The sequence below is a fragment of the Bradyrhizobium sp. 157 genome (assembly GCF_023073815.1).
Lineage (GTDB): Bacteria > Pseudomonadota > Alphaproteobacteria > Rhizobiales > Xanthobacteraceae > Bradyrhizobium.
The window spans coordinates 1-55,695 of record NZ_JADPKF010000013.1 but is presented as its reverse complement, the minus strand read 5'-3'; the positions used below and the strand labels follow the sequence as shown (position 1 = coordinate 55,695).

General features: G+C 63.3%; 55 protein-coding genes (1 of these 55 only partly in view). 30 read left to right on the top strand and 25 right to left on the bottom strand.

Annotation, left to right across the window (positions count from 1 at the left end; translation table 11 throughout):
• The 3 genes in view from IVA95_RS02195 to IVA95_RS02185 are tightly spaced (at most 16 nt apart) and all read right to left on the bottom strand, a layout consistent with a single transcriptional unit that may run on beyond the window.
• Nucleotides 1-18: the start of a 6-carboxytetrahydropterin synthase gene (locus IVA95_RS02195; protein WP_247509004.1), read on the bottom strand. It extends 348 nt beyond the left edge of the window; the window shows 18 of its 366 coding nt (coding positions 1-18); its start codon is at nt 16-18; its stop codon lies beyond the left edge, outside the window.
• Between the two features lie 16 nt (nt 19-34).
• On the bottom strand, nt 35-667 hold the full coding sequence (queE, locus tag IVA95_RS02190; protein ID WP_247509003.1) for a 7-carboxy-7-deazaguanine synthase: 633 nt from the start codon (nt 665-667) through the stop codon (nt 35-37).
• Nucleotides 664-1,149, bottom strand: a complete 486-nt coding sequence (locus tag IVA95_RS02185) for a tRNA (cytidine(34)-2'-O)-methyltransferase (RefSeq protein ID WP_213252197.1) — start codon at nt 1,147-1,149, stop codon at nt 664-666. The genes queE and IVA95_RS02185 overlap by 4 nt, the downstream gene beginning before the upstream one ends.
• 279 nt (nt 1,150-1,428) lie before the next feature.
• On the opposite strand from IVA95_RS02185, the gene petA reads away from it, so the two are divergent.
• The 5 genes from petA to IVA95_RS02160 all read left to right on the top strand — a co-directional run bounded on the left by petA (nt 1,429) and on the right by IVA95_RS02160 (nt 6,176).
• On the top strand, nt 1,429-1,959 hold the full coding sequence (petA, locus tag IVA95_RS02180; RefSeq protein ID WP_247509002.1) for a ubiquinol-cytochrome c reductase iron-sulfur subunit: 531 nt from the start codon (nt 1,429-1,431) through the stop codon (nt 1,957-1,959).
• A gap of 68 nt (nt 1,960-2,027) precedes the next feature.
• On the top strand, nt 2,028-4,100 hold the full coding sequence (locus IVA95_RS02175) for a cytochrome c1 (protein ID WP_247509001.1): 2,073 nt from the start codon (nt 2,028-2,030) through the stop codon (nt 4,098-4,100).
• Nucleotides 4,101-4,249: 149 nt separating this feature from the next.
• Nucleotides 4,250-4,924, top strand: coding sequence for a dienelactone hydrolase family protein (locus tag IVA95_RS02170; protein WP_247509000.1), 675 nt, complete (start codon nt 4,250-4,252; stop codon nt 4,922-4,924).
• 35 nt (nt 4,925-4,959) lie between these two features.
• Nucleotides 4,960-5,862 carry an NAD-dependent epimerase/dehydratase family protein gene (locus IVA95_RS02165; RefSeq protein WP_247508999.1) on the top strand — a complete coding sequence of 301 codons (903 nt, stop codon included), beginning with the start codon at nt 4,960-4,962 and terminating at the stop codon, nt 5,860-5,862.
• A gap of 86 nt (nt 5,863-5,948) precedes the next feature.
• A complete protein-coding gene (locus tag IVA95_RS02160) occupies nt 5,949-6,176 on the top strand; it encodes a hypothetical protein (RefSeq protein ID WP_247508998.1) in 228 nt (75 codons plus the stop codon).
• A gap of 303 nt (nt 6,177-6,479) precedes the next feature.
• Here the strand turns inward: IVA95_RS02160 and IVA95_RS02155 are convergent, their stop codons facing one another.
• On the bottom strand, nt 6,480-7,478 hold the full coding sequence (locus tag IVA95_RS02155; protein ID WP_247508997.1) for a VOC family protein: 999 nt from the start codon (nt 7,476-7,478) through the stop codon (nt 6,480-6,482).
• A gap of 325 nt (nt 7,479-7,803) precedes the next feature.
• On the opposite strand from IVA95_RS02155, the gene IVA95_RS02150 reads away from it, so the two are divergent.
• Together IVA95_RS02150 and IVA95_RS02145 are read left to right on the top strand one after the other, a co-directional pair.
• Entirely contained in the window at nt 7,804-9,963 is a 2,160-nt protein-coding gene (locus IVA95_RS02150; RefSeq protein ID WP_247508996.1) for an anthranilate synthase component I, read from the top strand.
• Nucleotides 9,964-10,085: 122 nt separating this feature from the next.
• The gene (locus IVA95_RS02145; RefSeq protein WP_057841738.1) at nt 10,086-10,625 is read left to right on the top strand and encodes an adenine phosphoribosyltransferase; all 540 of its coding nucleotides are present in this window, start codon (nt 10,086-10,088) and stop codon (nt 10,623-10,625) included.
• 93 nt (nt 10,626-10,718) lie between these two features.
• On the opposite strand, the gene IVA95_RS02140 is transcribed toward IVA95_RS02145, so the two are convergent.
• From IVA95_RS02140 to IVA95_RS02095, 10 genes are all read right to left on the bottom strand, one after another.
• Nucleotides 10,719-11,387 carry a hypothetical protein gene (locus IVA95_RS02140; protein ID WP_247508995.1) on the bottom strand — a complete coding sequence of 223 codons (669 nt, stop codon included), beginning with the start codon at nt 11,385-11,387 and terminating at the stop codon, nt 10,719-10,721.
• A gap of 59 nt (nt 11,388-11,446) precedes the next feature.
• Entirely contained in the window at nt 11,447-12,199 is a 753-nt protein-coding gene (locus IVA95_RS02135) for a hypothetical protein (protein WP_247508994.1), read from the bottom strand.
• A gap of 167 nt (nt 12,200-12,366) precedes the next feature.
• Nucleotides 12,367-13,557 carry a M48 family metallopeptidase gene (locus tag IVA95_RS02130; protein ID WP_247508993.1) on the bottom strand — a complete coding sequence of 397 codons (1,191 nt, stop codon included), beginning with the start codon at nt 13,555-13,557 and terminating at the stop codon, nt 12,367-12,369.
• A 179-nt stretch (nt 13,558-13,736) separates the two neighbouring features.
• Nucleotides 13,737-14,297: a LemA family protein gene (locus IVA95_RS02125; protein ID WP_213252208.1), complete on the bottom strand. Its 561-nt coding sequence runs from the start codon at nt 14,295-14,297 to the stop codon at nt 13,737-13,739.
• Nucleotides 14,298-14,584: 287 nt separating this feature from the next.
• Nucleotides 14,585-15,565 (bottom strand): small ribosomal subunit Rsm22 family protein, encoded by a 981-nt coding sequence (locus tag IVA95_RS02120; RefSeq protein WP_247508992.1) that lies wholly within the window; start codon nt 15,563-15,565, stop codon nt 14,585-14,587.
• 132 nt (nt 15,566-15,697) lie between these two features.
• Nucleotides 15,698-19,162: a chromosome segregation protein SMC gene (smc, locus tag IVA95_RS02115; protein ID WP_247508991.1), complete on the bottom strand. Its 3,465-nt coding sequence runs from the start codon at nt 19,160-19,162 to the stop codon at nt 15,698-15,700.
• A 227-nt stretch (nt 19,163-19,389) separates the two neighbouring features.
• The gene (locus IVA95_RS02110) at nt 19,390-20,046 is read right to left on the bottom strand and encodes a DsbA family protein (protein ID WP_213252211.1); all 657 of its coding nucleotides are present in this window, start codon (nt 20,044-20,046) and stop codon (nt 19,390-19,392) included.
• Between the two features lie 117 nt (nt 20,047-20,163).
• Nucleotides 20,164-20,643 carry a DciA family protein gene (locus IVA95_RS02105; RefSeq protein ID WP_247508990.1) on the bottom strand — a complete coding sequence of 160 codons (480 nt, stop codon included), beginning with the start codon at nt 20,641-20,643 and terminating at the stop codon, nt 20,164-20,166.
• A 31-nt stretch (nt 20,644-20,674) separates the two neighbouring features.
• Nucleotides 20,675-20,995 (bottom strand): HigA family addiction module antitoxin, encoded by a 321-nt coding sequence (locus IVA95_RS02100; protein ID WP_065751481.1) that lies wholly within the window; start codon nt 20,993-20,995, stop codon nt 20,675-20,677.
• Nucleotides 20,967-21,251, bottom strand: coding sequence for a type II toxin-antitoxin system RelE/ParE family toxin (locus tag IVA95_RS02095; RefSeq protein ID WP_247508989.1), 285 nt, complete (start codon nt 21,249-21,251; stop codon nt 20,967-20,969). Before IVA95_RS02095 ends, IVA95_RS02100 begins: the two co-directional genes overlap by 29 nt.
• Before the next feature lie 72 nt (nt 21,252-21,323).
• Here IVA95_RS02095 and mutY point away from each other — a divergent pair, with 72 nt between their 5' ends.
• Nucleotides 21,324-22,418 (top strand): A/G-specific adenine glycosylase, encoded by a 1,095-nt coding sequence (gene mutY / locus IVA95_RS02090; RefSeq protein ID WP_247508988.1) that lies wholly within the window; start codon nt 21,324-21,326, stop codon nt 22,416-22,418.
• Nucleotides 22,419-22,493: 75 nt separating this feature from the next.
• The gene (locus tag IVA95_RS02085; protein ID WP_247508987.1) at nt 22,494-22,946 is read left to right on the top strand and encodes a PaaI family thioesterase; all 453 of its coding nucleotides are present in this window, start codon (nt 22,494-22,496) and stop codon (nt 22,944-22,946) included.
• Here the strand turns inward: IVA95_RS02085 and IVA95_RS02080 are convergent.
• Together IVA95_RS02080 and IVA95_RS02075 are read right to left on the bottom strand one after the other, a co-directional pair.
• Entirely contained in the window at nt 22,915-24,201 is a 1,287-nt protein-coding gene (locus IVA95_RS02080) for a flavin-dependent oxidoreductase (protein WP_247508986.1), read from the bottom strand. The two genes, IVA95_RS02085 and IVA95_RS02080, sit on opposite strands and share 32 nt — an antisense overlap.
• A gap of 89 nt (nt 24,202-24,290) precedes the next feature.
• On the bottom strand, nt 24,291-24,665 hold the full coding sequence (locus IVA95_RS02075) for a nuclear transport factor 2 family protein (RefSeq protein WP_247508985.1): 375 nt from the start codon (nt 24,663-24,665) through the stop codon (nt 24,291-24,293).
• Nucleotides 24,666-24,795: 130 nt separating this feature from the next.
• Here IVA95_RS02075 and IVA95_RS02070 point away from each other — a divergent pair, with 130 nt between their 5' ends.
• From IVA95_RS02070 to IVA95_RS02060, 3 genes are all read left to right on the top strand, one after another.
• Nucleotides 24,796-25,641 (top strand): helix-turn-helix transcriptional regulator, encoded by an 846-nt coding sequence (locus IVA95_RS02070; RefSeq protein ID WP_247508984.1) that lies wholly within the window; start codon nt 24,796-24,798, stop codon nt 25,639-25,641.
• Complete coding sequence (locus IVA95_RS02065; RefSeq protein WP_247508983.1) at nt 25,622-26,098, top strand: nuclear transport factor 2 family protein; 477 nt, start codon at nt 25,622-25,624, stop codon at nt 26,096-26,098. The genes IVA95_RS02070 and IVA95_RS02065 overlap by 20 nt, the downstream gene beginning before the upstream one ends.
• 84 nt (nt 26,099-26,182) lie before the next feature.
• The gene (locus tag IVA95_RS02060; protein ID WP_247508982.1) at nt 26,183-26,800 is read left to right on the top strand and encodes a glutathione S-transferase; all 618 of its coding nucleotides are present in this window, start codon (nt 26,183-26,185) and stop codon (nt 26,798-26,800) included.
• A 129-nt stretch (nt 26,801-26,929) separates the two neighbouring features.
• Here the strand turns inward: IVA95_RS02060 and IVA95_RS02055 are convergent, their stop codons facing one another.
• Nucleotides 26,930-27,853, bottom strand: coding sequence for a LysR family transcriptional regulator (locus IVA95_RS02055; RefSeq protein ID WP_247508981.1), 924 nt, complete (start codon nt 27,851-27,853; stop codon nt 26,930-26,932).
• 89 nt (nt 27,854-27,942) lie between these two features.
• On the opposite strand from IVA95_RS02055, the gene IVA95_RS02050 reads away from it, so the two are divergent.
• Nucleotides 27,943-28,374, top strand: coding sequence for a nuclear transport factor 2 family protein (locus IVA95_RS02050; protein ID WP_247508980.1), 432 nt, complete (start codon nt 27,943-27,945; stop codon nt 28,372-28,374).
• Between the two features lie 186 nt (nt 28,375-28,560).
• Here the strand turns inward: IVA95_RS02050 and IVA95_RS02045 are convergent, their stop codons facing one another.
• Complete coding sequence (locus IVA95_RS02045) at nt 28,561-29,253, bottom strand: glutathione S-transferase N-terminal domain-containing protein (protein ID WP_247508979.1); 693 nt, start codon at nt 29,251-29,253, stop codon at nt 28,561-28,563.
• A gap of 235 nt (nt 29,254-29,488) precedes the next feature.
• Here IVA95_RS02045 and IVA95_RS02040 point away from each other — a divergent pair, with 235 nt between their 5' ends.
• Nucleotides 29,489-31,138: an EF-hand domain-containing protein gene (locus IVA95_RS02040; RefSeq protein ID WP_247508978.1), complete on the top strand. Its 1,650-nt coding sequence runs from the start codon at nt 29,489-29,491 to the stop codon at nt 31,136-31,138.
• Nucleotides 31,139-31,183: 45 nt separating this feature from the next.
• Here IVA95_RS02040 and IVA95_RS02035 read toward each other — a convergent pair whose 3' ends face one another.
• Both IVA95_RS02035 and IVA95_RS02030 read right to left on the bottom strand, forming a co-directional pair.
• On the bottom strand, nt 31,184-31,480 hold the full coding sequence (locus tag IVA95_RS02035; protein WP_247508977.1) for a hypothetical protein: 297 nt from the start codon (nt 31,478-31,480) through the stop codon (nt 31,184-31,186).
• Nucleotides 31,481-31,756: 276 nt separating this feature from the next.
• Nucleotides 31,757-32,887 (bottom strand): site-specific DNA-methyltransferase, encoded by a 1,131-nt coding sequence (locus IVA95_RS02030; RefSeq protein WP_247508976.1) that lies wholly within the window; start codon nt 32,885-32,887, stop codon nt 31,757-31,759.
• Nucleotides 32,888-33,164: 277 nt separating this feature from the next.
• On the opposite strand from IVA95_RS02030, the gene IVA95_RS02025 reads away from it, so the two are divergent.
• Nucleotides 33,165-34,097 (top strand): neutral zinc metallopeptidase, encoded by a 933-nt coding sequence (locus tag IVA95_RS02025; protein WP_247508975.1) that lies wholly within the window; start codon nt 33,165-33,167, stop codon nt 34,095-34,097.
• Between the two features lie 182 nt (nt 34,098-34,279).
• Nucleotides 34,280-34,843 (top strand): molybdenum cofactor biosynthesis protein B, encoded by a 564-nt coding sequence (gene moaB / locus IVA95_RS02020; RefSeq protein WP_247508974.1) that lies wholly within the window; start codon nt 34,280-34,282, stop codon nt 34,841-34,843.
• A gap of 126 nt (nt 34,844-34,969) precedes the next feature.
• Here moaB and IVA95_RS02015 read toward each other — a convergent pair whose 3' ends face one another.
• Together IVA95_RS02015 and IVA95_RS02010 are read right to left on the bottom strand one after the other, a co-directional pair.
• Nucleotides 34,970-35,899 carry a helix-turn-helix domain-containing GNAT family N-acetyltransferase gene (locus tag IVA95_RS02015; RefSeq protein WP_247508973.1) on the bottom strand — a complete coding sequence of 310 codons (930 nt, stop codon included), beginning with the start codon at nt 35,897-35,899 and terminating at the stop codon, nt 34,970-34,972.
• Nucleotides 35,900-36,012: 113 nt separating this feature from the next.
• Nucleotides 36,013-36,585: a glycosyl transferase gene (locus tag IVA95_RS02010; protein WP_247508972.1), complete on the bottom strand. Its 573-nt coding sequence runs from the start codon at nt 36,583-36,585 to the stop codon at nt 36,013-36,015.
• A gap of 764 nt (nt 36,586-37,349) precedes the next feature.
• On the opposite strand from IVA95_RS02010, the gene IVA95_RS02005 reads away from it, so the two are divergent.
• The 4 genes from IVA95_RS02005 to IVA95_RS01990 all read left to right on the top strand — a co-directional run bounded on the left by IVA95_RS02005 (nt 37,350) and on the right by IVA95_RS01990 (nt 41,520).
• Nucleotides 37,350-38,510 (top strand): PA0069 family radical SAM protein, encoded by a 1,161-nt coding sequence (locus IVA95_RS02005; RefSeq protein WP_247508971.1) that lies wholly within the window; start codon nt 37,350-37,352, stop codon nt 38,508-38,510.
• A gap of 100 nt (nt 38,511-38,610) precedes the next feature.
• Complete coding sequence (locus IVA95_RS02000; RefSeq protein WP_247508970.1) at nt 38,611-39,060, top strand: VOC family protein; 450 nt, start codon at nt 38,611-38,613, stop codon at nt 39,058-39,060.
• An 82-nt stretch (nt 39,061-39,142) separates the two neighbouring features.
• Nucleotides 39,143-39,934, top strand: a complete 792-nt coding sequence (locus IVA95_RS01995) for a ribonuclease HII (protein ID WP_213252235.1) — start codon at nt 39,143-39,145, stop codon at nt 39,932-39,934.
• Between the two features lie 80 nt (nt 39,935-40,014).
• Nucleotides 40,015-41,520, top strand: a complete 1,506-nt coding sequence (locus IVA95_RS01990) for a glycosyltransferase family 39 protein (protein WP_247508969.1) — start codon at nt 40,015-40,017, stop codon at nt 41,518-41,520.
• Nucleotides 41,521-41,657: 137 nt separating this feature from the next.
• On the opposite strand, the gene IVA95_RS01985 is transcribed toward IVA95_RS01990, so the two are convergent.
• Complete coding sequence (locus tag IVA95_RS01985) at nt 41,658-42,482, bottom strand: uracil-DNA glycosylase (protein ID WP_247509029.1); 825 nt, start codon at nt 42,480-42,482, stop codon at nt 41,658-41,660.
• A gap of 133 nt (nt 42,483-42,615) precedes the next feature.
• On the opposite strand from IVA95_RS01985, the gene IVA95_RS01980 reads away from it, so the two are divergent.
• From IVA95_RS01980 to IVA95_RS01970, 3 genes are all read left to right on the top strand, one after another.
• The gene (locus IVA95_RS01980) at nt 42,616-44,274 is read left to right on the top strand and encodes an electron transfer flavoprotein-ubiquinone oxidoreductase (protein WP_247508968.1); all 1,659 of its coding nucleotides are present in this window, start codon (nt 42,616-42,618) and stop codon (nt 44,272-44,274) included.
• Nucleotides 44,275-44,539: 265 nt separating this feature from the next.
• A complete protein-coding gene (locus tag IVA95_RS01975) occupies nt 44,540-46,321 on the top strand; it encodes a tetratricopeptide repeat protein (protein WP_247508967.1) in 1,782 nt (593 codons plus the stop codon).
• Between the two features lie 27 nt (nt 46,322-46,348).
• Entirely contained in the window at nt 46,349-47,233 is an 885-nt protein-coding gene (locus tag IVA95_RS01970) for a 4-(cytidine 5'-diphospho)-2-C-methyl-D-erythritol kinase (protein ID WP_247508966.1), read from the top strand.
• Here IVA95_RS01970 and IVA95_RS01965 read toward each other — a convergent pair.
• A complete protein-coding gene (locus IVA95_RS01965) occupies nt 47,230-47,859 on the bottom strand; it encodes a LysE family translocator (RefSeq protein ID WP_247508965.1) in 630 nt (209 codons plus the stop codon). The two genes, IVA95_RS01970 and IVA95_RS01965, sit on opposite strands and share 4 nt — an antisense overlap.
• A gap of 176 nt (nt 47,860-48,035) precedes the next feature.
• Nucleotides 48,036-49,046 (bottom strand): polyprenyl synthetase family protein, encoded by a 1,011-nt coding sequence (locus tag IVA95_RS01960; protein WP_247508964.1) that lies wholly within the window; start codon nt 49,044-49,046, stop codon nt 48,036-48,038.
• A 133-nt stretch (nt 49,047-49,179) separates the two neighbouring features.
• On the opposite strand from IVA95_RS01960, the gene IVA95_RS01955 reads away from it, so the two are divergent.
• From IVA95_RS01955 to IVA95_RS01925, 7 genes are all read left to right on the top strand, one after another.
• Entirely contained in the window at nt 49,180-49,407 is a 228-nt protein-coding gene (locus IVA95_RS01955) for a DUF2007 domain-containing protein (RefSeq protein WP_212420243.1), read from the top strand.
• A complete protein-coding gene (locus IVA95_RS01950) occupies nt 49,400-50,167 on the top strand; it encodes a methyltransferase (protein ID WP_247508963.1) in 768 nt (255 codons plus the stop codon). The genes IVA95_RS01955 and IVA95_RS01950 overlap by 8 nt, the downstream gene beginning before the upstream one ends.
• Nucleotides 50,168-50,416: 249 nt before the next feature.
• Nucleotides 50,417-51,322 carry a S49 family peptidase gene (locus IVA95_RS01945; RefSeq protein WP_247508962.1) on the top strand — a complete coding sequence of 302 codons (906 nt, stop codon included), beginning with the start codon at nt 50,417-50,419 and terminating at the stop codon, nt 51,320-51,322.
• Nucleotides 51,323-51,432: 110 nt separating this feature from the next.
• Nucleotides 51,433-51,624, top strand: coding sequence for a hypothetical protein (locus IVA95_RS01940; protein ID WP_247509028.1), 192 nt, complete (start codon nt 51,433-51,435; stop codon nt 51,622-51,624).
• A gap of 202 nt (nt 51,625-51,826) precedes the next feature.
• Complete coding sequence (locus IVA95_RS01935) at nt 51,827-52,762, top strand: glycine--tRNA ligase subunit alpha (RefSeq protein WP_247508961.1); 936 nt, start codon at nt 51,827-51,829, stop codon at nt 52,760-52,762.
• The gene (gene glyS / locus IVA95_RS01930) at nt 52,762-54,957 is read left to right on the top strand and encodes a glycine--tRNA ligase subunit beta (RefSeq protein WP_247508960.1); all 2,196 of its coding nucleotides are present in this window, start codon (nt 52,762-52,764) and stop codon (nt 54,955-54,957) included. The genes IVA95_RS01935 and glyS overlap by 1 nt, the downstream gene beginning before the upstream one ends.
• A gap of 3 nt (nt 54,958-54,960) precedes the next feature.
• Nucleotides 54,961-55,563 carry a class I SAM-dependent methyltransferase gene (locus IVA95_RS01925; protein WP_247508959.1) on the top strand — a complete coding sequence of 201 codons (603 nt, stop codon included), beginning with the start codon at nt 54,961-54,963 and terminating at the stop codon, nt 55,561-55,563.
• The last annotated feature ends 132 nt before the right edge of the window (nt 55,564-55,695 follow it).

Here is a 55,695-nt window from a genome sequence, read left to right as displayed (position 1 = left end):
TTTCGTCAATTCCCACATCTTGAAAATCTACATCCTATCTGATGCCAAGTGTCTTGTGCGTCTGCAGGCTGAGCCGCCATTGCGGATGGCGTAGGCAGTAATCGACCGCACGCGCGGTGTTCTCGATCACGTCGGGCCCATCCATCGGCTGCAGCGAAAAGCGCTCGAAATCGAGGTCCGCAAAATTTTCCGGCGGCGCGCCCGCCTGCGGATAGACCAGCTTCAATTCGTGACCGCGGCGCACCACAAGATCGGCGCCGGCTTTCGGACTGACGCAGACCCAGTCCACCCCTTCGGGCGGCTCGATCGTGCCGTTGGTCTCGATACCAATGGCGAAGCCGCGCGCATGCAGTGCATCGATGAAGGCGGGATCGACCTGCAGCAGCGGCTCGCCGCCGGTCAGGACCACATAGCGGTTGGTGCTGTCGCCCGTCCATTGCCCGGCGATAGTATCGGCGAGTTCGTCCGCCGATGCATAGCGGCCCCCGAGCGTGCCGTCGGTGCCGACAAAGTCGGTATCGCAGAACTTGCAGATGGCGCTGGCGCGGTCCTGCTCGCGGCCGCTCCAGAGATTGCAGCCGGAAAAGCGGCAAAACACCGCCGCGCGGCCCGCATGCGCGCCTTCGCCCTGCAAGGTCAGAAATATCTCTTTGACCGCGTAGCTCACCATCTCTCCTTGAGAACCGCGTCCGCTTGTACCGCGGAACCGGTCTGCCGCAGCGCCTCGCCTAATGCCATGGCGGCGGCCATGGCGACATTGAGCGAACGCAAGCCCGGCCTGATTGGAATCACCAGCCGCGCATCGGCGGCAGACACAACTTCGGCGGTAACCCCTGCGGATTCGCGCCCGAACAGCAGCACATCGTCCGGCCGGTAGTTGAAATCCAGATAGGAACTGGAGCCCTTGGTCGTAAACAGCACCAGCCGGAAACCCGCCTCGTTACGCCATTGCTCGAATTTTTGCCATGAGTCATGGCGCGTGATGGCGACATGATCTAGATAGTCCATTCCCGCCCGGCGGAAATGGCGGTCCGAGGTCGCAAATCCGGCCGGCTCTATAATATGGGCGGCCACGCCCAGGCATGCACACAGGCGCAGAATCGTCCCGGTGTTCTGGGGAATATCGGGCTGGAAGAGGGCGATATGCATGTGTCTAGGCTTCGGACGCGCGGATGAAATGACTGAATAATCACGGTCGGGCGCTGATTTAGTGCATTGCACGCTTGCGAGCCGATAGCGGGCTTGCGCTCTCACGGCAAGGGTGCCAATAGAACGATTCTGGACTGCTTGTTCCGCCGGAATGGGGGAGGAAAAGCGGTTTTTTCTGCCGCCGCGGGGGCCGCGGGCGCCGGCAGCCTCCTCCGGGGCGCGCGTTTGCGCGGGTCCGGGGCGGTTCCGCTGGTTGCAGATAAGAAAGGGCTTGAGATCGTGACGACAGCGTCTTCGGCGGACAATCCGACACGCCGTGATTTCCTTTATGTTGCAACGGGAGCCGTCGCCGCCGTAGGCGGGGCCGCCACGGTGGTGCCGCTGGTTTCCCAGATGAGTCCGGATGCCTCGACGGTCGCGGCAGGTGCACCGATCGAGGTCGACCTGACCCCGATCGCCGAAGGACAGGACATCAAGGTGTTCTGGCGCGGCAAGCCGATCTACATCAGCCATCGAACCAAGAAGCAGATCGAAGAGGCCCGCAAGGTGCCGGTATCGAGCCTGCCCGATCCGCAGAGCGATGAGCAGCGGGTTAAGCCGGGCCATGACCAGTGGCTGGTCGTGGTCGGCATCTGCACGCATCTCGGCTGTATCCCGATCGCCAATGAGGGCGCCTACAACGGCTTCTTCTGCCCCTGCCACGGTTCGGTGTACGACACCTCGGGCCGCATCCGTCAGGGACCCGCGCCGACCAATCTGGCCGTGCCACCCTACACCTTCGTTTCCGATACCAAAATCCAGATCGGCTAAGGGCTCGGACGCCAGTCCGAGACCCCCCTTAAGTCGTCGCGTCGTTTTACTTCCTCAGGATCGCATCAATGAGCGGACCATCCGATTTCCAGCCGACCAATCCCGCCTTGAAGTGGATCGAACGGCGCCTCCCGATCATGGGACTCATGCATTCCTCGTTCGTGGCGTATCCGACGCCGCGTAATCTGAACTACTGGTGGACGTTCGGCGCGATCCTTTCGTTCATGCTGGGTGTTCAGATCCTGACCGGCGTGATCCTGGCGATGCACTACACGCCGCATGCCGATCTCGCCTTCAAGTCGGTCCAGTTCATCGTCCGCGACGTCAACTACGGCTGGCTGCTGCGCAACATCCACGCCAGCGGCGCCTCGATGTTCTTCTTCGCCGTCTACATTCACATGTTCCGCGGCCTCTATTACGGGTCGTACAAGGAGCCGCGTGAAGTGCTGTGGATCCTCGGCGTCATCATCTATCTCCTGATGATGGCGACCGGCTTCATGGGTTACGTGTTGCCGTGGGGCCAGATGAGCTTCTGGGGAGCCACCGTCATCACCAACCTGTTCTCGGCCGTGCCGTATTTCGGCGAGAGCATCGTGACGCTGTTGTGGGGCGGCTATTCGGTCGGCAATCCGACGCTGAATCGGTTCTTCTCGCTGCACTACCTGCTGCCGTTCGTGATCGCCGGCGTGGTCGTGCTGCACATCTGGGCGCTGCATGTGGCGGGCCAGAACAATCCGGCCGGCGTCGAGCCGAAGACCGAAAAGGACACGGTGCCGTTCACGCCTTACGCGACCATGAAGGACATGTTCGGCGTCTCCTGTTTCATGCTGTTCTTCGCATGGTTCATCTTCTACATGCCGAACTATCTCGGTGACGCCGAGAACTACATTCCGGCTAATCCCGCTGTAACGCCCGCGCACATCGTGCCGGAATGGTACTATCTGCCGTTCTACGCCATCCTGCGCTCGATCCCGAACAAGCTTGCCGGCGTCGTGGCGATGTTCGGTGCGATCATCATTCTGGCGTTCCTGCCCTGGCTCGACAGCGCCAAAACGCGCTCGTCGAAGTACCGCCCGCTGGCCAAGCAGTTCTTCTGGATGTTCGTTGTGGTCTGCATCGGCCTCGGCTATCTCGGCGCGCAGCCGCCGGAAGGCATCTATGTTATCGTCGGCCGCATCCTGACCTTCCTCTACTTCGCCTATTTCCTGATCCTGCTGCCGTTGCTGGCGCGGATCGAGAAGCCCCGTCCGGTGCCGAACTCGATCGCGGACGACGTGCTGGCAAAGACGGGCGGCAAGCCTGCGCCGATGGTCTCGACCGTGATCGCGCTGATGGTGGCCGGCGGTCTGCTTCTGGGCGGCGCCGAGAGCGCCCGCGCCGCCGAAGGCAGCACCAAGCCGCCGGCGCAGAAATGGTCGTTTGCAGGCCCGTTCGGCAAGTTCGACCGCGGCGCCATGCAGCGCGGCTTGAAGGTCTACAAGGAAGTCTGCGCGTCCTGCCATGGCCTCTCGTTTGTCGCCTTCCGCAATCTCGCTGAACCCGGCGGTCCCGGCTATTCGGTGGCCCAGGCCCAGGCGTTCGCCTCCGAGTACAAGGTCAAGGACGGCCCGAACGACCAGGGCGAGATGTTCGAGCGGCCGGGCCGGCCCGCCGATTATTTCCCATCGCCGTTCCCCAACGAGCAGGCGGCGCGTGCGGCCAATGGCGGCGCCTTTCCCCCGGACCTGTCGCTGATCACCAAGGCGCGCAGCTACGGCCGTGGCTTCCCGATGTTCCTGATCGATTTCTTTACCCAGTATCAGGAGCAGGGACCGGATTACCTCACGGCGCTGTTGCAGGGCTATGAAGACAAGCCGCCGGCTGGCTTCAATCTGCCGGAAGGTTCCTATTACAACACCTACTTCCCCGGCCACGCTATCAAGATGCCGAAGCCGTTGAACGACGGCCAGGTCACCTACGACGACGGCTCGCCGGCCACGGTTGCGCAATACGCCAAGGACGTCACCCACTTCCTGATGTGGGCCGCAGAGCCGCACATGGAGGCGCGCAAGCAGATCGGCCTCCAGGTGTTCGTGTTCCTGATCGTGCTCACCGTCTTGCTGTACTTCACCAAGAAGAAGGTCTGGGCCAACGCCCACTGATCACGGCGTCTTTACCGCAATTCGGAAAAGCCCCTGCGGGGGCTTTTTTATTGGGCGCAGCAATGCGCCGACAGGCGATTGCGTCCGGCTCTTGCAGCCGCCAAAATGGCCGCAAGCATCACGTTCAAGAAGCAGTCCCGGAGGAACCCATGGGCACCCACATCACCTTCAAGCGTCCGGACGGCAAGGAAACCGCCGGCTATCTCGCCAATGCCGCGCGCGGCAACGCGCCGGGCGTGGTGGTGGTGCAGGAATGGTGGGGCCTGTCGGAGAACATCAAGGGCCTGTGCGACCGCTTTGCGATGGCCGGCTTCGATGCGCTGGCGCCCGATCTCTACAAGGGCGTCGTGGTGCCGTATCACGATACGGAGGCGGCCAACGCGCAGATGACCTCGCTCGATTTCATGGACGCCACTACTCAAAATGTACGTGGCGCCGCGCAATATCTCGCACGCAATGGCGCGAAGGTGGGTCTCACCGGCTTCTGCCTCGGCGGCGCCGTGACCATCATCGGCGCGACCAAGATTCCGGAGCTAGCGGCGGGCGTCGTGTTCTACGGTATCCCGCCGGAGCAGGCCGCCAAACCGGCCGACGTGAAGATCCCGCTGCAGGCGCATTTCGCCAACAAGGACGATTGGTGCACGCCGGCCGCGGTCGACGCCTTCGAGAAGGCGATGAAGGACGCCGGCAAGTCGCTCGAGCTGTTCCGCTACGATGCTGAACATGCCTTCGTGAACGAGCAGCGCATGGCCGTGCATGATCGCGAGGCCGCCGAGCTCGCCTGGGGCCGGGCGACGGAGTTTTTCAGGAAGCATCTCGGCTAAGTTGAGCGCATCTCAGCAAAGGCGGGTGGCCGCGCATGAAAATCTTTTGCACCGGCGCATCGGGCTATATCGGCGGGTCGGTTGCGGCTCATCTCGTCGCCGCCGGCCATCAGGTCACCGGTCTTGTTCGCTCCCGCGAAAAGGCAGATGCCGTTCGTGCGTTCGGCATTGAGCCGGTGATGGGCACGCTGGATGACGCGCAAGTTCTCGCGCGCGCTGCGCAGGCGGCCGATGTTGTTGTGAACGCCGCAAGTGCCGACCACAAGGGCGCCGTCGTCGCACTGCTCGATGCTCTCGCCGGAAGCGGCAAGTCCTTCATCCACACATCAGGATCGAGCATCGTCGGCAGCCGCTCCCGCGGCGAGCGCTCCGATGACATCTTCGACGAAGATACGCCGATCACGCCGTCGCCCGCGCGCGCCGCACGGGTCGAGCTGAACCACTTCATACTCGGCTTTCACGACAAGGGCTGCCGCCCAGTCATCATCTGTCCGAGCCTGATCTACGGCATCGGCCACGGGGCAGGGCGCGACAGCGTGCAGGTGCCGTTGCTGATCAAGCTGGCCAAAAAGCGCGGCAATGCCACGCATGCCGGCCCCGGCGAGAACATCTGGTCCAACGTGCATATCGACGATCTCGTGCCGCTCTATGCGCTCGCGATCGGGAAGGCGCCAGCCGGTGCGTTCTATTTCGCCGAAAACGGCGAGAGCTCGATGCGTGAAGTGTGTGAGGCCATCAACCGCATGCTGGGTTTTGCGGGATCGCCAACGGCGATGTCGATGCAGGAGGCTGCCGCCGAATGGGGCGAGGGTACTGCAGAGGATACGATGGCTTCGAATAGCAGGGTGCGGGCGAAACGCGCGCGGCAGGAACTTGGATGGCGGCCGGCCGCATGCGGCCTGATCGAGGAGATCGAGAGCGGGTGTTATCGGGAGTAGCCGCATATCGGCTGTTTCCGCGCGAGCACCGTCGCGAGGTGAGGCTCCTCCTCGCATTTCATTCCGTGTTGCGTTAGGATGCTGCAATGACCAAGGTTCTCGAAGACGCTATCGAAAAGGTACGAAAGCTACCCGAAGATCGGCAAGCCTATGCCGCGGAGGTACTCGAACAGATTGCTGCCGCCAGCGGCGATCCGTTCGTTGTGCCGGAAGCACACCGCGCTGCAGTGCTTGAAGGTATTGGACAGGCTCGGCGCGGTGAATTTGTCAGCGAAGAAGAAATGGCAGCACTTTGGGCGAAGTGTGGCCTGTGAGACTACGGTACGCGCCGCGTGCCCGCGCTGACATTGCCGAAATCCACGAGTACATTTCGCAACACAGTCCGCGCGCAGCTTCTGCAGTCGTTAATCAAATACGCATCACAGGTCGGCTAATAGCTGAACATCCCGGAGTTGGACGAGAGACAGACATTCCCGGCGTTCGCGTGCTTCCAACGGCCCGCTATTCGTTGCTCGTCTACTACCACATTCTCGGCGATGATTTGGTCGTCGTGCATGTCCGGCATGGTCGCCGCGACACGCCAGGGGCGGATGAATTCTAAGATTTGCCCTTCATTGTCAGCCCTCGCGCACCCCGTCCCACCACGGGCACGTCCCCGACATCAGCTTGTAATTGCCCTCCATCACCTGCACCGGCGCGCGCAGGCCAGAGGCTGCGGCGCGCAGGCGCATCTCGCGCGCGACTGCGCGGTCTTCGGGCGGCAGCCAGACGCGCTCGTGGCCCCACAGGCTCGGGCCGTCATGCATCTCGACCGGCTGCCATGTCGCGGGATCGATTTCGCGGCCGCCCCAGCCGCACTCGATCATGAAGGACGACGGTGTCTTGGCGTAGAACGAGGTCATGAAATCGTTGGTGTGCCGGCCGAGCGTGACGCTGACGCGGCCTTCCTCCGTCTGCGCAATGTCGTAGCACTGGCCGACATCGTCGAGCGAGAACAATTCCACCATCAGATGATGCATGCCGTTCCTGCCGGTCTCGATCAACGCGAGGCTATGATGCCGCGCGTTGACGTGGAAGAAGTAGGCGCGGAACGGTTTTGAGATGTAGTCGGAGAGGCCGAAGCCGAGCACGTCGACATAGAACGCCATGACCGGTTTGATGTTCTCCACCGTCAGCACGGCGTGCCCGAGCCCAAGCGGGCCAGTGCGGAAGCCCGAGATCGACCGCCCCGGTATGAAAGGCGTGTCGTCGATCTCCGCGCCGTAGAACGCCTCCAGCCGGTTGCCGGCGGGATCTTGGAACGAAATCAGGCTGCGCACGCGGCGCGCGTCGGCCCGCGTCTGCGGTTCAGCTACAACATGCACGCCGGCCGTTTCCAGCCGCGCCGCCAGCGCATCAAGCGCTGCGGCATCTGCGACCTCCCAGCCGAAGAAACGCGTGCCTTCGCCCATTGCGCGATCGATGACGATGCGCTGCTTGCGGTCATCCATCCGGAACGCCAGCAGTGAATTGCTACGCTCGACTGCCTGCAGCCCGACGAGACCGGTCCCGAACTGCCGCCAGTCCTCGAGGCTATCAGATCCGAAGCCGGCATATCCCAGACCCAGCAGTGTCATCCTTGCCTCCATCGGTTGCAGTCTTTGCGCATTGAAAGCGCCGCTGCTTGCTCAAATCCTACGCAAGTTTGGTGCCGCCCGACACCCAAAGTTCGGCTTGGGGCGGGCGTCTCGGCCCATCCCCTCCCTTGACATCGCCTCCGCCGGATGGTGATAAGGTTCCCATGAGCACCGTCGTTACCCCTTCCCGTCTCTGGTGGCGCACCTCCTAAGAGGTGGCCGGTGCGATTTCATTTTTCAATCGTCGAAGGTCGCCATCGCAGTGCGACGGTCCCTTCGTTTGTCCTGTGTGGCGCGCCCTCCCGAAGTTTCGTAAGAGGATCACATGAATAGGACAGCCTTCTCCCTGCCCGAGCACAGCGAATACCGGACCAGCGGCGGTCTGGCAGTTTCGCGCGCCGTCGAGCAATTCACCGGCAACGCCAAGCGCCTTGACGACCTGATCGATCTGCTCGATCGCCGCCGCGGCGTGGTGCTGTCCTCCGGCACCACGGTGCCGGGGCGTTATGAAAGCTTTGACCTCGGCTTTGCCGATCCGCCGCTGGTGCTGGAAACGGCCGGCTCGAATTTCTCGCTCCAGGCGCTGAACGCGCGCGGCGAGGTGCTGATCGCCTTTCTCGGAGACGTGCTGCGCGAGCCCTGCGTCGTCATTTCGGAGCGAAGCCCGACGCGGCTGGCCGGCCACATCATCCGCGGCGCCGCGCCGGTCGAGGAAGACCAGCGCACCCGCCGTGCCAGCGTGATGTCGCTGGTCCGCGATCTCGTCGCTGCCTTCACCGCAAATGACGATCCGCTGCTCGGCCTGTTCGGCGCCTTCGCCTATGACCTCGTGTTCCAAATCGAGGACCTCGTGCAGAAGCGGGCGCGGGAGGCTGACCAGCGCGACATCGTGCTCTACGTACCGGATCGCCTTTTGGCCTACGACCGTGCGACCGGCCGCGGCGTCGTGCTGAGCTACGATTTCTCGTGGAAGGGGAAGTCCACCCAAGGTCTGCCGCGCGAGACCGCCGAGAGCATTTACGTTAAAGCACCGCGGCAAGGCTTTGCCGACCACGCGCCCGGCGAATATCAGGCGACGGTCGAGGTCGCGCGCGCGGCGTTCGCCCGCGGCGACCTGTTCGAGGCGGTGCCAGGGCAACTCTTCGCCGAGCCCTGCGAGCGTTCGCCGGCGGAAGTGTTCCAGCGGCTCTGCCGCATCAACCCGTCGCCCTATGGCGCGCTGATGAATCTCGGGGACGGCGAATTTTTGGTGTCGGCCTCGCCGGAGATGTTTGTTCGCTCCGACGGCCGCCGTGTCGAGACCTGCCCGATTTCGGGCACCATCGCGCGCGGCGTTGATGCGATCGGCGATGCCGAGCAAATCAGGCAATTACTGAACTCGGAAAAGGACGAGTTCGAGCTCAACATGTGCACCGACGTCGACCGCAACGATAAGGCGCGGGTCTGCATCCCCGGCACGATCAAGGTGCTGGCGCGGCGGCAGATCGAGACCTATTCGAAACTGTTCCACACCGTTGACCATGTCGAAGGCATGCTGCGCCCGGGCTTTGATGCGCTGGATGCCTTCCTGACCCACGCCTGGGCAGTTACCGTGACGGGGGCGCCGAAACTGTGGGCGATGCAGTTCGTCGAGGACAATGAGCGCTCGTCGCGGCGCTGGTACGCCGGCGCGATCGGCGCCGTGAATTTCGACGGCAGCATCAACACCGGGCTGACCATCCGTACCATCCGCATGAAGGATGGGCTGGCCGAGGTGCGCGTCGGCGCCACCTGCCTGTTCGATTCCGATCCGGCCGCCGAAGACCGCGAGTGCCAAGTGAAAGCGGCCGCGCTGTTCCAGGCGCTTCGGGGCGACGCGCCGAAGCCGCTGTCGACCTTTGCACCCGATGCGACCGGTTCGGGCCGCAAGGTGCTCTTGATCGATCACGACGACAGTTTCGTTCATATGCTGGCGGATTATTTCCGGCAGGTCGGCGCAAGCGTGACCGTGGTCCGGCACGTGCATGCACAGGAGATGCTGAAGCGGAAGGGCTGGGATCTCCTGGTATTGTCGCCGGGCCCGGGTCGCCCTGAAAATTTTGGAATCTCGAAGACCATAGGCACGGCGCTGGACCGGAAACTGCCGATCTTCGGTGTCTGTCTCGGCGTGCAGGCGATCGGCGAATATTTTGGCGGCCAGCTTGGTCAGCTCACCCAGCCGGCGCATGGACGGCCATCGCGGGTTCAGGTGCGCGGCGGGCGCTTGATGCAGAACCTGCCGAATGAGATCGTGATCGGCCGCTACCATTCGCTCTATGTCGAGCGCGACAGCGTGCCCGATGTTCTCGAAGTCACCGCGACCACGGAGGACGGCGTCGCGATGGCGATCGAACACAAGATCCTGCCGGTCGGCGGCGTGCAGTTTCACCCGGAATCGCTGATGTCGCTCGGCGGCGAGGTGGGGCTGCGTATCGTCGAGAATGCGTTTCGGCTGAATGCGAATTGAAGGCAGCCGTCATTGCGAGGAGCGTAAGCGACGAAGCAATCCATTCTTTCTCGATGCGGCGCTGTGGATTGCTTCGCTTCGCTCGCAATGACGGTGAACAAACGAGGGGTTGAGAAAAACCAATGACATTCGATCACGACATCAAGGCCACCGTCCGCACAATTCCGGACTACCCGAAAAAGGGCATTCTGTTTCGCGACATCACGACCCTGCTGGCAGATGCGCGCGCCTTTCGTCGTGCCGTCGATGAGCTGGTGCAGCCGTGGGCTGGATTGAAGATCGACAAGGTCGCCGGCATCGAGGCGAGGGGATTCATCCTCGGCGGCGCGGTCGCGCATCAGGTTTCCGCCGGCTTTGTGCCGATCCGAAAAAAGGGCAAGCTGCCGCATACCACCGTGCGGATCGCCTATTCGCTGGAATACGGCCTCGATGAAATGGAAATGCATGCCGACGCGGTCCATCCCGGCGAGCGCGTCATCCTGGTCGACGATCTCATCGCCACCGGCGGCACCGCGGAAGGCGCGGTGAAATTGCTGCGCCAGATCGGCGCCAACGTGGTCGCGGCCTGCTTCATCATCGATCTGCCCGATCTCGGCGGCGCCGCCAAATTGCGCGCGATGGAAGTGCCGGTGCGTACGCTGATGGCGTTCGAGGGGCATTGAATCCCGACAGTTGGCCGTTCCCCGGATGCTGCGTGCCGCTTTGCGGCGTGCGTCAATATTACCCGGGTGAAAATTCCGGTCGCGGCGCGGACTTCACTGCCGCTGCGGGAGCAGGCTGAACTCGAGCTCGCGAAAACTGGTGTAGTTCCTGCGGATCCACTGGTGCAGCTCGGTCGACGTATCCCGCTCGTTGCGCAAATAGTCGGTAAAGGAAAAGGTCAGGCGGTCGATATAGGTCTTCAGGAACGAGGGCAGCGCCGATATGCGCAGCACCCGCCCCAAACCCATCGCCTCGGGCAGTTCGCCACGCACCACGTACTCGTTGTCGACCGCAATCAGCGCGTTCAGCGGGATCTGCTCCCGTAACGTCGAATAGGCGCGCGCGGAAACGCGGTCGGTATCGGCAACGAACAGGATGATCGGCGCGACGCCACGCCGCGCGGCCTCCTTCAGGAAGCCAATCTCGTTGATCATCTTGAAGAACTCGTCGAACGCATGAAAGCCGAGGTCGATCACCTTGGCGATACCGTCGTTGACGATCAGGTGATCCATGAGCTGCATCTTGCCATAGGTGTCCACCACGTCGGCCGTCTCAGTGATGCGCGGCAGATACTCGAGCAGCGATGGTTCCTTCAAGTTGATGTCGAAGGAAGATACCGTCCCATCCTTCAGCAGCAGGAACTCGCTCAACAGACGCGCGAGCAGCGTCTTCCCGACCAGCGGCCGGGGCGAGCAGATGATGTAGACAGGCGTGGAGCTCATCACCCGCTATATCAAAGGAATTTTCCGCCTAATCCAGCCCCGTCGCGGCGGCTATCCGACTATTTTTCGCCGCCGCGCACGCCAGGCTTGGCGCCGACGAGATCGGTCAGCTTGATGCGGTCGAACTCGCTCCAGACGTTGGCGAGCCAGTGCCGGACATAGCCGCGCAGCACGAACGAGTAGTTCGCGGCCTCGTCGTCCTTGCCCTTGTTGGCGACGAATTTGAGGAACGGCACCGAGGAGACCTCGACCTGCTCGTAGGCCATTTCATTGAGCTTGGGGATCGTGAGTTCGGTGGCGTCCTTGATGCGGTGGAAATAGGAATTGTAGGTCGACTGGTCCCACTGGAAGAACTGGGTGTCGTTGATGAAGTTCTTCACCAGGTAATATTTGGCGCCCTGCATGAAGTTCGCGGTCTCGGCGATTTCGTCCAGCGAGGCGATCGAGGGGCCCAGTATATGGAACACGGAGAAGGTGATCTGTCCCGCCTTCGCCGCATCGAGAAAGCCGATGTCGCGGAGCGAAGCCAGTGCCGGCGACAGCAGTCCGGCGCGGACGTCGATCACGGTGACCGAGGGACTGACCGCGTTCAGCGTGTCGAAGATCTTCATCTGATCCGAGGTCGTCGTCATGTCAACGATCTCGGTAATATCCGGGTGGAAGCGCTTCAGGGTGCCGCGCGGCGATTCGGTGTCGAATGCCCGGGTCGGCACGTTGTTGGCGCTGAAATAGTCCAGGAGCGTCCGCGACACGGTCGTCTTCCCGACCCCGCCCTTATCGGCGCCCACCACAATCACGACTGGCTTTGCCATGGAATTCCCTTGAAACAGCAGTTCCGACCGCGGGAGCGGCCGGCATGCCCCATTCCCTGCTTTGGGCGCGAACATGGCAGAAACAAGGGAGAATTCAATTCATTAGACGGCCGTCGCCATTATTCCGCACGGAATTCGTTAATCCGGCGCGTCGGCAGGACAGCCGTTTAGCGGTGCGGGCCCCAAGGGCCGTCCAGGCAGCCGGGGCGCGCGTCCGGAACGCGGGCGGGCTCGCTGGCGTCGCTCCACAGGCCGCGGGGAACCGGCGGTTGGAGTTGCTCCGTGGGCGATTCCTTCGACTCATCGGGTTCAGCTGCCATATCCGACGGGAGGGCGAGCGGGCCGGGATCACGGCCGCCGGCAAACTGCACCAGCGCCTTGACGCGCGCATCCACCGACGGATGGGTCGCGAACAGGTCGGCAAAGCCTTCGCGCGGATTGTCGACACAGAGCTCCATGACTGCAGACGTCGCGCCGGGTAGTTCGCCGCGATTTTCGATCTTGCGCAGCGCCGTGATCATGGCGTCGGGGTTCTTGGTCAGTTCGACCGAGCCGGCGTCGGCCAACAGTTCGCGCGACCGCGATAGCGCCAGCTTGACGACCTGCGACAACAGCCAGGCCAGCAGGATCAGCACCACCGCAATGATGATGGCGATGATTGCGCCGCCGCCCCCCTTGCCGCGATCGGACGACGACGAAGAGGACGATGATGACGAAGACGATGACGACCAGTCCCTGCCGCTCGAATTCCACGACAGGTTAGTGAACATGCGAAAGAACAATTCGCCGAAAAAGCCGACCACGCCGGCGATAATGACGGCGACTACCATCAACTGCACGTCGCCATTGCGGATATGCGTGAGCTCGTGGCCGAGCACGGCCTCGATCTCCTGGTCGTTGAGCGCCTGCAGAAGGCCCGACGTCACCGTAATGGAATATTGCCGCCGGTTGAGGCCGGTGGCGAAGGCGTTCAGCGCCGGGCTGTCCATCACCTTCAGTTTCGGCATCGGGATCCCGCGCGAGATGCAAAGGTTTTCCAGCAGATTATAGAGCCGCGGCTGTTGCTGCCGCGTCACGCTCGCGCCGCCGGTCACGGCGTCGATCATGTTCTGGTGGAAGAAATAGGCGATCACGATCCACAAGGCGGCGATAATCGTGGCGTAGGGGAAAGCTGCGATCAGGTCGCGCGAGGCGCGCGTCAGATAATAGTTGAGTGAAGCACCGCCGTTGAGCACCACTTCCGCAACCAGCGCGCCGGCAAAGACCAGCACGTAGATCAATAGAAACAGGCCGGCGAGCATCAGCATCGAACGAAACTTGTTCGATGCGATATGCGTGTATAGACCATACGCGGCCATGATGGGCTATCCCTCGTCATTCCGGGGCACGCCAACGGCGTGAACCCCAATGTGCAATTGCACATTGTGGAATCTTGAGATTCCTTGGGGAGAGGAGATTCTCCGATGTGCAATTGCACATCGTAGTTCGATGCTTTGCATCGCCCCGGAATGACGGGGAAAGCGGAGTACCATATCGATCAGAACTTCACGCTCGGCACCGTCTCGACTTCGGTGCGGCTGGCGCCGAGGTCGAAGAATTCCTTGCGGGTGAAGCCGAACATGCCGGCGAACAGCGCCGCGGGAAGCTGCTGGATGCCGGTGTTGTATTCCTGGACCGCGTTGTTGAAGAAGCGGCGGCTGGCCGCGATCTTGTTTTCGAGGTCGGAGAGTTCGCTAGCGAGCTGCTGGAAATTGGCGTTGGCCTTGAGGTCCGGATAGGCCTCCGACAACGCGATCAGGCGACCGAGCGCGCCGCTCAACTGGTTCTCTGCCGCGGAGACTTGCGCCGGCCCCTGCGCCGACATCGCGGAATTGCGCGCCTTGATAACGTCGTCGAGCGTGCCGCGCTCGTGCGAAGCGTAGCCCTTCACGGTCTCGACCAGGTTCGGGATCAGGTCGTGGCGCTGCTTGAGCTGCACGTCGATGTCGGCAAAGGCCTGGCCGACGCGCTGGCTGAGCGCGACCAGGCGGTTATACGCAGCGAACGCAAACAGCACGATGATGACGATGACGCCGAGAACGATCCAGCCGGTCGACATGCAGACAACTCCTGTGGGACGAAGAGGCAGGGAAACTAGACGAAAAACCGGGCGTGCGGCAGCCCGCCTGCGAGGTGGGTATAGCGTTAGTCGGAAATGGTACGGGATAAGTTCAAGGCCGGATTTGTGTCGGTTTGCGTGTCCCGGACGCGGTGCAGCGTCTCTTTGACGGTGCACCGCAGAGCCCGACCCACCGCGCCGGTAGAGATGGGCCCCGGATCAGCAACGCACCACGCCGCAAGTGCGGCGCGCTGCGCAGCATCCGGGGCACGAGACCGATATCCAGATCAGCTCTCTTCTCTCACCGCATCGCCCCACCGCCAGCGGCGCGCACGGGCATAACCCGCCTTGGCGCGGCGAGGCACTTTCGTAAAGGAGAGACCTTCCGGCGTGCAGAGCTTGGCGGTTATTTCGATCTTGCTGATGATCGGTTGCGCCAGCACGCGGGAAAATCGCCGATCGTCAACCGGCGCGCGCGTCAGCGCCACATAAGCGAATTTCTCGTCCTCGTACGGCAGCTCCGCGCCCTTGACCTGCTTGTGCGCGCGCGACCGCTGCAGGCGTTGGGTGAAATGGCACCAGTCCGGGGCCTGAAGCGGGCATTGTCTGTCGTGCGGGCAGGGGGCGACGACATGCGCGCCAAGGGCGATCAGGTGCGCGCGCAGCGCAATGATCCGGGCGTAGCCGGCGGGCGTGCCGGGTTCGACCACGAGCAGCGTGTCGTGGGTCTTCTGCCACAACAGTTCGGCGAGCGCGCGTTGCTTGGCTTCGCCGAGCTCGCCGATCATGTAGCTCGCCACAACAAGGTCTGCCGTATCCGCTTTGGCAAGCGCGGCGCCGGCTTCGCCACGTTCATAAGCGATGCCGCGCAGCCGGGTGCTGTCGCGGGCAAGGTCCAGCGCCAGCGTGCGCAGCGCGTCGTTGGCGTCCAGCAGCGTGAAGTCCGTCAGCGACGGGAATGCTTCGGCCGCAGCCCATGTGGCCGTGCCCGGCCCGGCGCCGACGTCGAGCAGGGTCTTTGGGGTGAATTCAGGTCTGTTCTCGATTGTTGCGTTCAGGCTGGCAGTGACCGCGGCATAGGTTGCGGGCATCCGCGCCAGCGCATAGGCGAGCGCGTCCGTCTCTGAGCGGATGGTCGTGGAGCCGCCGCCGCTGCGGTAGATCTGAGAGATCGATGCGGCGCGGCCGGCGGCCTCGTTGCGCGAGAAGCCGCGCAACTTGCCGTCGAGGGCCGCCTTCAGTTCGGCGGGTAGGTCGGGTGAAGTCATCTATCTGCCGTCATGCCCCGCGAAGGCGGGGCATCCCGTACGCCGAGACGGTTGAAGGTTCCACAGACAGCACGGCGTACTGGATCATCCGCCTTCGCGGATGATGACGTCAACAGGGTGAGGCAGCGCCCCTCACGCCACGTTCTGATCCAAAATCTTCACGGCGTCGTCGAGGCCGACCGAGACCAGTTGCGAGACGCCGCGTTCGGCCATGGTAACGCCGAACAGCCGGTTCATCCGCGCCATCGTGATCGGGTTGTGCGTGATGATGATGAAGCGGGTTTCCGTTGACGAGGTCATCTCGTGCAGCAGGTTGCAGAACCGCTCCACATTGTGGTCGTCGAGCGGCGCGTCGACTTCGTCCAGCACGCAGATCGGCGACGGGTTGGTGAGGAACACCGCGAAGATCAGCGCCAGCGCCGTCAGCGCCTGCTCGCCGCCCGAAAGCAGCGACAGCGTCTGCGGCTTCTTGCCGGGCGGTTTGGCGATGATTTCGAGGCCGGCTTCCAGCGGATCGTCGCTCTCGATCAGATGAAGCGCCGCTTCGCCGCCGCCGAACAGTTCGACGAACAGCCGCTTGAAGTGCTCGTTGACGGTCTCGAACGAGGTCAACAGCCGCTCGCGGGCTTCCTTGTTGAGGCTCTGGATGCCCTGGCGCAGCCGCTTGATGGCTTCGACCAGATCGTCGCGTTCGGTGGTGAGCGCCGTGTGCTGGGTCTCGACCTCGCGCAATTCTTCCTCGGCGCGCAGATTGACGGCGCCAAGCCGCTCGCGGTCGCGGCGCAGTTTTTCGAGGCTTTCCTCGATCTCGTTGAGCGGCGGCAGTTCCGCGCCAGGCTCGATCTCGGCGAGCCCAGCTACGGCATGCGGCTCGACTTCGAGCATGTCGTGAATTTCGCGCTCGATGTCGGCGAGCCGGCGCTTGGTGCCTTCCATGCGCTCTTCGGCGCGGCCGCAGGCTTCGCGGGCAGAGGAGAGGGCTTCGAGCGAGGCTTTGGCTTCGCGGTCGGTTTCCGCCATCAGGCTTTCAGCGGCGGCCAGTGCGTCCGCGGCGACGCGGCGGGCGCCTTCGGCCGATTCGATTTCGTTGATCAGCGCGCGGCGCTTTTCGGCAAACAGAGCCGGCGCATTCTCAAGCTCGGCGCGCTCGGCGGTCACTTCGGTGATGCGCGCTTCGACGGTGGCGACCTGCGAGGCCGAGCTTTGCTTGCGGTTCTGCCATTCGGTGCGTTCAGCCGTGATCGCCTGCACGCGCTTGTCGGCCAGCTCTGCTTCGCGCGCCAGCGCCTGGGCTTCGGCCCGCACCTGCGCGGCAAAGCGGCGGTGTCCGTCGATCTCGGTGCGAACGGCGCTAAGTTTCGCTTCCGTCTCATCCGTCGGCGGCAGTTCGGTCAGCGCGGCAGTGGCGCTCTCATGCGCGGCCTCGGCCTCGCTGCGATCGGCGGCAAGGCGGGTATGGGCTTCGGTCAGCGCGGATTTGCGCGCGGCGTGGCGATTGATCTCGCGCTCGGTCGCGGCATGGCGTTCGCGCGCCGCATCGGCCTCGCGCTGCGCGGCCCGCCAGGCCTCGCGGGCGGCGGTTTCGGCGGCGGATGCCATCTTCAGTTCCGCCTCGGCGCCTTCCAGCGCCTGCCGCTTGGCGGCGGCGTCGGCGCGGGCCTGTTCCAGCTCATGTTCGATATCGACCAGGCGGGCGCGTTCGGCGAGACGCCGAGCGGCGCCGGTCGGCGCATGCGCGGCGGCGACAAAGCCGTCCCAGCGCCAGACGTCGCCTTCCAGCGAGACCAGCCGCTGGCCGGTCTTCAATTGCGAAACGAACTCAGCGCCGCGCTCCTTCGGCACGACGCCGATTTGCGCGAGACGGCGCGCCAGTTCGGGCGGCGCCTCGACATGCGCAGCCAACGCCTCCACGCCGTCCGGCAGGGCTGGATCGTCGAAGCTTGCACCGGCATTGGTCCAGCGCATCGGCGCGGAGGGATCGACGGGCGCGTCAAGATCGTCGCCGAGGACAGCGCCGAGCGCCTTCTCATAGCCCTTGGCGACGGTGACGCCGTCGATGATCGGCGGCCACAGATTCTTGGTCTCGACATTGACGAGTTTTGAAATCGTGCGCGCTTCGGTCTCGAGCCGCTGCACGCGCTTTTCGGCCTCGGTGAGCGGGGCGCGGGAAGCCTCGAGCTTCTGCCGCGCCGCGATGTGGCCGGTCTCGCTGGCTTGCGCTGCCGCTTCGGATACCGCCAGCGTCTCCTGCGCGGTCTCCATGGCGGCGGCGAGCGCGTCGAGGTCGCCGAGATTGCCGGTCTCCTGCGCGAGCTTTTCCTCGTCGGCCTGGACGGTGGCGATTTCCTGGTCGAGCCGGGCCAGCCGGTCGCGATGGGTGCGCACGCCGGCCTCTAACTGGTTGCGCTTGGCGGTGAGGTCGGCGAGCGCTGTGGTCAGTTCGCCGAACATGCGCTCGGCGGCAGCCAGTGTCGCTTCCGCTTCCGACACGCGCTCGTCGACGCCGGAGCGCTTTTCGACGCGTGACTTGATCTCTTCCTTCAGCTCGGCGTCCTCGGTGTCGAGGCGCTGCAGTGCGACCTCGGCGTCCGATGTCTGCTGCTGTTCGCGCGCGATGTCGGCGGCAAACTGATTCAGCCGTCGGTCGAGCTCGGCGACACGCTCCTTGGCGCGCTCTTCCTCGCGATCGAGCTGTTCGCGGGCGTTGGTGAGGCGCTGCAGTCCCGCCGCGGCGCGGGCTTCGCCTTCGCGCAACGCTGGTAGTTCGGAGGCGCGGATCGCCTGAATGCGCGCAGCTTCAGCCTGCTCGCGGGTGCGCTCGGCCATCTCGCGCACATTGATGTCGTGCGTATGCGCGGCTTCGGCGACGTCGGCATTGGCCTCTAGCCAGCGCAGGTGGAACAGCGTGGCCTCACCCTTGCGCACCTTGGCCGCAACTTCGCGGAACCGGATCGCCTGCCGCGCCTGCTTCTTCAGCCCGTCGATCTGGCCGGAGAGTTGCCCGATGACGTCCTCGACGCGGGTGAGGTTGGTTTCGGCCGCCCTCAGCCGCAACTCGGCCTCGTGGCGGCGGGCATGAAGGCCAGCGACGCCGGCGGCGTCTTCCAGCACGCGGCGGCGCTGCTCGGGCTTGGCCTGAATGATCTCGCCGATCTTGCCCTGGTGAACCAGCGCCGGCGACCGCGCGCCGGTGGCGGCGTCGGCAAACAGGATCTGCACGTCGCGGGCGCGCACGTCGCGGCCGTTGATGCGATAGACCGAGCCGGCCTCGCGCTCGATGCGGCGGGAGATTTCCAGCACCTGGCTGTCATTGACCGCGGCCGGCGCCGTGCGATCGGCATTGTCGATCGTCATGGTAACTTCGGCGTGGTTGCGCGCCGGACGGTTGCCGGAGCCGGCGAAGATCACCGCATCCATGTCGGCGGCGCGCAGCGATTTGTGCGAGGTTTCGCCCATCGCCCAGCGCAAGGCTTCCACCAGATTCGATTTGCCGCAGCCGTTCGGTCCGACCACGCCGGTGAGGCCGGGTTCGATCATGAAGTCAGTGGGTTCGACGAACGACTTGAAACCGTGGAGGCGGAGGCGCGTAAGTTTCATGAACACAAAATCTCTGTTGGCCGGGCGCGAATCTCCCTGCCGTGACAATACCATGGAAGGCAATGTCAGTGTGGATGAGCCGCCCGTTGCGGCGCTTATGAGCCGCGACAATGGCGAGGCTGAGGCCGGAGGGCAACGCCCCCGCGGGGCTTTTCCCAAGGGATTTGAGGCGCTTGTGTGGCGCCTTTTGCTGGACTTATGAGCGCGAATGAATCCGGCCGCGCGAATCAGCTTTTCAGCATCGCGTTGATGCGCTTCGAGAACTCCTCGAAGCTCTGTTCGCCCTTGATCATCTCGCCGTTGATGAAGAAGGTCGGCGTCGACTGCACCTTCAGCACCTCGGCGGCATATTTCTGGTCGGCGGCGATCTTGTCGAGCAGCGCCTGATCCTTCAGGCAATCCTCGACCTGGGTCTGTGTGAGGCCGGCCTGCCTGCCGATCCGGCTCAGAGTCTCCGTGGTGTTCTTCATCACCCAGTCGTTCTGCTGCTTGAACAGCAAGTCGATCACGGCGAAGTATTTCGGGGCGTCGTCCTTGGCGATGCAGCGGGCCAGCATCGAGCCTGCGGCCGCCTTGATGTCGAGCGGAAATTCGCGGAACACGTAACGGATCTTGCCGCTGTCGATGAATTCAGACTTGATCTTCGGGAATACCTTTTCGGCAAAGGCCGCGCAGTGCGGGCAGGTCATCGACGCGTATTCCGTAATGGTGACCGTAGCGTTGGCCGGGCCAAGCGCCATGTCGGGCAGCGACTGCGGCTTGGCGACGTCGGCAGGGCCCTGCGCCATCGCATCCGTGATCAGCCGCAGCGGCGAGAAGCCGGCGAGGGCAGTCAGCCCGGTCAGCGACAGGGCGGCGGTGAAGGCGCGGCGCGTGATCATCAACGTCTGCTCCCGAATGGCGCGTTCACGCCCGAAAGAACTGTGAAAAAGAAGCCTTCGCTAGCTTGAAACGCCAGTTGTGGCAATGGCGGGTTGTGGCGGTCGCGCCGCGCTGCGGGCTCAATTTCGCTTGATCGAGGCGCCGAGCCGGGCCAGCGCGGCGCGCAGTTCCTCATCCTCGACCGCCGACAACGTTTCGGCGACCTTCGCCACCGATTTTGGGTCCGGCGCGCGGGGCGGCGCGGGGCGGTTTCGGCGCGACAGCGGCGCCTGCCGCAGCGCCAGCCGGCCGACCGCGCTCCACCCGAAAAAGCGGTTGACCCGTTGCAGGATCACGTCGGACGAATGCTGGATCTCCAGCGCCATCGGGCCTTCCACCCGCAGCACCAGGGTTGCCGGTTCCTGCGGCTGCCCTTCCACCGGCCGCGGCCATTGCATCTTGAGCGGCTCGGAATGGGCGGCGATCTCGGGCCCGGCGATCTCGGCCCAGCGCGTCACCAGCTCGCGCGCGGCAAAACCCTGCTTGGCATAGGCGTCCGAAAAGACGTCGCTGAGCAGGACGGAAAGCGGTTTCGCCGAGATCGGGCCGGGTTTGGACATGCGGCGACTCTATCCGAGGTAACTGCCGCGGTCACGCCGCGCGCGGACGAATCGCTTTCAGATCGCGGTCGATTTCACGCCGCCGCTGCATCAGGTCGTAGTCCATCTGTAAGCCGAGGAAAAATCCTTCCGACAAACCGAAATAGCGCGCCAGCCGCAGGTCGGTGTCGGCAGTAATATCCCTCTTGCCCAATACGATCTCGTTGATTCGACGCGGCGCGACGTGAACTGCGCGCGCCAGTCCGTTCTGACTGAGCCCCATCGGCTTGAGGAACTCTTCCAGTAGGATCTCGCCAGGATGCGGGTTTTGAAGCAACCCGCTCCTAGTCGTGGTAGTCGACGATTTCGACATGCGTCGGTCCTCCTTCATGCGAGACAAAGCATATCCGCCACTGGTCATTGATCCGGATCGAATGCTGGCCGTGCCGGTTTGTCTTCAAAGCTTCAAGCCTATTGCCAGGGGGAACACGCAGATCGGTGAGTACCCGAGCCTGGTTCAAAAGACGAAGCTTCCTCAGCGCGACATTCTGAATATCGGCCGGAAGTCTTCGGCTCCGCCGGCCGGACCAGATCAACTCTGCTTCCGGATCGGCGAAGCTTTGAGTCATGTCCGACTATAACGCGCTGCGTTATAGCTTGTAAACTCTGGTCATGGCCCGAATCCGATCTTAAGGTGGGATGTGCCCGCACTCGCCGCCCGCAAGCAACAGACCGCCACAGAACACAGCGCCTCTCGCCCCGCGCTGCTGCTCGACTGGTACGACCGTCATCGCCGTCGCTTGCCATGGCGGGCGGCAGCGGGCGAGCGGGCCGATCCATACCGGGTCTGGCTGTCGGAGATCATGCTGCAGCAGACCGGTGTCAAAACGGTCGGGCCGTATTTCGAGAAATTTCTGGCGCGCTGGCCCGATGTCGCTGCGCTCGGCAGCGCCTCGCTGGATGACGTGCTGCGGATGTGGGCGGGGCTCGGCTATTACTCGCGGGCGCGCAATCTGCATGCCTGTGCGGTCGCCGTACTGCGCGACCATGGCGGGGTGTTTCCAGATACAGAGGAAGGCCTGCGCCGATTGCCGGGGATCGGGCCTTACACGGCAAAGGCGATCGCGGCGATCGCTTTCGATATCAGAACCATGCCGGTCGACGGCAATATCGAGCGGGTGGTGTCGCGGCTTTACGCGGTCGAGGAGCCATTACAGCAGGCCAAGCCGCGCATTCAGGAACTGGCGTCGACGCTGCTGGGTCCCTCGCGTGCCGGCGACAGCGCGCAAGCCTTGATGGACCTCGGCGCCTCGATCTGCACGCCGAAGAAGCCGGCCTGCGCGCTGTGCCCCTTGAATGATGATTGCGCCGCTCGCCTGCACGGCGATCAGGAGACGTTTCCGCGCAAGGCGCTGAAGAAGGCGGGAACGCTGCGCCGCGGGGCCGCTTTCATCGTCACGCGCGGCGATGAACTCCTCGTTCGCACTCGGGCGGAAAAGGGTCTGCTCGGCGGCATGACCGAAGTACCTGTTTCGGACTGGCTCGCCGGGCAGGACGATGGGGCGGCGCTCAACCAGGCGCCCGAACTCAAGAGCGTGACGCGCTGGCACCGCAAGGCTGGCGTGGTCACCCACGTGTTCACGCATTTTCCACTCGAGCTTGTGATCTATACCGCTGATGTAGCGGCGCGCGTGCGGGCGCCGGCGGGCATGCGCTGGGTGCCGATTGCAACGCTCGCCGACGAGGCGCTGCCCAATGTGATGCGCAAGGCCATCGCGCACGGGCTGGACATTTGAAGATGCGAGGCTTCTCGCTGCTGACATCATGCTGGCAGTAGGGCTGCGTTAGGAAGGAGCCTCACGGAGGTTCCAATGATCGCGACTGCTCTCGATAATCTTAACCTACCGCCGTCTTCCAAACTGCTCGGCTGGCGCCTGCTCGACGCGCGTCCGAACGACGGCTGGATCCGCATCGGTTTCGACGGCAAGCGGGATTTCTGCAACCCGGCGGGCTTCGTGCAGGGCGGCATTCTCTCTGCGATGCTCGACGACACCATGGGGCCGGCGGTTTTCGCCATGACGGAGGGCAGGCTCTACACGGCGACGATCACCATGACGGTGAATTTTCTGGCGCCGGCCAGGCCGGGGTCGATCACGGGCGAGGCCAAAGTCACGCAGCTCGGCAAGACCGTCGCCTTCGTCGAGGGACGGCTGATGGCCGAAGATGGCACCGTGCTGGCGACGGCCTCGACCAGCGCGCGGCTCGTCGAGACGGCGAAGGCGATTGCCCCGGCTAGATCGCAGCCCGCGGCGTTTCCCGCATAATCTGGACGATCGGCGGTTTGGCGTTGAGCCCCTCGACCTGGAAGCCGGCAACGCGCTTGTAGTTGGCGGCGATGTCTTCCAGTTCCTGAAGCGAGAGCACGTCGGTCACGACGTTGTAGCCGTTCGGCGCGCGTTCCTCGACCATCTGCATCACCTGCTCGGGGCCGTTGCGGCGGTTGAGCATCACGAGGTCGGTCGTTGCCGGGTGCCGTTCCGCTTCATAAGCCACGAGCGCAGCATTGGTCGGGCCGTGCGCAAGGATTTCGCGGGTGATGACGCGCGCGTCCAGAATTGCCTGCGACGCACCATTGGAGCCGATCGGGTACATCGGGTGCGCGGCGTCGCCCATCAGCGTGACCCGGCCGAACGTCCATTGCGGGATCGGATCGCGATCGACCAGCGGATATTCGTAGGCGTGCGGGCAGTTCTCGATCAGGCCGGGTACGTCGAGCCAGTCGAACTTCCAGTCCTTGAACCAGGGCAGGAATTCTTCGAGTTTTGCGGTGCGGTTATAGTCCTCGCGCCGCCATTGATAGGTCGGCGGCATGTGCCGCTCGGCCACCCAATTGATCCGGAACTTGCCGGCGCTGTCGGCCTGCTTCGAAATCGGATAGCAGACGAATTTCAGGATCTCGTGGCCGGCCATAATCATGGTGCGGCCCGACAGGAAGGCGTCGCTGTCGGTGATGCCGCGCCACAGGATGCGTCCATTCCAGATCGGCGGGCCTTCGTTGGGATAGAGTTTTTCGCGGACCGCCGAATGGATGCCGTCCGCCGCTATCAACAGCACGCCGTCGTGGTGGCCTTTTGACTTTCCGATTGCCTTGTCGATGAACTCGGCGCGGACGCCATTCTCCGTTTCGGTCCAGCCGGAGAGATGATGGCTGGTCAGGATATTCTCTCTTCCCAGCCGTTCGATTGCGGCGTCGAGCAAAATCTGCTGCAGCGTACCGCGATGGATGGAAAATTGCGGCCATTTGTAACCGGCCTCGATGCCGCGCGGCTCACTCCAGATTGGCTTGCCGTGCTTGGAGAAGTACGCAAGCTCTTTGGTGCGCACGGCTGCCGCATCGAGCGCATTATGCAGACCGAGTTCGATCAATTCGCGCACCGCATGCGGCAGCACGTTGATGCCGACGCCGAGCGGCCGCAGTTCGGGCACGCTCTCGAAAATTCTGGCCGGAACGCCGATCTGGTGCAGGCTGAGCGCCAGCGTCAGCCCGCCGATGCCGCCGCCCGCGATGAGAACAGTCATGGTACGCCCCTGTTGCTTCCCGGGCGTCATGGCATGAGGGAAAGCAGGGGGCAACTGCGAAGGCTCGGCTCCTGCGCAGCCCCGGTGGTTTAGTGGAGAGGAGGGGCCGGGCCGAAGAACCCGACGATCTTGACCAGCCGGCCGTCGGGACCGATCTCGCCGAAGTCGATTGAAATATCGCCATAGGTTCCGTCCGCGCGCACCAGCCGCCAGAGGAAGCGAACCATGTTGTGATGGATATCGATGCCGCTCATGAACTCCAGCCGTGCGCCGGGCCGGCTGGCCAGCACCTCACCGATCTTCGTCGCCAACGCGTCACGTCCGGCCAGGGAGACGTTCGGATCGAGATAGACGCCACCGTCGCTCCAGCATTGCTCGAGCAAGGCGTGTCTGGCCGTATCGTCCGGCTCGTTCCACGCCGCCATATACTGCGTCAGGACTTTCTCGATTGCGTTGTTGTCCATCGATGCTTCCCTCGAACTTCGGTCTCCAAGGGGCTCAGTCTGCAAGCAATTGCCGGGCTGGTCACTTACATCGGAGGTAATTGCCGTTCTGAGGCGATGGTCTAGATTGTCCGGCATGGGCGCTCCAGGCATGAACTCGCACGAAATCCCGGCTGGACATTTCAGCCGCCTGTTGAAGCACTGGCGAAGCGTTCGCCGGCTGACTCAGATCGAACTGGCGGCCGACGCCAACGTGTCCGCCCGGCATCTGTGCTTTCTGGAGACCGGCCGCTCGCAGCCGAGCCGCGAGATGGTGCAGTTGCTCGGCAGCGCGCTCGACCTGCCGCTCGAGGAGCGGAATGCCCTGCACGTCGCGGCGGGCTTTGTGCCGCCCTATGGCGACAAGGGGCTGGCGGCCGAAAATCTGCAGCCGGTGCGGCAGGCGCTGGATTTCATTCTGCGACAGCAGGAGCCCTATCCGGGGATCGTGATCGACGGGCACTGGGACGTTCGCATCCGCAATCAGGCCTCAGCGCGCCTGCTCAAGCCGTTTCGCGATTCGTACGAGATGGAAAACTCCTTTGCGGATAATGCCATGCACGTCATTTTTCATCCCAAGGGCTTGCGGCAGTTCATGCTGAACTGGGACGAGTTCGCGCGGCAGTTGATCCAGATCCTGCATCGCGACGTCGCGCAAGGCAGCCGGCCCGCGGCGCAACTGCTTGATGAAATCATGGCCTATCCCGGGCTGTCCGCCGAATGGCGGCTGCCGCGTCATCCGCAGGCGGCTTCACCGGTCATGACGATGCAACTCGCCAAGGGCGACTATCGCCTGGCTTTCTTTTCGACCTTCACGACGCTGGCCATGCCGACGGACGCGGCGCTGCAGCAGATCAAGATCGAATGCTTCTTTCCGGCTGACAATGCGACGGCCGAGAAGGCGCGCCAGATGGCCCTTCAAGTTCCAGGAGATAGAGATGCAACATGCCTTGCGTGATCATCAATCGGCCGCGACGATGGACCAACTGCGCGCGTTGAACGCCCGCTTCATCCATAATTTCGTCACCTGCGACGTGCCTTCGCACGACGCCATTCTGCATCCCTGCTTCATCAATATCTGGCCGACAGGCCAGCGATGGGATCGTGCGACCTATCTCAAATACTGGGCGACGGCCTTTGACCCCAAGGTCATCGTCTATTGGGACGTCCGGGATGAACTCATCACGGTGATCGGAGACGTGGCGCTTGTGCGTTCCACCAACAAGCACACCCGCCGCCGCGATGGCAATGAAGTGACAGGGATGACCACCTATACCGACACATATCTGTTCGAGAACGGCGCGTGGAAATGCATTCAGGCCCAGCTCACGGCGGTGGCGCCCGAGCATTATCCCGCTGACGATACGATCGTCAGCGTTTATATCGAGGGTAAGCTGCAGCCGCGGGTGAGCTAAGCGCCAAAAGGGGGTCTCCACCTACTGGGGTGGACGGCGCAAGGGCATGCCGTTAACGTTCCGGCTTTCTCCGTGAGGACCGCCATGTTCAAGCTCTACTACGCTCCCGGCACTTGCGCACTCGCATCGCATATCGCGCTCCAAGAGGTCGGCGCGCCCTACAGCGCCGAACGGTTGAACTTCAAGAACAACCAGCAGAACAGTCCGGATTACCTCAAGATCAACCCCAAAGGCCGCGTGCCCGCCCTGGTGACGGACAGTGGGGTGCTGACCGAGACGCCGGCGATCCTTGCGTTCATTGCGCAGAGCTTTCCGCACGCGAAGCTCGTGCCGCAGGATCCCTTTGAATTCGCGCAGGTGCAGTCGATCAACAGCTATCTCTGTTCCACTGTGCATGTCGCACACGCCCACAAGATGCGCGGGGCGCGCTGGGCGACCGAGGAGACGTCGTTCGCCGACATGAAGCGCAAGGTACCGGAGACGATGACGGCATGCTTTGCCCTGATCGAGCGCGCCATGCTGAGGGGACCTTGGGTAATGGGCGAGCAATACACGATCTGCGATCCCTATCTCTACACCATCGCGGGCTGGCTGGAGGGCGACGGCGTTGATCTGTCCAAGCTGCCAAAGGTCGTCGCGCATCGCAAGCGGATGGAAGAGCGACCGGCGGTAGCGACGGTGCTGGCTGAGGAGAAGGCTTAAGCTTGCAGATGAGTAGGGTGGGCAAAGCGACTTGTCCGCCGTAGCTCGAAGAGCGAAGACGGAAGCGTGCCCACCATACTTGTTGTTTGTTTGAGGCGGTGGGCACGGCGCAAGAGCGCCTTTGCCCACCTACGCAGTCTTGCTTGTGGCGCGCTGCATCTCGCGCCCGATGCCGAGCATGATATTGCGCAGCCAGATCGAACCGGGGTCCATCTGGGCCCGGGTTGGGTAGAACATGAACTGCTCGTCGATCCCGGGATCGAGCGGTGGCGCGACGGTTGCCAGCGACAATTGCCTGGACAGCGCGCCGATCAGGCGGCGCGGCACGAAGGCGACGAGATCGGAGCGCGCGGCGACATGAAGCGCCTCGAGATAGCCGGGCACGACCAGCGCGATCCGCCGTTCGATGCCCTTAGGGCGCAACCACATGTCGATCAGGTCCTCGCTTTGGCCGCGGATCACCACCGCGACATGGCGCGCGTCGAGAAAGGCCTCGATCCGCTTCAGCCGCGCGCCGGCGGGATGACCGCGCCGAACCGCTAGCGCATCGCTGTCGGTATAGAGCCGTTGCCGGTGGAAACCGGTGAAGGCGTTTCCGATCGAGATCACAAGATCGATGGTGCGGGCGAACTCCGCGGTGAAGATCGCAGGACCCCGCCATGGCACCACGTCGATCCGGACGTTCGGCGCGACTTTCGTTATTTTTTCCATCAGCGGCGGCATCAGAAGCTCGACGGCGAGATCGGGCATCATCAGGCGAAACTGGCGCTCGCTCCTCGCGGCATCGAACTCATCGGCGACGAACAGCGAGCGCACCTGGTCGAGCGCCTGCGCGAGAGGCGCGCGTAAGGCTTGCGCGCGCGGCGTCAGCTCCATGCGGGCGCCGGTTCGAACCAGCAGCGGATCGCCGATCAGGTCGCGCAGCCGCTGCAGCGCGTGGCTCGCCGCCGGCTGCGACAGCCCGATCCGCATCGCGGCGCGGCTGACGCTGGTTTCGCGCAAGAGCGCGTCGAGGGCCACCAGCAGATTGAGGTCAAGCGAATTCAAATTCATAGAATGAATATATATCATAGTCTCTATTGATTGGAAGAATGCTGCGCGGCGCGTGATGATCCCGACATCGGATCAAAGGAGAAGCCGCGATGAGCGCAGCAGCGAACAAGAAACTAGTGCAGCAGGTCTATACGGATTCCGCCAACCGGAGCGGGACGACATTTCTCGATAACCTTGCCGAGGACGCGACCTGGATCGTCACCGGGCAATATTCGTGGTCACACGAGTTCAAGGGGCGTGAGGCGATCAATAGCGGACTGATGGGCCATTTCCGCTCGTTCTTCGCGGTGCGCCCGCGCACGGTGGCCTTCAACTTCATCGCGGAAGGTGATTACGTCGTGGTCGAAGCGCGCGGCGACAACGTCACCAAGGACGGGGTTCGATACGACAATCAATACTGCATGGTCTGGCGCATCGAGGACGGCAAGATCAAGGAGATCAAGGAATACTGCGACTCCGCGCTGGTCGAGCGTGTGCTCGGGCCGTTCCCCGCCGAACGGAAGCTTGCTGCCGCGGTTTAAGTCTTAGAGGCGCTGGGGAGCTGGGCTTGTAGGGTGGGCAGAGCCACCGGGTCGCGCGAATGCGCGCCCGATGACAGGCTCTGCGTGCCCACCATCCTTCAAGCCTCAGACATGCTTCGAAAAGAAAAGGTGGGCACGGCGCAAGTGCGCCTTTGCCCACCCTACAGGTTTTCTGCGCCAGCCCGATCAGGCGGCTTTCACCGACATATGCTTGAACATGTTGCTGCGCGCCTCGTCGTCCATCTCTGCCTTGAACTTGAAATTATCCTTCAGCGCGATCGCCTTGGCGGCGGCCGGCCGAGCCGAGATTTCGTCGACCAGCCGCTTGACATCGGGATATTTCGCGGCTGCCTCCTCGCCCATCACGAACGCGGCCATCCGCGCCCAGCCCCACAGCGCCATGTCGACGATGGTGTAGGTGTCGCCCACCATATACTTGCGGCCGGCGAGGTGATCGTTGAGGACGGCGTAGTGGCGCTGCGCCTCGAACTGATAGCGGTTATGGGCGTAATCGTGGTTCTGGTCCTTCGGGGCGAAATGCTTGAAGTGAACGGCCTGACCTGAATACGGCCCGACGCCGGTCGCCACGAACATCAGCCAGGACAGCGTCTGCGCACGATTTTGCGGCGTGTTGGCCGGCAGAAACTTGCCGGTCTTTTCCGCGAGGTAGAGCAGGATGGCGTTGCTGTCGAACACTGTGACGCCATCATCGTCGATGGCCGGCACCTTGGCGTTCGGATTGATGGCGAGATATTCCGGCTTGAACTGGTCGCCCTTGCGGGTGTCGACGGCGACCGGCTCATAGGCGATGCCGGCTTCCTCGAGGAAGAGAGCAACCTTGGTCGGGTTGGGCGATCCGTTGAAATAGAATTTGAGCATAAACTCTCTCCAGCTCCTGTTGTGGTTTGAAACGGGCGCAACGCGGCTCCCGTCGCGGCCGGAATCTATCTGCGGCGGTTTCATGAGCAGCGCAACCGAAGACTTCGTGAATGTCATTCGGACGAAAAGCAGGACCGCCTCAAAGAAGTATTTACTGTGCCGCGTTTCAACAGAGGGTAGTGGCTTGTGCCCGGTACAGCCTGCGCCTATTGGCTGGATGCAACGGAGGTCGCGCATGTCACGAACCAGAAACGTCCGGTCCATCCTTGCCCTGGCCAGCTCCATCGCATGTGTGGCGGCGAGCCCCGCCTGGTCGCGGCAGCCCCAGGCCGCGCCGGCGGCACAGCAGCTTCTCTTGCAGCGCATCCCTGTCGGCACCGTGCTGGATCGATATCTTGAATCGCTCCGCAACGATTTCTTCGTGGTCGATGCCGATACCGACGGCCAAATCACCCAACGCGACATCGACCTCCACACGGTGATGGAAGGCATTCAGGTCCGGACGAACGCGGTCAACACGGTGATGCGTTACGACTTGGATGGCGACGGTTTCGTCACCGAGGGCGAAATCCGCCGCGGCATGAGCTATGATCTTCGCGTCCAGATCGGCCTTGCCGCCTTCAACAAGCTCAACAAGGCGCAGCTTCCTGGCGCCGGCCCCGACGCCGCCGCGAAGCAGATCGACCACATGGTGCGAACAATCGTGGCGCTCGATGCCGACAATGATGGCAAGGTCAGCATGGCCGAAGCCGCTAAATTCGGGGCGCCCGGCAATCGGGTGCGTGGAGCAAGCGGGCAGGCGGAACGGGCACGCCAGTTGCTGACGATCGATGGCGCGTCGAGGGGGACATTGACCCTGGCCGAATACCAGACGGCGGGCGAGGCGCTGTTCCGCCAGATCGATACCGACAAGGACGGCGTCGTCTCGCAACAGGAGCTTGCGGATTATAGCACGCGCGCGGAGCGCGTTGGGTGTGAAATGCCCGCGGCATCCGAGAAGGCCAAGGTCGTCCTGCTGAGCAGTTACGAGACCGAAGCACTTTCCAGCGTTACGCTCGGCTCGCAGGACAACGTGGTCCATGCAGGCCGTGTCGTGGTCGAGCCCGGCAGCGAGCCGCTTTATCTCGTGATTGCAAGCTACTCCCCAACTATCTGGCAATTCTCCGGCGCGGTCGAACGGGTCGAGCGTCTGGTCACGACCAGCTCGCGCACCGGACCGAACAGCGGCGAGGCCAATCAACGTTCGCTGGTTGGCGCGACCGGCATCACGCAGGAGAAGGTCAGCTTCTTTAGCAAGTCGACCTGTCTGACTTATTTCTACGAGACGCCGAGTAGCGCTTCGTTGCAAACGGTAGCGGCGATCCGCGCTGGCACCGGGAAAGCACCGCAGACGGTTGCGGCAAAATACTCCATCGCCGGCTTCAATGTGCCGTCAGGCGCGATCGAATCGGTGCGCGAGCAGAAAAAAGGCCCGCTGATCATCGAGAAGACGCAGGGTACGCTCAAGGTCATCGGCGATGCGAGCAACGTGATCGTCCAGGCGGGGCCAAGCCGCGCCAAGGACGAGATGTACCGCTTCTCGCCGGGCGGCGTAATCGAGATCGACGCCAAGACGGTGGTCGGCAGTGTGCCGGCCATACGCTACGAGGTGCTGCCGCAGCAGGCCGGGCTCGTTCAGCTGCTCGCCTCCGGAGCCTTGAAGCAGAACAGCCTCGGCGAATACATCGTGCGCGAGAAGATGCGCTTTCCTGCCGGACTATACGGTGCCCATTCGGTCATCTTCCTGGTCATGAATGGAGTGCCTTATCCCGATGGTGACCCTGGCCATTCCTGTGTGATCGTTGAAGAAACCGGTGACAAGAAGGGTACCGGCTGCCGCCGTTAGCCGCCGCTTAACGACCGCCTGTAAGTTCGTGAAAAGGCCGAACCCCTACCACAGAGCCAGGCCACCAACGCCCGCAACCGCCAGGGCGGCGCCGGAAGCAATCATCGTCGACGCAAAGCGGATTTCCGAACGCAGCGCCGTTCGTTGTCCCGCGCGTTCCGATCCTCGCGCATAACCATGAACGATGATCTGCTCGCTGAAGGTGCCGCTGGCGTCCAGAATGTCGGTCAGACCTGCGCAGGCAATCAGGATGCCGAGGATGATCAGCCCAGCCGGACCCAGCAAGCTCAGCAGCAGCATGGGAAACAGGCCGATCAGGAAGATCGGCAGCAGCGGCAGCACAATGAAGGACTCGGAGCCTCGCGTGCGCATGGGAGTAATCTCTTATCAGAAAATGAATGTAGTTTCTATGCTTCAAGATAAGGGCGAAAGGGCGCACCGCTACCTGCACGCTCGGCACGGCTGCCATGCCAGCCGATCACGCCGCCTGCGCAGGACGTGGGCAAGCCGCATTTGGCGGCACCAGGCCCTGGCAAACCGTACGCACGTTGCGGTGCGTTGGCGCGGCTGAGCCATAGGCCGCGCACCCGGATGTCTCCTGATGAGGTGAACTAAGTCTTAACCCGCCATTTCGGAGCGGATTTCGGCGCGCAACTCGTCGATCAGCTTGAGGCCGTTCTTGGTTTCGACGTGCCAGAACGTCCAGCCGTTGCAGGCGCCGGAGCCCTGCGCCACCGCGCCGATGCGGTGGATCGAGCCGACCTTGTCGCCGAGCATGATGGCGCCGTCGGCGCGGACAAGTGCGCCGTGGCGTTTCTTGGAGTCGACCAGCCTAGTGCCGGGCGGAATCATGCCGCGCTCGATCAGTTCGGAGAATGCCACGCGCGGGGCGTCGCGCGCCGTCATGAACGGCGCCAGCGTCGCTTCGGGCAGCGGTTCGACTGCGGCGATGCGTTCTTCGGCCACCTTCGCATAGATTTTATCGCGCTCGAAGCCGATGTAGCGGCGGCCGAGACGTTTTGCCACGGCGCCTGTCGTGCCGGTGCCGTTGAAGGGGTCGATCACGAGATCGCCCGGCTTTGACGACGACAGCAGCACGCGCGCCAGCAGCCCTTCCGGCTTCTGGGTCGGGTGCACCTTCTTGCCGTCGGCGCCTTTCAGGCGTTCGTCGCCGGTGCAAAGCGGAATCAGCCAGTCCGAACGCGCCTGCACGTCCTCATTGGCGGCCTTCAGCGCTTCGTAATTGAACGTATAGCCCTTGGCCTTCTCGTCACGCGCCGCCCAGATCATGGTCTCGTGGGCATTGGTGAAGCGGCGGCCGCGAAAATTCGGCATCGGGTTGGTCTTGCGCCAGACGATGTCGTTGAGAACCCAGAAGCCGAGGTCCTGCATGATCGCGCCGACGCGAAAAATATTGTGGTAGGAGCCGATCACCCAGAGGGTTGCCGATGGTTTCATGACGCGGCGGCAGGCGAGCAGCCAGGCGCGGGTGAAATCATCGTAAGCGGCGAATGACGAAAACTTGTCCCAGTCGTCGTTGACAGCATCGACATGGGATTCGTCGGGACGCTTGAGATCGCCCTTGAGCTGCAGGTTGTACGGGGGATCTGCGAACACCAGATCGACCGAACCTGCCGGAAGCTTTGACATCTCGGCGACGCAATCGCCGATGACGATGCGAACGCTTGAATCAGACTCAAATTTAGTGCGGGGCGCCCTTGCAGACGCCCCGCGACGCGACACAACCATGACTCAATTACTCTGACTCAGGCGACGCTGTCGGCGACGCGGGACTAAACAACCGACTGGCGATACATTGACCCGGCAAAGTAAAAATCGACTTAACCAGGAAAGTTATCGACGTAGAATGCGAAGAGAGATCATCGGCGAGATGCCATCAGAGATTGCGGCGGCTTGCGCACTAGGCAATTTTTGCCGGGCGGGTTATTGATTAATGAAATGGAAATTCTACGTGATTGCCGCGTTGGGTATACCGGCCAACAGCCGGGGATGAGGAAATAGCGCCATGCGTTACGATGATTTCCGCCGCAGCGACGAGATCGAGGACCGTCGCGACGGCGGCGGCGGAATGGGTGGCGGCGGCGGTTTTGGCCTGCCGATGGGTGGCGGCGGGCTCGGCATCGGCACCATCATCGTGCTCGGCCTTGTCGGCTATGCCTTCGGCATCGATCCGCGCATTCTGATCGGCGGCGCCGAAATCCTTACAGGTGGCGGGCAGGCGCCGACCTATCAAACCGATCGCAGGTCGGGACCGGCCAAGACCGGGGCGCCGAAGGACGAAGTCGGCAGCATGATTGCCGGCATTCTCGGCGAGATCGACGACCGCTGGAGCGAGATCTTCCAGGCCAGCGGCCAGAATTACACCGGGCCGCGCATCGTGCTGTTTCGCAACGCTACCAATGGCGGCCGCTGCGGCATGGCGCAGTCGGCGATGGGACCGTTCTACTGCCCGCCGGACAAGCAGATCTTCCTCGACACCAGTTTCTTCCGCGAAGTCGAAACCCGCTTCCGCGGCTGTTCGGGCAGCGCCTGCAAATTCACGGCCGCCTATATCATCGCGCATGAGGCGGGACATCACATCCAGAACCTGCTCGGCATCCTGCCGCGCGTGCAGCGGCTGCAGCAGCAGGCCGGCAGTAAGGCGGAAGCCAATGCACTACAGGTGAAGGTCGAGCTGCAGGCGGATTGTCTTTCCGGCGTCTGGGTCAACCGGGAGGAGAAGAAGCGTCCAGGCTTCATCGAACCCGGCGATATCGACGCGGCGTTGAGGACGGCAACCGCGATCGGCGACGACACGCTACAGCGGCAATCAACGGGCAGGGTGGTGCCCGACAGCTTCACCCACGGATCGGCTGCGCAGCGCAAGCAATGGTTCATGACAGGCTATCAGCAGGGCACGGTGCAGGCCTGCAACACGTTTGCGGCGGGGGCGTTGTGACCGGGTGGTGCCCCTGATGCTGCGCAGCATAAGCGCGTTCACGCGCGTCTTAGACGCGCTATGGTGATGCGCTGCTGATCCGGGGGCCATGTTGCGCGACGCTTCTTTGAGTATAGGTCCCGGATCTGCGGAGCAGCGTGTAGGACGCTGCACCGCGTCCGGGACACGAGGGATCCAGTGAAATGTCCTCCATCGACGAAACAAAACAATTCGTGCCGCTCAACATCGCCGTGCTGACGGTCTCGGACACCCGCTCGCTGGCCGACGACAAATCCGGCGCGACGCTGGCGGACCGGCTGACAGCGGCGGGCCATCATCTCGCCGCGCGCGAGATCATCGTCGACGACGTCGATGCGATCCGCGTCATCATCAAGCGCTGGATCGCCGATCCTGATGTCGATGCGATCATCACCACTGGCGGCACCGGTTTCACCGGCCGTGACGTGACGCCGGAGGCGATCGAGCCGCTATTCGAGAAGCGGATGGATGGTTTTTCCATCGCCTTCCATATGCTGAGCCATGCCAAGATCGGCACGTCGACAGTGCAGAGCCGCGCCACTGCCGGCGTCGCGGGGGCGACCTTCATCTTCTGCCTGCCGGGATCGCCTGGCGCTTGCCGCGATGCATGGGACGGCATCCTCGCCGCCCAGCTCGATTACCGCACGCGCCCGTGCAATTTCGTCGAGATCATGCCGCGGCTGGACGAGCACCTGCGGCGGCCTAAAGCCAAAGGCGCTTCAGCCTGACCAGCAACGCCCATAGCGCACGCCACATATTGTGCCAGGCTTCGACGCGTAATTGATGTGCGCGCTTGACATGGAAGGTGATCAGTTCTGGCGTCACGCGCCGCGGCGGATCGCGACGCGCGGGCTTCACAGTTCGAGTTCCCAGGTTTCGCCGACCAGGTCCTGGCCGAAGCTGCGGTGCGGCTCGGTGGCGACCAGCTTGAAGCCGGCTTCCTGATAGATTTTGCGGGCGGCGATGAGGATGCTCTGGGTCCACAGCGTGATCTTGCGGTAACCGCAGGCTTTCGCGAACGCGATGCATTCGGCGACCAGCCGATGGCCGAGCCCTTGGCCGCGCCCGGCCGGTCCGACCAGCAGCAGCCGCAGCTTGGCGACATCGTCGGTGTGCCGCACCAGAAAGATCGAGCCGACCTGCTTTCCCTCGATCTCGGCGATCCAGCAGCGTTCCCGCGACGCGTCGAATGAGTTGAGGAATTTTGCCGCGATCTCAGCGACCAGACCCTCGAACGAGGAATCGAATCCGTATACGCGCGCGTAAAACTCGCCGTGGCTCTGCACCACCCACCCCATGTCGCCGGGACGCGGCTCGCGCAGCACCGCGGGCGAAGGCGGGCCGCCGGATTCACCGAGCAGCCGTTCGATCACGGCCATCGCCTCGATCAAGCGCGCTTTGCCGTCGTGCGGCAACGTGGCCAGCATCGCTGCAACTTCGTCATGCATACTGAGCTCGAGTTTTGCGAATGTCTGACGGCCCTTAGCCGTCAAAGTGAGCCGATATTGCCGGCGATCCGACGGCAGCGGTTCGCGGGTGATCAATCCGGCTTCATCGAAATTCTGCACGATCCGGCTGAGATAGCCGGCATCGAGGCCCAATTCGGTTCCAATCTCCTTCGCCGAGAGATCTTCGCGGTGGGCGAGTTCGTACAGCACCCGTGCCTCGCTCAGCGAGAAGGGGCTCTTCAGGAGGTGCTGGTCCAGCACGCCGAGCTTGCGGGTGTAGAAGCGGTTGAAGGCGCGAACCGCCGCGACTTCTTGCTCGAAATCCAGTTGAGACATGGCGGCACCTCGATACTTGCCATTGTCAAATAGATAATTGACTTTGGCAAGTATATTCTCGTGCGTGGTCCTTCGCGGGGCCGGTGTCGATCTCGAATGTGAAAGAGGGCGCCCTAGGCGACGACTATGATCCGGCTGCGCAACTGGGTGCGCGAAGAGCGGCCGAGCTGGCGCAGCAGCCGCGCCTCGGAGCGGCGGGCATCGGGCCGGTAGCCGCCCAGCCGGTCGTAATGATCGCGCGCGATCAGGAGCCCCTGTTCCGCCGATGGCCCAGCGATCATCCGGGCGACGAATTTGAAACCGTCGCGCAGTCGCGTGTCAGCATAAGGCGAGCGGGCATAGCGAAACACTCCCGCGCGCGGCCGGCCGCTGCTCGATACGTTTTGGATGAACTGCGTGGTTTCGTCGATCCAGCCGGAATCGAGCACAGCGCCGGGGTGCAGGAACATCAGCCAGGGCGAGCGGGCCTGCCGGGCGCCAGCGGCCATCGCTGCGGCGCGCGATCCCTCGGCCGCCAGGAAGCGGCAACCGGCGACATCGGCGACGCGTTCGATCACGGACGAGGCGGCACGATCGACCAGCAGCACTTCGCGGATGATGCCGGCCGCGGCGCCCGGCACTAGCGCGGCAAGGGTGGCGACGGCCGTCTGTTCGATCCCTTCGGTCGGGATGATAACGCTTAACATGGATGAGACTTCGCTGGCTCAAACGGTGAAAACGCCGCTTGTTACCACCTTGTCACATTCAAATCAGCCATCCCGCTGCAGTTTTTTGCGGTAAGCCCATCGCAGACGGCCCCCTGCCAGGATCCTCCCCGCTTTTCTGCGCGGCCTCAGTGCTTCAGACCACCCGAAGGTCGGGGTTGTCGATGCAACTGCTGGCGAAGCCGCTGACGGCCCGGCGGCCCTGCTCGTAAGTGGCACAATTGCAGGCAAGTCCGTCGCTTTTGCCATAGGTTTGGGCGCAGACGGCCGCGCTGGCGCCGGCGCTGCCCGGCACGATGCCGGCCGCGACTAATGCGCCAGTTAGCGGGGCTGCAGGGGCGAAACGGCGCCTCCGCCCCGTGACTTTAATTGGATAGCGGTTTTCGCCTTGAACGCGATGCTCCAGAACTTTGGCTCGCTCGAGGATTCTCGAGGCAGGTTCCCGTCATGCCGCTGACATGGGCGCGGCACTGTTGGAAATTCTGGAAATCGCAACGCAGCCCGTCATTCGTCCCGTAAGTCCGGGAGCAAACTGGCCAATTGGCATCAGCATGGCTTGGCAGCGTGCCCGCGAAGGTGAATGATGCTGCAAGCGACATGGTCGCGGCAGCCAAAGTGAGCAGACGCATCTGCACCCTCCCTGGGTTTGTACTCTTCGAATTACGAGGGCGATCTGCTGCCGTTACCCCCGGCACATGCAAAATGTATGTTCTTGATTTGTTCTCGATACGTGCTATGTTCGCTTCATGAGCCGAGCATCCTCTCATGCCCTCAAGCACCCGCCGGTCACGGCGCCCTCCGAGCCGGCGGGTGCGACACCTTTTCCCGAGCTCGCGGTCGCTATCGAACGCCAGCGGCGGCGCGGCCGCGGCGCGCAGTCGAACGACAGCGGCCGGTTCGAAGCCGAGGCGCGGGTCGCCTTTGACGATGGCTGGCAGAGCCTGGACGACCTGCCGCCGTTCAAGACCACGGTGTCGCTGGATACCTCGCGCAAGGTCATCACCCGCAACGACTCGCCCGACATCGGCTTCGACCGCTCGATCAACCCCTATCGCGGCTGCGAGCATGGCTGCGTCTACTGCTTCGCGCGGCCGACCCACGCCTTTCTCGGGCTGTCGCCCGGACTCGATTTCGAATCCAAATTGCTCGCCAAGCCGGACGCGCCAGAATTGCTCGAGAAGGAGTTGGCGGCGCCCGGTTACGAGCCGCGCATGATTGCCATCGGCACCAACACTGATCCCTATCAGCCGATCGAGCGCGAACACAAAATTATGCGCGGCATTCTCGAAGTGCTCGATCGAGCCGGTCATCCCGTCGGCATCGTCACCAAATCGGCGCTGGTGACACGCGACATCGATATTCTACAGCGAATGGCGAAGCGCAATTTGGCAAAGGTCGCGATTTCCGTGACCACGCTCGACCCCAAGCTCGCCCGCACGATGGAGCCGCGCGCCTCGACGCCGCCGAAGCGGCTGGAGGCGCTGCGGCAATTGTCGCAGGCTGGCATCCCCGCCACCGTGATGGTCGCACCCGTTATTCCCGCGCTGAACGATTCCGAGATCGAACGCATTCTCGATGCCGCGGCTCACGCCGGCGTCAAGGAAGCAAGTTACGTGCTGCTGCGGCTGCCGCTCGAAGTGCGCGACCTCTTTCGCGAGTGGCTGATGGCAAACTATCCCGACCGTTATCGTCACGTCTTCACCTTGATCCGCGACATGCGCGGCGGGCGCGACTACGACTCGCAATGGGGTACGCGGATGAAGGGTACCGGCCCGATGGCCTGGATGATCGGACGGCGGTTCGAGATCGCCTGCGAAAAGCTCGGCCTCAACAAGCGGCGTTCGAAACTGACGACAGATCATTTCGTCAAGCCGAAGCGGAACGGACAGCAACTTAGTCTATTCTAGGTGGTTGTCATCATTGCGATCGAAGCGTCACTCCATGCTCCGCAGAGAGGCGTGGATTGCGTCATCGCTTGCGCTCTCGCAATGACGGACGGAGAATCGCATGAGTACTGGTAAGCCAGTCCCCCGCTTCACGGTCATCACGCTTGGGGTTAGCGATATGCGCGCCAGCATCGCCTTTTATAATGCGCTCGGCTTTGTCCGAAAGATGCACGCAACTGGCGAGGCCGTCGCCTTTTTCGATACCGGCGGCACCGTGATCGCGCTCTACCCGTGGGACCAGCTCGCCCGCGACGCCACGCTGCCCGATCAGCCGCGGCCGAAAACCTTTCGCGGCACCACGCTCGCCTGGAATTGCAGCTCGGTCGAGGAGGTCGACACGGCACTCGATTTCGCAATCTCCTGCGGCGGGTCACTGTTGAAGCCCGCGCACAAGACCGACTACGGCGGTTACTGCGGCTATTTCGGCGATCCCGACAACCATATTTGGGAAGTCGTGGTCGCTCCCGGCATCGAGGTCGGCGACGACCGGCGGGTTCACCTGCCGGATTAGGCACAAGTATAGGGTTGAATAACGGGAATTGTGCCGGGTTCCCGGTTGCGCGCCGCCGCGCGCTGGCGCACGAATCCCGGCCATGATTCGGGACAAATCCACCAAAAAACCTGACGGGAAATCGGACAAGAAAGCCGGCAAGGAACAGGCCGAGCTGCCGAAGGGCGTGATCGCAGTCGCCCCGCCGAGCTTTCGCCGCGAGCGGGCGCTGATCAAGCGCGGCGTCTGGCCCGTCGCCGGCTGCGACGAGGCCGGGCGCGGTCCGCTGGCGGGTCCGGTGGTAGCGGCCGCGGTCGTCCTCGATCCCAAGCGAATCCCCAAAGGCATCGACGATTCCAAGCGGCTGACGCCCGAACGCCGCGAGGAATTGTTCGAGGAGATCTGCGCGACCTCGTCGTTTGCGGTCGCCTTTGCCTCACCGGCGCGGATCGACCGCGACAATATCTTGCGCGCTTCGCTCTGGGCGCTGGCGCGTTCCGTGCACGCGCTGCCCGAAATGCCGAAGCACGTGTTCGTCGACGGCCGCGACAAGATCGATGCGCCGTGCGACTGCGAGGCGGTGATCGGCGGCGACGGCATTGTCATGTCGATCGCAGCCGCCTCGATCATCGCCAAGGTGACGCGCGACCGCTTGATGAGCGCCTTGGCGCTGGATTGCCCGGGCTACGGCTTCGAAAGCCACAAGGGCTACGCCGTGCCGGAACATCGCGAGGCGCTGGACCGGTTAGGCCCAAGCATCCACCATCGCCGCTTCTTCGCACCCGTCATTGCCGCGCGGTTGAAACATTATCCCGAGACGGTCGAAGAGACAGTCGAACCTGATCTCTTCAGCGTGGACGGGGAGGTCACTTCCGATATCTCCGCCACGATCTGACGCCGGTTGCCTCGGCGCCTCGTGCACTCTATCAAACGTCCCCCAGGACAGGGCTGCCCGGCCCGGCTTTCGGACGTTTCATGCGCTTCACCTCGCTCGTTGTCGAACTGATCCGCGCCCGGCCGCGGCTGGTGGTCTGGCTCGTGGTGTTGGTCCAGGCCGGACTTTGGCTGATCCTGCCGATGCTGCTGTACCGCAGCCCGCCCGGTGACCTTGCGACCGTGCTGGCCTTTGGCCGGGAATACCAGGTCGGAACCTGGTTCGGTCCGCCGCTGGCGTTCTGGCTCGCCGACATCGCGTTTCGCGCGGCCGGCAACCATATGTTCGGCGTCTATTTGTTGGCGCAGGTCTGCGCCGTCGTCACCTTCTGGAGCTACTATCAACTGGCCCGCGCGATTGTCGGCGGGCAGCAGGCGGTGCTCGCGGTCTTGCTGTCGATGACGGTAGTGGCCTTCAGCTCGCCCGGCGTCGAGTTCGGCCCACTGGTGCTGGCGCACCCGCTATGGGCGCTGCTTTTGCTGCATTCCTGGCAGTTGATCGGCCAGAACCGGCACAACGCCTGGTTCGCCTGGTCGATCGAGGCCGGGCTTTTGCTGCTGACGACGCCGTCCGCCCTCGGATTGCTGCTGCTGCTCGCCGGATTTGCCGTTGCCACCGCGCGGGGGCGGCGCGTGCTGATGTCGCTCGATCCGCTCTATGCGCTGCTCGTGATCGCCGTCCTGGTGTTGCCCTATCTGATCTGGTTGCTCCGCGCCGACGTGCTCGCGATGCCGCCCTGGCCGGCGATTTCCGATCTCGGCGCGCGCGTCCTGCAGTGGGGCTGGCTGCTCGTTGGCCTCGTGCTCGCAATGTCCGCCATCGTGCTGCTGGCGATCCTCAACTCCGGCTGGTTCGCCCGCAATGCCGGGGAGGCGCCGATCATCTACCGGCCGCCGGTCGATCCGCTGGCGCGCCAGTTCGTCTATTTCTTTGCGCTTGCGCCGGCGCTGCTCGGAAGTCTGATCGCGGGCATCTTCAACCTCGATCATGTCGTTGGCGGGGCGGGCGTCGCCTTGCTGTTGTCGGGGCTTGCCGTAATCGTCGCGAGCGGCGATCTGATCCATCTGCGGCGCCAGCGCCTGCTGCGGACCGTGTGGGCGGGCGCGGTTGTCGCGCCTGCCTTGGCGACGATTGCGGCGACGCTGTTTTTGCCGTGGACCGCGAACGAAGTGCCGACTTCGCTGCCGGCAACAGCCATTGCGCATTTCTTTGGCGACAGCTTTGAGCGCCGGACCAACCAGCGCCTGCGCGCGGTCGCCGGCGATCCGCAACTGGCAAGCCTCATCGCCATGAGCAGCGGGCGCCCGCATCTGTTGCTCGATGCCACGCCGGAACGAACGCCTTGGCTGTCGGTCGCGAAATTCAACGAGACCGGCGGCGTCGTGGTCTGGCGCGCCTCCGACACCTCGGGCATGCCGCCGCCCGATATCGCGCAACGCTTTCCGGGCCTGGTGCCGGAAGTGCCGCGCGCGTTCGAATGGATGGTGAACGGCCGGTTGCCATTGCTGCGGGTCGGCTGGGCGATTGTGCGGCCGAAGGCGCAGTAGCTGCGAATTCCGTGCCCCGGATGCTGCGCAGCACGAAAGTGATGCGCTGCTGATCCGGGGCCATTGTCTTGCGCTGCTATAGGTCCCGGCTCTGCGGTGCGGCGCCGAGAGGCGCTGCACCGCGTCCGGGACACGAGCTAACTTAGTTGCTCCAGCGCCTTCGCAATCGCGCGCAGGTCCTGCCAGGACATCCGCTTGTAGGACGGCGAGCGCAACAAATAGGCCGGGTGGAACGTCGCCATGGCGCGGATCGTGCGGGTGCCGGTATCGTAGTCGAACCATCTTCCGCGGGTCTTCATGATGCCATCGCGGGTCGACAGCAGCGTTTGCGTCGACGGGTTGCCGAGCGTCACCAGTATGTCGGGGTTCACGAGTTCGATCTGCCGCTGGATGAACGGCAGGCAGATTTGCGTCTCCTGCGGCGTTGGCGTCCGGTTGCCGGGCGGCCGCCAGGGAATCACGTTGGCGATATAGGCCTTGCTACGATCTAGTCCGATTGCCGCGATCATCCGGTCCAGCAACTTGCCGGAACGTCCGACGAAGGGCAGGCCCTCGATGTCTTCCTCGCGTCCGGGTGCTTCGCCGACGAACATGATGCGCGCCTTGGGATTGCCGTCGGCAAACACCAGCCGCGTCGCGGTGTTTCGGAGCGCGCAGCCCTCGAAAGTTTCCAGGAGCGTACGCAGCGCTTCCAGCGTCGGCGCCGTTCGCGCCGCCTCGCGCGCGAGAGCGATGGCCGCCTCCGGCGCGGGCGCAATTTCGCTGCGCGGAACTGCCTGCATGATGGCGGGCATTTCCCTGACGGGGCGGGGTGGCGCGGTCTCGCGGACAGCGACGGGGGCGGCAGGAGCATCGGGCTCGATCAGCCGATCGACTGGTTCCTCCATCAACGCGCAATCGACCCCGGCCTCCAGATAAAAAGCCAGCAATTGCCTGATATTAGGCGCGGGTTCGGGGATCAAATCCATGATGCCAATCTAATATGGATCGAGCCGGCGTGAAACGCCTCGCATTGCATTTCCATGGTTGTCCTCCCCGCAAAAATCGGAAACAACGAGCCTTTAGAGCCGTTCTCAATTGGGCTGAGATCAGATCATGAGTGCAGAAGAACTTCCTCCTCGCGAATCGATGGAATTCGACGTCGTGATCGTTGGCGCCGGGCCGTCAGGGCTGGCTGCAGCGATCCGGCTGAAGCAGCTCAATGCCGATCTCAGCATCGTCGTGGTGGAGAAGGGGTCCGAGGTCGGCGCGCACATCCTGTCGGGCGCGGTGATCGACCCGGTGTCGCTCGACAAGCTGATTCCGGATTGGCGTGAGGACGCCGATTGCCCGCTGAAGACAGAGGTCAAGGACGACCGCTTCTACTGGACCACCGCGACCACCGCGATCCGGCTGCCGAACTTCGCCATGCCGCCGCTGATGAACAATCATCACTGCTATATCGGCTCGCTCGGTAACGTCTGCCGCTGGCTGGCGCCGAAGGCCGAGGCGCTCGGCGTCGAAATCTATCCGGGGTTTGCTGCGGTCGAGGTGCTGTACGACGACACTGGCGCAGTGCGTGGCATCGCGACCGGCGACATGGGCATCGCCAGGGACGGCAGCCACAAGGACTCCTATACCCGCGGCATGGAGCTGCTCGGGAAATACACGCTGTTCGCCGAAGGTGCGCGCGGCAGTCTGAGCAAGGAACTCATCGCGAAATACTCGCTCGATGCCAAATGCGAGCCGTCGAAATTCGGCATCGGGCTGAAGGAAGTCTGGGAGATTGATCCCGCCAAGCACCAGAAGGGCCTGATCCAGCATTCGTTCGGCTGGCCGCTCAACAATAAAACCGGCGGCGGCTCGTTTCTCTATCATTACGACGACAACAAGGTGGCGGTCGGGTTCGTCGTGCATCTCAACTACAACGATCCGTATCTCTCGCCGTTCGACGAATTCCAGCGCTTCAAGGCCCATCCCGCCATTCGAACCGTGTTCGAAGGCGGCAAGCGCATTTCCTATGGTGCGCGCGCCATCACCGAGGGCGGCTATCAGTCGGTGCCGCGGCTGACCTTCCCGGGCGGCGCGCTGATCGGCTGCGCGGCGGGTTTTGTGAATGTGCCGCGCATCAAGGGCGTGCACAACGCGATGGGCAGCGGCATGCTCGCTGCGGAATACGTTGCGGCGGCGCTTGGCGCCGGCCGCGCCAATGACGAACTGGTGGAATACGAAAACGCCTGGCGGGATTCCGCGGTCGGCAAGGATCTGCACAAGGTCCGCAACGTCAAGCCACTATGGTCGAAATTCGGCACTATCATCGGCGTGGCGCTCGGCGGCTTCGATATGTGGTGCAACACGCTGGGCTTCTCGCTGTTCGGAACCCAGTCGCACGCCAAGCCCGACCGCAAGACGCTGGATCCGGCCAAGGCGCATGCGCCGATCGCCTATCCCAAGCCGGACGGCAAACTTACCTTCGACAAGCTGTCCTCGGTGTTCCTCTCCAACACAAACCATGAGGAGGATCAGCCGGTTCATCTCAAGGTCGCCGACATGAACCTGCAGAAGACGTCCGAGCACGATGTCTATGCCGGTCCGTCGAACCGCTATTGCCCGGCCGGCGTCTATGAATGGGTCGAGGAGGCCTCAGGTCCGCGCTTCCAGATCAACGCCCAGAACTGCGTCCACTGCAAAACCTGCGATGTGAAGGACCCCAACGGCAATATCACCTGGGTTCCGCCGGAAGGCGGCGGCGGGCCGAATTACCAGGGCATGTAGAGAGGCCGTATAGACCACGATTGCGTGAGCTGGAGGAGGGTGATACCGCCTCCGGCCACGATACTGCCACAGTAAAAGCGTTTCCGGGTTGGGCTGGCTAAATCGGAGCCCTAAGGGCCTAATCTGCCGATCGATTCGCCAACCCGTATCCTTGCGGTTGAGGGCCAAAAGCGGCATTGTCGCTGCCCGAGATGCCGCCGCTTGGGTTTGCATTCGAGACCGATCGTAACGATCCCGCCATACATCCTGGAGCTAGGCGAACGTGATGCTTTCCACTCGTATGAATCGTTGGACCATCGCCGCAATTACTGTTGCCAGCCTGGCCGCACCTGGCGTGGCCTGGGCCCAGACGCCCGAACATACGGCCGACAACGCCGCGCAATTCCCCACCAAATCCGATCTGAAGTCGCTGACGACGGCAGGCAGCTATCTCGCCGCACGCCACGCCAGCGTCGAGCGCGATGCGGCCTCGGCTGCGGCATTCTATCGCTCCGCGCTGCGCACCGATCCGAAGAACAACGAACTGCTGGACCGCGCTTTCATCTCTTCGCTTGCCGATGGCGACATCGATGAGGCCGTCAAGCTCGCCGATCGCATCCTGACGATGGATAAGGCGAACCGCGTCGCGCGGCTGGTGGTCGGCGTTCGCGACCTCAAGCAGAAGAAATATGCGGCCGCGCAGCTCAACATCAACCAGTCGATCCGCGGACCGATCACCGACCTCGTCGCGACGCTGCTGTCGGGATGGGCGAGCTACGGTGCAGGCGATGCCAAGGCGGCGGTTGCCAATATCGACAAGCTGACCGGACCGGAATGGTATCCGATCTTCAAGGATCTCCATACCGGTATGATCCTGGAGATCTCGGGCAAGGACAAGGACGCCGGTGCGCGGTTCGAGCGCGCCTACAAACTCGACGATTCGATGCTGCGCGTATCGGATGCCTATGCGCGCTGGCTGTCGCGCAACAAGGATGGCGCGGCGGCGGCCGGCATTTACGAAGCGTTCGACAAGAAGTTGCCGCGGCATCCGCTGGTGCAGGAAGGCCTGCGCGAGACCCGGGCCGGCAAAAAGATGTCGGCGCTGGTCGATTCGGCGCAGGCCGGCGCGGCCGAGGCGCTGTACGGCATCGGCGCCACGCTGACCCGCCGCGGCGGCGAGGATCTGGCGCTGGTCTATCTGCAGCTCGCGCTCTACCTGCAGCCCAATCATCCGCTCGCGCTGTTGTCGCTCGCCGATCTCTACGAGTCCGTGAAGAAGCCGAAGATGGCGATCAAGGTCTACGAGCGCATGCCGGCCAGTTCGCCGCTCAAGCGCAACGCACAGATCCAGCTCGCCACCAATCTCGACGCCGCCGACCGCAGCGAAGAGGCGATCAAGATCCTCAAGGCCGTCATCGCGGAGGCGCCGAAGGACATCGAAGCTGTCATGGCGCTCGGCAACATCGAGCGCGGCCGCAAGAAGTTCAGCGATTGCGCCAATACCTATACGCTCGCAATCGACGCGATGCCCGGGGTGACGGACAAGAACACCTGGGTCACCTACTACTATCGCGGCATCTGCCTGGAACGCTCCAAGCAGTGGAGCAAGGCCGAGGTGGATATGCGCAAGGCGCTCGAACTACAGCCCGAGCAGCCGCATGTCCTCAACTATCTCGGCTATTCCTGGATCGACCAGGGAATCAACCTCGATGAAGGCATGAAGATGATCCGGCGCGCCGTCGACCAGCGCCCCGATGACGGCTACATCGTGGATTCGCTGGGTTGGGCGTTTTACCGGATCGGCAATTTTGAAGACGCGGTAAAGCATCTCGAGCGTGCGATCGACCTCAAGCCGGAGGATCCTACCATCAATGACCATCTCGGCGATGCCTATTGGCGCGTCGGGCGGACGCTGGAAGCCAAATTCCAGTGGGCCCATGCCCGCGACCTCAAGCCCGAGGCGGAGGAATTGCCGAAGATCGAAGCCAAGATTGCCAACGGCCTGCCTGAAGACACTTCCTCTGCGGCTTCCGCCGACAAGAAGAAAGAAGACGGCAGGGGTGGCTGAGGCACGGACTTTGGGGGCTGTTCGGCAATGCCGCTGTTGAATGACAAGGCGTGCGCCAAGGTCAACCTGACCTTGCGGGTGAACGGCCGCCGTGCCGACGGCTATCATGATCTCGAAAGCGTGGTGGCGTTCGCCGATTGCGCCGACCGGCTGACGCTGACGCCGGGTGCGGATCTGGATTTGAAGATGTCGGGGCCGCTGGCGCAGGCCTGCGGCGAGACCGCGGACAATCTGGTGCTCAAGGCCGCGCGCCTCTTGGCCGAGCGCGTACCGGACATGAAGGTCGGCAGCTTTACGCTCGATAAGGTCTTGCCGGTGGCGGCCGGAATCGGCGGCGGTTCGGCCGATGCCGCGGCGGCGCTGCGATTGCTTGCGCAGTTGAACGGGCTCGCGCTCGACGATCCCCGCATCGTCGAGGTCGCGCAACTGACCGGTGCCGACGTGCCGGTCTGCGTCAACTCGCGCGGCTGCGTCATGACCGGCGTCGGCGAAACGCTGCAGCCGCTCAGTCTGCCGAAAATGCCGTGCGTGATGGTCAACCCCGGCGTTGCCGTCGCGACCCGCGACGTTTTCAACGCGCTCGGCCTGCGCCACGGCGAACTGCTGGTCGGCGTCACCGACGTCCTGCTGCGGGACCGCTGGCCCGACGAGAAGGCATCGCTGGAAGATTGGGTCGAAGCGCTCGCCGCCAGCTCCAACGATCTGGAAGCGCCCGCCATGCGAGTCCAGCCCGTGATCGGCGACGTTATCGCAGCGCTCAACGCGACCAACGGCGCCTGGCTGGCACGGATGTCCGGATCGGGTGCCACCTGCTTTGCGATCTACGAAAACACCGTCGAAGCCGGACGCGCGGCGGAGCAGATCCGGCGCGATCACCCGGGATGGTGGGTGCATGCGGGAACGCTAGGTTAGCTCGCGGGTCGCCGCGCCAGCGCCAGCGAAATACCAAGGCCGGCGATGAATAGTCCCGAGCCCTGCCGCAATCGCTGAAGCAGGTTCGGCCTTTGCGTGAGACCGGCGCGCGCCGTCGCGGCCATCATCACCACGATGATATCGACAAGCGTGTTCAGCGCGACCGAGATCAGGCCCAGCGCCATGAACTGGAGCGCCGGATAGCTGCCGGCCGGCTCGAGGAATTGCGGAATGAAGGCCAGGAAAAAGGCCGCAGTTTTTGGATTGAGCGCCTCGACCAGCACGCCTTCCCGGAACGCCCGTTGTGTACCGAGGGCGATGACCCGTTGCGGCAGCAGGTCGCGCGCCTCGCAAAACGTCTTGAAGCCGAGCCACACGAGATAGATTGCGCCGGCGAATTTAAGCGCGGTGAACAGCTCGGCGCTGGCGAGGATGAGCGCCGAGACGCCAAGCGCGCCTGCAATCACATGCACGAGCCAGCCAAGCGACGTTCCAAATGTCGAGGCGAAACCGGCGCTCTTGCCGCCGGACAGTGTTCGTGCCGCGACGTAGAAGATGCCGGGGCCGGGGACGGCGGCGACAATGAACGCGGCCAGCAGAAACAATGTGAAGTTAGTGCTGATCAATGCGACCTCTCTTGTAGGATGGGTAGAGCGCAGCGAAACCCATCAGCCGGCGCCGATGGGATGTTGTCATCACCCGCGAAGGCGGTGATCCAGTATTCCAGAAGCATCAGTGTTTCACTGAGAAGCCGCGGCGTACTGGATACCCCGCTTTCGCGGGGTGTGACGAGAGCGGTAAATCAATGCGATCTCGCCAGACAGAACGCCACGACCTGTTCGAGCGCGCTCTTCATCGGCGAGGCCGGGAATAGCGCCAGCGCGTCGACGGCCATAGCGCCGTAGTGCTGGGCCCGGCTGATCGTGTCCTCCAGCGCGCGGTGCTTCGTCATCAGGCCGATGGCGTGATCGAGGTCGCTGTCGCCGATCTCGCCGCGCTCCAACGCCTTGATCCAGAACTTCCGCTCGCTGTCATTGCCGCGGCGGAATGCCAGCACCACCGGCAGCGTGATCTTGCCTTCGCGGAAATCGTCGCCGATGTTCTTGCCGAGTTTCGCGGCCTTGCCGCCATAATCCAGCACGTCGTCGACGAGCTGGAATGCGATGCCGAGATTCATGCCAACCGAGCGGCACGCGGTCTGCTCGGCCTTCGGCCGGTTGGCGATCACGGGCCCGACTTCGCAGGCGGCGGCGAACAATTCGGCGGTCTTGCCCCTGATCACGGCGAGGTATTCGTCCTCGGTCGTCGCGGTGTTCTTGGCCGCCGCAAGCTGCATCACTTCGCCTTCGGCGATGGTGGCCGCGGCCGAGGAGAGAATGTCGAGCGCACGCAGCGAGCCGACCTCGACCATCATGCGAAAGGCCTGGCCGAGCAGAAAGTCGCCGACCAGCACGCTGGCCTCATTGCCCCACAGCATCCGCGCTGACAGCTTGCCGCGGCGCAGCTCGCTCTCGTCGACCACGTCGTCATGCAGCAGCGTCGCGGTGTGCATGAATTCGACGGACGCCGCGAGCTTGATGTGACCATCGCCGGAATAGCCGGCGAGGCCCGCCATCGCCAGCGTCAGCATCGGGCGCAGACGTTTGCCGCCGGATGAGATCAGGTGATTGGCGACTTCCGGAATCATGGTGACTTCCGACCCCGTCCGCGACAGGATCGTGGCGTTGACCCGCTCCATGTCGGCGGCGACCAGCCCGACCAGCGCATCTATCGAAGCGTTCGACGGGCTTTCGAAGGGTACAATAACCGCCACACGGGTCTCCAATTTTGGCCAATTCGCACTATCCTTATTCTACAATAGAAAGTGCCGGCAATCGCGGCAAGGGCACGTAGCGGTTGACAGACCCCGTGCCGTCGTCGCATCGGGGCGAAAAGGAGAACACCACTTGCGGGAATTGGTCAGGACCAACGATATCGTGCTGGTATCGGCAGTCGGCGCGCTGCTCGACGGCGCCAATATCCATCATCTGGTGTTGGACCAGAATATGAGCGTCATTGAGGGATCGCTCGGCATCCTGCCACGCCGCATCCTGGTTCATGAGGACGACAATCGCGCAGCCCGCCAGTTGCTGGCCGAGGCGGGTCTGGCTCACGAATTGCGCCCCGATGACTGACCACGTTCTCGAACTCACCGAGGATGCGTTTCTCGGCGGGCAGTTGCGTTTGAAGCAACTGAAATCGGGACATCGCGCCGGTCACGATGCGGTGTTACTGGCGGCAGCGACCGCGGCCCGTCCGGGCGACCGCTTGGTCGATCTCGGCGCCGGCGTCGGCGTCGCGGGGCTTTCGGTTGCCAGGCGCGTGGCCGGCGTCGATCTGGTTCTGGTGGAGATCGATACTGTGCTGGCGGGCCTTGCGCGCGCCAATGCGGAGGCGAATGCGATTCAAGCCGACGTGATCGTGCTTGACGTCGAGGCCGATGCCACAGCCTTTGCCGCTGCCGGACTGCTTCCTGACAGCGTCGATGCGGTGCTGATGAATCCGCCCTTCAACGACCCGGCGCGGCATCGCGTCTCGCCGGACGCGGCACGCGGGACCGCGCATATGGCGACCGCGACGACGCTCTCGAAATGGATTCACGCGGGGCGGCGCATTCTCAAATCGAAGGGAGCGCTGACGCTGATCTGGCGTGCCGATGGAATCGCCGAGGTGCTCTCGGCGCTCGATCACGGCTTTGGGAGCCTGCAGGTGCTGCCGGTTCACGGTGACGCACGTGGGCCTGCCAATCGCATCCTGGTTCGCGCCACCAAGGGCGGGCGGGCGCCGACGCAAATCCATCCCGCCCTGATCCTCAATGACGAGCAAGGTCAGCCCCATAGAAGGGTGCAGGAGATTTTGGCCGGGAAGGGAACCTTACCGCTCGCGAACCTGTAAAGTCGGCCCGCAACTCCCAACTACTCGCTATTGCGGAAGCGTCTCTGACTGTTGTTTGGGCGCCGACGTAAAGTGGATCGCGGTCAGAAGGCTGCCGATGAGCATTATCAGCAGGTAGATTTTCATGTCAGTCTCCGCTGCGCCATTGCAGTCTCTCGTCTGCAATGCAAAAGGCGTTGCTGCCAAAAGGCGTTCCGGCCTTTCCAATGACATTGGCGTGATAAAAAATGGTTAATTAGAGGTAACGGCATGAGTGAACAATTTAGTGATCGCACGGGATTGCCGGGCCTCATTGACAGGATGAAACGATTCATTCCGGCAAAATTCCGGCGCGACGCTGCGGTCGTTCCGGTGGTGCGCCTGTCGGGCGTCATCGGTGCGGTGACGCCATTGCGGCCGGGCCTGACGCTGGCCGGCATCGCCAAAACGCTCGAACGCGCGTTCGCCATCCGACACGCCAAAGCGGTGGCGCTGGTGATCAATTCGCCCGGTGGCTCGCCCGTGCAATCCCGGCAGATCTATTTGCGGATCAGGCAGCTTGCTGCGGAAAAGAAACTGCCGGTACTGGTGTTCGTTGAGGACGTCGCGGCATCCGGCGGCTACATGATAGCCTGCGCGGGCGACGAGATCTTTTGCGATCCGTCCTCGATCCTCGGCTCGATCGGCGTGGTCGGCGGCAGTTTCGGCTTTCAGGACTTGATCAAGAGGATCGGCGTCGAGCGGCGGCTTTACACGGCAGGCGAACACAAGGCGATGCTGGATCCCTTCCTGCCCGAAGACCCAGATGACGTCGCTCGCCTGAAGGCGCTTCAGCGCGAGATCCACGCCATCTTCATCGCGCTGGTCAAAGGCAGCCGCGGTGCGCGCCTCAAGGAGGCCGACGATGTCCTGTTCACCGGCGAGTACTGGGCAGGCGAAAGGTCGGTGTCGCTCGGCCTGGCGGACAAGATCGGTGATCTCCGCTCGACGCTGCGCGAGCGCTATGGTGACAAAGTGCTGACGCCCGTCATCGCGCCGGCAAGCGGGATGTTGGCCGGTCTCTTGGGCCGGAGATCGCCCGGCGCGGGTTCGCTGGCTGACGGTATCGGGGCATTGCCGGATGACCTGATTTCGGCGCTGGAGACCCGGGCAATTTGGGCCAAATTCGGGTTCTAGGCCGGGTGCACCCGCGCCATTTAGTCCCAAAAGCGGAATTGCGGCGCAGGCCGGCTTCGGCGAGAATGCAACCCATTGGGGGCTGACACGTGAACGACAAGGATCGACCGATGCCGCCGCTGATCGCATTCGCGGGTGCCCTGGGAGGGCTCGCCGTGGTCCGCTGGGCCTACAAGACTGCCGTCCGGATCAACAGGGAACTGGAGGAGGCACGGCTGGCGCGCGTCGCCGAGGCCTCCCAGACGGCCGACATCCCAACCCTCCGCCGCGACCCCGTCACCGGCGCCTATCGGCCGGGCTAGCCGCCGGCTCTCATCCTGAGGAGCGGGCGTAAGCCCGCGTCTCGAAGGATGGCCGCACAATCGGGGCCTCATGGTTGGAGACGCGCGGCGCTGCCGCGCTCCTCATCATGAGGAATACAAGGCCCCATCGCCTTGATTCCCCGCCTCCGCGCCGATACGGTCCCGCGCTCTTAAACCCCCCTTCGCGAGACCGATTCTGCCGATGGACGCTTTGCCTGCCCATATGCGCCCGGAACGTTCGTTCCAGGGCTTCATCCTTGCTCTCCAGCGGTTCTGGGCGGAGCAGGGCTGCGTGATCCTGCAGCCCTACGACATGGAAATGGGCGCGGGCACTTTCCATCCGGCGACGACGCTGCGCGCGCTGGGTCCGAAGCGCTGGAACGCGGCCTATGTGCAGCCCTCGCGCCGGCCGAAGGATGGCCGCTACGGCGAAAACCCCAACCGGATGCAGCACTATTACCAGTTTCAGGTGATCATGAAGCCGTCGCCGCCGAATTTGCAGGATCTGTACCTGAAGTCGTTAGCCGCGATCGGTATCGACTCCAGCGTCCATGACATCCGCTTCGTCGAGGACGATTGGGAAAGCCCAACGCTGGGCGCCTGGGGGCTGGGCTGGGAATGCTGGTGCGACGGCATGGAAGTCAGCCAGTTCACCTACTTCCAGCAGGTCGCGGGCGTCGAATGCTCACCCGTTTCCGGTGAGCTCACCTACGGGCTCGAGCGACTTGCGATGTATGTGCAGGGCGTCGACCGCGTCTACGATCTCAATTTCAACGGCCGCGACGGTGCCGACAAGGTCACCTATGGCGACGTCTTCCTGCAGGCCGAGCAGGAATATTCCCGGCACAATTTCGAGCACGCGGACACGGCGATGCTGTTCGAGCAGTTCAAGATGGCCGAAGACGCCTGCAAAAAATATCTCGCGGCCGGGTGGAAAGAGGGCGGCAATCAGAAAGAGCATCTGATGGCGCTGCCGGCCTATGACCAGTGCATCAAGGCGAGCCATGTCTTCAACCTGCTCGATGCTCGCGGCGTGATCTCGGTGACGGAGCGGCAGAGCTACATCATGCGCGTGCGCGAACTGGCAAAGGCCTGCGGCGACGCCTGGGTTCACACCGAAGCGGGCAGGGCGGTCTGATGCCTGATCTTCTGCTGGAACTGTTTTCCGAAGAAATCCCCGCGCGCATGCAGGCGAAGGCGGCGGACGACCTGCGCCGCATGGTCACCGACAGACTGGTCGCCGAGGGCCTGGTCTATGAAGGCGCGAAAGCGTTCGCGACGCCGCGGCGGCTGGCGCTGACCGTGCACGGCATTCCGGTGCGGCAATCCGACCTCAAGGAAGAGCGCCGCGGCCCACGCGTCGGAGGGCCCGATGCCGCGATCCAGGGATTTTTGAAGGCGACCGGTCTGGCTAAGATCGAAGACGCCAAGATACAGACCGACCCGAAGAAGGGCGACTTCTACATCGCGCTGATCGAAAAGCCGGGACGTGCCACCATCGACGTGCTCGCTGAGATGCTGCCGGTCATCATCCGAACCTTCCCGTGGCCGAAGTCGATGCGCTGGGGTGCACGTTCGACCAAATCGGGTTCGCTTTCCTGGGTGCGGCCGCTGCACTCGATCATCGCGACCTTTGGGCTTGAAACCGAAGAGCCCGATGTGGTGAAGTTTTCCGTCGACGGCATCGAGGCCGGGCAGACCACGTTCGGCCACCGCTTCATGGCGCCAGCGGCGATCTCAGTGCGCCGCTTCGCGGATTACGAAGCCAAGCTGAAGGCCGCGAAGGTCGTGCTCGATCCGCAGGCGCGCAAGGACATCATCCTCGCCGATGCGAAGGAGCTGGCATTCGCACAGGGCTTTGACCTGGTCGAGGATCAGGCGCTGGCGGACGAAGTGGCGGGCCTCGTGGAGTGGCCGGTCGCGCTGATGGGGTCGTTCGACGAGGAGTATCTGTCGATCCCGGATGAGGTGATCCGCGCCACCATCCGCAACAACCAGAAATGCTTTGTGGTGCGCGATCCCAAGACCGGGAAGCTGGCCAACAAGTTCATCCTGACCGCCAATATCGAGGCCACCGACGGCGGCAAGGTGATCGTTGCCGGCAACGAGCGCGTCATCCGCGCGCGGTTGAGCGACGCAAAATTCTTCTACGAGACCGACCTGAAGACGAAGCTGGAAGACCGCCTGAAGAAGTTCGACCAGATCGTGTTTCACGAGAAGCTTGGCACGCAGGCGGAGCGGATCAAGCGGATCGAACGACTGGCGGCCGAGATCGCGCCGCTGGTCGGCGCCGACGTCGCGAAGACCAAGCGCGCCGCTCATCTGGCAAAGGCCGATCTGTTGACCGAAGTCGTCGGCGAATTCCCCGAACTGCAGGGCCTGATGGGGAAGTACTATGCGCAGGCGCAAGGCGAAGACGCCTCCGTCGCCGCCGCGAGCGAGGACCATTATAAGCCGCAAGGCCCTACTGATCGCGTGCCGAGTGATCCGGTGAGCGTGGCGGTCGCGCTGGCCGACAAGATCGACACGCTCGTCGGCTTCTGGACAATCGACGAGAAGCCGACAGGATCGAAGGATCCGTACGCGTTGCGGCGCGCGGCCTTGGGCGTGATACGGATCTTGCTGGAGCAGGGCAGGCGACTGTCTCTCACGACTATTCTGGAGTGGTCAATCGCGCTGCACATCATGCGCGGCTCGGAAGCCCGGTTTGAAAATATTGTTGAGGCGATGCGCGATCCGACCCGGGGATCGGACTTCCTGCGAAAACGTGGGACGACGTCATCCGGCGACCAATTACCAGCGCTGATCCGCGATATGATTTCCTTCTTCGCCGACCGTCTGAAGGTTCAACTCCGTGATCAGGGCGCCCGACACGATCTTGTCGATGCCGTGTTTTCGCTCGGCGGCCAGGACGATTTGCTGCTGGTCGTCCGCCGCGTCGAGGCACTCGGCAAGTTCCTTGACACCGACGACGGCAAGAACCTGCTTGCAGGGACCAAGCGCGCGAGTAACATCCTTGCGATCGAGGAGAAAAGGGACAAGCGCACGTTCGACGGTGCGCCGGATGCCGGGCTCTACGCGCTTGCAGAAGAAAAGGCCCTTGCCAAGGCGATCGACCAGGTCAAGAGCGAGGCCGGGGCCGCAGTGCAGAAGGAAGACTTCGCAGCCGCGATGAGCGCGATGGCGAAGCTGCGCCCGGCCGTCGATGCGTTCTTCGACAAGGTCAAGGTCAATGACGATGAACCCAAGGTGCGCGAGAATCGACTAAAACTCCTGAACGAAATCCGTGCGGCGACCCGCGCGGTGGCGGATTTTTCCAAGATCGAAGGCTAGACCATGGATCGTCAGACGCTCGCCGCTTATGACCAGGATGCGGCGGCGTTCGCGAAGGACTGGCTCGGTCAGCCGGCGCCCGTCGACCTGCAGGAAGTCGTCGAACGATTTTTCGTGCGCGGCGGCAATTCGGCCGATATCGGCTGCGGCTGCGGCCGCGAGGTCGCCTGGCTTCACACCCACGGCTTTTCGGCGGTGGGCTTCGATGCCTCGGAAGGCCTGCTCAACGAAGCGCGCCGGCGCTATCCGTCGTGTAAGTTCGCGCATGCCGAATTGCCCGATCTGCGCGGCATCGGCACCTTCGATAACGTGCTGTGCGAAACCGTGATCATGCACCTCGACCGCAAGGAGATTGCGGCGTCGGTCCGCCGCCTGCTCGATATCGTCAAGCCCAGCGGCATTCTCTATCTGAGCTGGCGCGTCACCGAGGGCGCCGATCAGCGCGACGCGCAGGGAAGGCTTTACGCCGCGTTCGATCCGGCGGTCGTGCAGGCGGAGCTGAAGGCCGCGACCGTATTGCTCGACGAAGAGATCGTCAGCGCCTCATCGGGAAAGAAGATTCACCGGCTGGTGGCGAAGAAGCCTGGATTGGAAATCAGGCAATAATGGTTGGCATCTGCGATGTCCACTCCTGCCAGACCTCATCCTCTTATGTCCCGTGTCAAGAGGCGGGACATGATGAAGGGCTGTCTCCAGGAATTGCAGGAGAGGTGTCGGTGGAATGATCGTGCAAGGGTG

Bases quoted from the DNA above. Each gene is read 5' to 3' on its own strand.
- IVA95_RS02155 (WP_247508997.1), bottom strand. From the start codon at position 7,478: ATGACACTGCTGGGTCTGGGATATGCCGGCTTCGGATCTGATAGCCTC.
- IVA95_RS02030 (WP_247508976.1), bottom strand. From the start codon at position 32,887: ATGGTTGTGTCGCGTCGCGGGGCGTCTGCAAGGGCGCCCCGCACTAAA.
- IVA95_RS02185 (WP_213252197.1), bottom strand. From the start codon at position 1,149: ATGCATATCGCCCTCTTCCAGCCCGATATTCCCCAGAACACCGGGACG.
- IVA95_RS02095 (WP_247508989.1), bottom strand. From the start codon at position 21,251: ATGACTCAAAGCTTCGCCGATCCGGAAGCAGAGTTGATCTGGTCCGGC.
- glyS (WP_247508960.1), top strand. From the start codon at position 52,762: ATGCCTGATCTTCTGCTGGAACTGTTTTCCGAAGAAATCCCCGCGCGC.
- IVA95_RS02130 (WP_247508993.1), bottom strand. From the start codon at position 13,557: ATGGCCGCGTATGGTCTATACACGCATATCGCATCGAACAAGTTTCGT.
- IVA95_RS01990 (WP_247508969.1), top strand. From the start codon at position 40,015: ATGCGCTTCACCTCGCTCGTTGTCGAACTGATCCGCGCCCGGCCGCGG.
- IVA95_RS01980 (WP_247508968.1), top strand. From the start codon at position 42,616: ATGAGTGCAGAAGAACTTCCTCCTCGCGAATCGATGGAATTCGACGTC.
- IVA95_RS01935 (WP_247508961.1), top strand. From the start codon at position 51,827: ATGGACGCTTTGCCTGCCCATATGCGCCCGGAACGTTCGTTCCAGGGC.
- IVA95_RS02085 (WP_247508987.1), top strand. From the start codon at position 22,494: ATGATCGCGACTGCTCTCGATAATCTTAACCTACCGCCGTCTTCCAAA.
- IVA95_RS02000 (WP_247508970.1), top strand. From the start codon at position 38,611: ATGAGTACTGGTAAGCCAGTCCCCCGCTTCACGGTCATCACGCTTGGG.
- IVA95_RS01995 (WP_213252235.1), top strand. From the start codon at position 39,143: ATGATTCGGGACAAATCCACCAAAAAACCTGACGGGAAATCGGACAAG.
- IVA95_RS02125 (WP_213252208.1), bottom strand. From the start codon at position 14,297: ATGTCGACCGGCTGGATCGTTCTCGGCGTCATCGTCATCATCGTGCTG.
- IVA95_RS02145 (WP_057841738.1), top strand. From the start codon at position 10,086: ATGACATTCGATCACGACATCAAGGCCACCGTCCGCACAATTCCGGAC.
- IVA95_RS01940 (WP_247509028.1), top strand. From the start codon at position 51,433: ATGCCGCCGCTGATCGCATTCGCGGGTGCCCTGGGAGGGCTCGCCGTG.
- IVA95_RS02060 (WP_247508982.1), top strand. From the start codon at position 26,183: ATGTTCAAGCTCTACTACGCTCCCGGCACTTGCGCACTCGCATCGCAT.
- IVA95_RS02010 (WP_247508972.1), bottom strand. From the start codon at position 36,585: ATGTTAAGCGTTATCATCCCGACCGAAGGGATCGAACAGACGGCCGTC.
- IVA95_RS02025 (WP_247508975.1), top strand. From the start codon at position 33,165: ATGCGTTACGATGATTTCCGCCGCAGCGACGAGATCGAGGACCGTCGC.
- IVA95_RS02175 (WP_247509001.1), top strand. From the start codon at position 2,028: ATGAGCGGACCATCCGATTTCCAGCCGACCAATCCCGCCTTGAAGTGG.
- IVA95_RS02045 (WP_247508979.1), bottom strand. From the start codon at position 29,253: ATGCTCAAATTCTATTTCAACGGATCGCCCAACCCGACCAAGGTTGCT.
- moaB (WP_247508974.1), top strand. From the start codon at position 34,280: ATGTCCTCCATCGACGAAACAAAACAATTCGTGCCGCTCAACATCGCC.
- IVA95_RS02160 (WP_247508998.1), top strand. From the start codon at position 5,949: ATGACCAAGGTTCTCGAAGACGCTATCGAAAAGGTACGAAAGCTACCC.
- IVA95_RS02040 (WP_247508978.1), top strand. From the start codon at position 29,489: ATGTCACGAACCAGAAACGTCCGGTCCATCCTTGCCCTGGCCAGCTCC.
- IVA95_RS02080 (WP_247508986.1), bottom strand. From the start codon at position 24,201: ATGACTGTTCTCATCGCGGGCGGCGGCATCGGCGGGCTGACGCTGGCG.
- IVA95_RS01925 (WP_247508959.1), top strand. From the start codon at position 54,961: ATGGATCGTCAGACGCTCGCCGCTTATGACCAGGATGCGGCGGCGTTC.
- IVA95_RS02055 (WP_247508981.1), bottom strand. From the start codon at position 27,853: ATGAATTTGAATTCGCTTGACCTCAATCTGCTGGTGGCCCTCGACGCG.
- IVA95_RS02065 (WP_247508983.1), top strand. From the start codon at position 25,622: ATGCAACATGCCTTGCGTGATCATCAATCGGCCGCGACGATGGACCAA.
- IVA95_RS02100 (WP_065751481.1), bottom strand. From the start codon at position 20,995: ATGTCGAAATCGTCGACTACCACGACTAGGAGCGGGTTGCTTCAAAAC.
- IVA95_RS02005 (WP_247508971.1), top strand. From the start codon at position 37,350: ATGAGCCGAGCATCCTCTCATGCCCTCAAGCACCCGCCGGTCACGGCG.
- IVA95_RS02050 (WP_247508980.1), top strand. From the start codon at position 27,943: ATGAGCGCAGCAGCGAACAAGAAACTAGTGCAGCAGGTCTATACGGAT.
- IVA95_RS02015 (WP_247508973.1), bottom strand. From the start codon at position 35,899: ATGTCTCAACTGGATTTCGAGCAAGAAGTCGCGGCGGTTCGCGCCTTC.
- IVA95_RS01945 (WP_247508962.1), top strand. From the start codon at position 50,417: ATGAGTGAACAATTTAGTGATCGCACGGGATTGCCGGGCCTCATTGAC.
- IVA95_RS01970 (WP_247508966.1), top strand. From the start codon at position 46,349: ATGCCGCTGTTGAATGACAAGGCGTGCGCCAAGGTCAACCTGACCTTG.
- IVA95_RS02140 (WP_247508995.1), bottom strand. From the start codon at position 11,387: ATGAGCTCCACGCCTGTCTACATCATCTGCTCGCCCCGGCCGCTGGTC.
- IVA95_RS02105 (WP_247508990.1), bottom strand. From the start codon at position 20,643: ATGTCCAAACCCGGCCCGATCTCGGCGAAACCGCTTTCCGTCCTGCTC.
- IVA95_RS02075 (WP_247508985.1), bottom strand. From the start codon at position 24,665: ATGGACAACAACGCAATCGAGAAAGTCCTGACGCAGTATATGGCGGCG.
- smc (WP_247508991.1), bottom strand. From the start codon at position 19,162: ATGAAACTTACGCGCCTCCGCCTCCACGGTTTCAAGTCGTTCGTCGAA.
- IVA95_RS02150 (WP_247508996.1), top strand. From the start codon at position 7,804: ATGAATAGGACAGCCTTCTCCCTGCCCGAGCACAGCGAATACCGGACC.
- IVA95_RS02165 (WP_247508999.1), top strand. From the start codon at position 4,960: ATGAAAATCTTTTGCACCGGCGCATCGGGCTATATCGGCGGGTCGGTT.
- IVA95_RS02120 (WP_247508992.1), bottom strand. From the start codon at position 15,565: ATGACTTCACCCGACCTACCCGCCGAACTGAAGGCGGCCCTCGACGGC.
- IVA95_RS02135 (WP_247508994.1), bottom strand. From the start codon at position 12,199: ATGGCAAAGCCAGTCGTGATTGTGGTGGGCGCCGATAAGGGCGGGGTC.
- IVA95_RS01950 (WP_247508963.1), top strand. From the start codon at position 49,400: ATGACTGACCACGTTCTCGAACTCACCGAGGATGCGTTTCTCGGCGGG.
- IVA95_RS02170 (WP_247509000.1), top strand. From the start codon at position 4,250: ATGGGCACCCACATCACCTTCAAGCGTCCGGACGGCAAGGAAACCGCC.
- IVA95_RS02070 (WP_247508984.1), top strand. From the start codon at position 24,796: ATGAACTCGCACGAAATCCCGGCTGGACATTTCAGCCGCCTGTTGAAG.
- IVA95_RS01975 (WP_247508967.1), top strand. From the start codon at position 44,540: ATGCTTTCCACTCGTATGAATCGTTGGACCATCGCCGCAATTACTGTT.